Origin of the sequence: Phytopseudomonas daroniae, assembly GCF_004327285.1 — a bacterium.
Taxonomy (GTDB): domain Bacteria; phylum Pseudomonadota; class Gammaproteobacteria; order Pseudomonadales; family Pseudomonadaceae; genus Aquipseudomonas; species Aquipseudomonas daroniae.
The window spans coordinates 113,432-171,102 of the sequence record NZ_QJUI01000001.1 but is presented as its reverse complement, the minus strand read 5'-3'; the positions used below and the strand labels follow the sequence as shown (position 1 = coordinate 171,102).

At 62.8% G+C, this 57,671-nt stretch carries 46 protein-coding genes and 1 pseudogene (2 of these 47 running past the window's edge); 30 read left to right on the top strand and 17 right to left on the bottom strand.

The genetic code is table 11. The annotated features are described in order from the left end of the window. The 5 genes from parE to DNK06_RS00730 form a co-directional block, all read left to right on the top strand. Positions 1-254, top strand: partial view of a DNA topoisomerase IV subunit B gene (gene parE, locus DNK06_RS00750; RefSeq protein ID WP_131178138.1) — the 3' end only. Its footprint begins 1,645 nt before the window's first position; only the last 254 of its 1,899 coding nucleotides appear in the window; the start codon falls outside the window, past its left edge; the stop codon is at positions 252-254. After that, positions 254-1,240, top strand: coding sequence for an esterase-like activity of phytase family protein (locus DNK06_RS00745; protein ID WP_131178137.1), 987 nt, complete (start codon positions 254-256; stop codon positions 1,238-1,240). The genes parE and DNK06_RS00745 overlap by 1 nt, the downstream gene beginning before the upstream one ends. Then, complete coding sequence (locus tag DNK06_RS00740; protein WP_131178136.1) at positions 1,237-1,761, top strand: retropepsin-like aspartic protease family protein; 525 nt, start codon at positions 1,237-1,239, stop codon at positions 1,759-1,761. The genes DNK06_RS00745 and DNK06_RS00740 overlap by 4 nt, the downstream gene beginning before the upstream one ends. 7 nt (positions 1,762-1,768) lie before the next feature. Then, positions 1,769-4,018 (top strand): DNA topoisomerase IV subunit A, encoded by a 2,250-nt coding sequence (gene parC / locus DNK06_RS00735; RefSeq protein WP_131178135.1) that lies wholly within the window; start codon positions 1,769-1,771, stop codon positions 4,016-4,018. Positions 4,019-4,278: 260 nt separating this feature from the next. Further along, a complete protein-coding gene (locus DNK06_RS00730; protein ID WP_207389977.1) occupies positions 4,279-4,983 on the top strand; it encodes a PqiC family protein in 705 nt (234 codons plus the stop codon). Positions 4,984-5,265: 282 nt separating this feature from the next. On the opposite strand, the gene DNK06_RS00720 is transcribed toward DNK06_RS00730, so the two are convergent. Continuing rightward, the gene (locus tag DNK06_RS00720) at positions 5,266-6,216 is read right to left on the bottom strand and encodes a LysR family transcriptional regulator (RefSeq protein WP_131178132.1); all 951 of its coding nucleotides are present in this window, start codon (positions 6,214-6,216) and stop codon (positions 5,266-5,268) included. A gap of 142 nt (positions 6,217-6,358) precedes the next feature. Between DNK06_RS00720 and DNK06_RS00715 the strand changes: the two genes are divergently transcribed. Both DNK06_RS00715 and sstT read left to right on the top strand, forming a co-directional pair. Then, positions 6,359-7,747, top strand: coding sequence for an L-serine ammonia-lyase (locus DNK06_RS00715; RefSeq protein WP_131178131.1), 1,389 nt, complete (start codon positions 6,359-6,361; stop codon positions 7,745-7,747). A 250-nt stretch (positions 7,748-7,997) separates the two neighbouring features. Beyond that, positions 7,998-9,260 (top strand): serine/threonine transporter SstT, encoded by a 1,263-nt coding sequence (sstT, locus tag DNK06_RS00710; RefSeq protein ID WP_131178130.1) that lies wholly within the window; start codon positions 7,998-8,000, stop codon positions 9,258-9,260. A 211-nt stretch (positions 9,261-9,471) separates the two neighbouring features. Here sstT and DNK06_RS00705 read toward each other — a convergent pair whose 3' ends face one another. Beyond that, positions 9,472-10,656 (bottom strand): BaiN/RdsA family NAD(P)/FAD-dependent oxidoreductase, encoded by a 1,185-nt coding sequence (locus DNK06_RS00705; RefSeq protein WP_131178129.1) that lies wholly within the window; start codon positions 10,654-10,656, stop codon positions 9,472-9,474. A 383-nt stretch (positions 10,657-11,039) separates the two neighbouring features. Here DNK06_RS00705 and DNK06_RS00700 point away from each other — a divergent pair, with 383 nt between their 5' ends. Beyond that, positions 11,040-11,771 (top strand): substrate-binding periplasmic protein, encoded by a 732-nt coding sequence (locus DNK06_RS00700; protein WP_131178128.1) that lies wholly within the window; start codon positions 11,040-11,042, stop codon positions 11,769-11,771. Between the two features lie 11 nt (positions 11,772-11,782). On the opposite strand, the gene DNK06_RS00695 is transcribed toward DNK06_RS00700, so the two are convergent. The 7 genes from DNK06_RS00695 to DNK06_RS00665 form a co-directional block, all read right to left on the bottom strand. Further along, positions 11,783-13,018: a diguanylate cyclase domain-containing protein gene (locus DNK06_RS00695; RefSeq protein ID WP_131178127.1), complete on the bottom strand. Its 1,236-nt coding sequence runs from the start codon at positions 13,016-13,018 to the stop codon at positions 11,783-11,785. Positions 13,019-13,054: 36 nt separating this feature from the next. Further along, positions 13,055-14,434 (bottom strand): ATP-dependent RNA helicase DbpA, encoded by a 1,380-nt coding sequence (gene dbpA / locus DNK06_RS00690; RefSeq protein ID WP_131178126.1) that lies wholly within the window; start codon positions 14,432-14,434, stop codon positions 13,055-13,057. 127 nt (positions 14,435-14,561) lie between these two features. After that, on the bottom strand, positions 14,562-15,974 hold the full coding sequence (mdtD, locus tag DNK06_RS00685) for a multidrug transporter subunit MdtD (protein ID WP_131178125.1): 1,413 nt from the start codon (positions 15,972-15,974) through the stop codon (positions 14,562-14,564). A 112-nt stretch (positions 15,975-16,086) separates the two neighbouring features. Then, entirely contained in the window at positions 16,087-17,790 is a 1,704-nt protein-coding gene (gene betA, locus DNK06_RS00680) for a choline dehydrogenase (protein WP_131178124.1), read from the bottom strand. 102 nt (positions 17,791-17,892) lie between these two features. Continuing rightward, positions 17,893-19,365, bottom strand: a complete 1,473-nt coding sequence (gene betB / locus DNK06_RS00675; protein ID WP_131178123.1) for a betaine-aldehyde dehydrogenase — start codon at positions 19,363-19,365, stop codon at positions 17,893-17,895. A gap of 467 nt (positions 19,366-19,832) precedes the next feature. After that, a complete protein-coding gene (gene betI, locus DNK06_RS00670) occupies positions 19,833-20,423 on the bottom strand; it encodes a transcriptional regulator BetI (RefSeq protein ID WP_131178122.1) in 591 nt (196 codons plus the stop codon). A 163-nt stretch (positions 20,424-20,586) separates the two neighbouring features. Continuing rightward, positions 20,587-21,222 (bottom strand): class I SAM-dependent methyltransferase, encoded by a 636-nt coding sequence (locus DNK06_RS00665; RefSeq protein WP_131178121.1) that lies wholly within the window; start codon positions 21,220-21,222, stop codon positions 20,587-20,589. Between the two features lie 398 nt (positions 21,223-21,620). On the opposite strand from DNK06_RS00665, the gene DNK06_RS00660 reads away from it, so the two are divergent. The 10 genes from DNK06_RS00660 (at position 21,621) to DNK06_RS00615 (ending at position 32,592) form a co-directional block, all read left to right on the top strand. Continuing rightward, positions 21,621-23,978, top strand: coding sequence for a DNA polymerase II (locus tag DNK06_RS00660; protein ID WP_131178120.1), 2,358 nt, complete (start codon positions 21,621-21,623; stop codon positions 23,976-23,978). 718 nt (positions 23,979-24,696) lie between these two features. Beyond that, entirely contained in the window at positions 24,697-26,046 is a 1,350-nt protein-coding gene (locus DNK06_RS00655; RefSeq protein WP_131178119.1) for an OprD family porin, read from the top strand. Positions 26,047-26,367: 321 nt separating this feature from the next. Beyond that, on the top strand, positions 26,368-26,919 hold the full coding sequence (locus DNK06_RS00650) for a sugar O-acetyltransferase (protein WP_131178118.1): 552 nt from the start codon (positions 26,368-26,370) through the stop codon (positions 26,917-26,919). Positions 26,920-27,080: 161 nt separating this feature from the next. Beyond that, positions 27,081-27,719 (top strand): peroxiredoxin, encoded by a 639-nt coding sequence (locus tag DNK06_RS00645; protein ID WP_131178117.1) that lies wholly within the window; start codon positions 27,081-27,083, stop codon positions 27,717-27,719. A gap of 9 nt (positions 27,720-27,728) precedes the next feature. Continuing rightward, complete coding sequence (ssuE, locus tag DNK06_RS00640) at positions 27,729-28,316, top strand: NADPH-dependent FMN reductase (RefSeq protein WP_131178116.1); 588 nt, start codon at positions 27,729-27,731, stop codon at positions 28,314-28,316. A gap of 109 nt (positions 28,317-28,425) precedes the next feature. Next, entirely contained in the window at positions 28,426-29,403 is a 978-nt protein-coding gene (locus tag DNK06_RS00635) for a sulfonate ABC transporter substrate-binding protein (RefSeq protein WP_131178115.1), read from the top strand. Positions 29,404-29,461: 58 nt separating this feature from the next. Beyond that, positions 29,462-30,610, top strand: coding sequence for an FMNH2-dependent alkanesulfonate monooxygenase (gene ssuD, locus DNK06_RS00630; protein WP_131178114.1), 1,149 nt, complete (start codon positions 29,462-29,464; stop codon positions 30,608-30,610). 51 nt (positions 30,611-30,661) lie between these two features. Next, entirely contained in the window at positions 30,662-31,456 is a 795-nt protein-coding gene (gene ssuC / locus DNK06_RS00625) for an aliphatic sulfonate ABC transporter permease SsuC (protein WP_131178113.1), read from the top strand. Next, positions 31,453-32,253 (top strand): aliphatic sulfonates ABC transporter ATP-binding protein, encoded by an 801-nt coding sequence (gene ssuB, locus DNK06_RS00620; protein ID WP_131178112.1) that lies wholly within the window; start codon positions 31,453-31,455, stop codon positions 32,251-32,253. Before ssuC ends, ssuB begins: the two co-directional genes overlap by 4 nt. A gap of 123 nt (positions 32,254-32,376) precedes the next feature. Next, positions 32,377-32,592 (top strand): TOBE domain-containing protein, encoded by a 216-nt coding sequence (locus tag DNK06_RS00615; protein WP_013793202.1) that lies wholly within the window; start codon positions 32,377-32,379, stop codon positions 32,590-32,592. A 544-nt stretch (positions 32,593-33,136) separates the two neighbouring features. Here the strand turns inward: DNK06_RS00615 and DNK06_RS00610 are convergent. Further along, positions 33,137-34,657, bottom strand: coding sequence for an AhpA/YtjB family protein (locus DNK06_RS00610; RefSeq protein ID WP_131178111.1), 1,521 nt, complete (start codon positions 34,655-34,657; stop codon positions 33,137-33,139). A 179-nt stretch (positions 34,658-34,836) separates the two neighbouring features. Here DNK06_RS00610 and serB point away from each other — a divergent pair, with 179 nt between their 5' ends. After that, entirely contained in the window at positions 34,837-36,051 is a 1,215-nt protein-coding gene (gene serB / locus DNK06_RS00605) for a phosphoserine phosphatase SerB (protein ID WP_131178110.1), read from the top strand. Between the two features lie 75 nt (positions 36,052-36,126). On the opposite strand, the gene DNK06_RS00600 is transcribed toward serB, so the two are convergent. The 5 genes from DNK06_RS00600 to DNK06_RS00580 form a co-directional block, all read right to left on the bottom strand. Beyond that, entirely contained in the window at positions 36,127-38,190 is a 2,064-nt protein-coding gene (locus tag DNK06_RS00600; protein WP_131178109.1) for an EAL domain-containing response regulator, read from the bottom strand. Between the two features lie 63 nt (positions 38,191-38,253). Next, positions 38,254-40,056: a molecular chaperone gene (locus DNK06_RS00595; RefSeq protein ID WP_131178108.1), complete on the bottom strand. Its 1,803-nt coding sequence runs from the start codon at positions 40,054-40,056 to the stop codon at positions 38,254-38,256. Between the two features lie 357 nt (positions 40,057-40,413). After that, entirely contained in the window at positions 40,414-41,265 is an 852-nt protein-coding gene (gene asd / locus DNK06_RS00590; RefSeq protein WP_131178107.1) for an archaetidylserine decarboxylase, read from the bottom strand. Between the two features lie 64 nt (positions 41,266-41,329). Then, positions 41,330-42,145, bottom strand: a complete 816-nt coding sequence (locus DNK06_RS00585) for a rhodanese-like domain-containing protein (protein WP_131178106.1) — start codon at positions 42,143-42,145, stop codon at positions 41,330-41,332. 68 nt (positions 42,146-42,213) lie between these two features. Continuing rightward, a complete protein-coding gene (locus tag DNK06_RS00580) occupies positions 42,214-43,719 on the bottom strand; it encodes an HDOD domain-containing protein (RefSeq protein ID WP_131178105.1) in 1,506 nt (501 codons plus the stop codon). A 122-nt stretch (positions 43,720-43,841) separates the two neighbouring features. Here DNK06_RS00580 and motA point away from each other — a divergent pair, with 122 nt between their 5' ends. Both motA and motB read left to right on the top strand, forming a co-directional pair. Continuing rightward, positions 43,842-44,693, top strand: coding sequence for a flagellar motor stator protein MotA (gene motA / locus DNK06_RS00575; RefSeq protein WP_131178104.1), 852 nt, complete (start codon positions 43,842-43,844; stop codon positions 44,691-44,693). 5 nt (positions 44,694-44,698) lie between these two features. Further along, complete coding sequence (gene motB, locus DNK06_RS00570; protein ID WP_131178103.1) at positions 44,699-45,721, top strand: flagellar motor protein MotB; 1,023 nt, start codon at positions 44,699-44,701, stop codon at positions 45,719-45,721. A gap of 46 nt (positions 45,722-45,767) precedes the next feature. Here the strand turns inward: motB and rsgA are convergent, their stop codons facing one another. Then, positions 45,768-46,799, bottom strand: coding sequence for a small ribosomal subunit biogenesis GTPase RsgA (gene rsgA, locus DNK06_RS00565; RefSeq protein WP_131178102.1), 1,032 nt, complete (start codon positions 46,797-46,799; stop codon positions 45,768-45,770). 119 nt (positions 46,800-46,918) lie between these two features. Here rsgA and DNK06_RS00560 point away from each other — a divergent pair, with 119 nt between their 5' ends. Beyond that, complete coding sequence (locus tag DNK06_RS00560) at positions 46,919-47,752, top strand: class I SAM-dependent methyltransferase (RefSeq protein ID WP_131178101.1); 834 nt, start codon at positions 46,919-46,921, stop codon at positions 47,750-47,752. 129 nt (positions 47,753-47,881) lie between these two features. After that, on the top strand, positions 47,882-48,424 hold the full coding sequence (gene orn / locus DNK06_RS00555; RefSeq protein WP_131178100.1) for an oligoribonuclease: 543 nt from the start codon (positions 47,882-47,884) through the stop codon (positions 48,422-48,424). 154 nt (positions 48,425-48,578) lie between these two features. Here the strand turns inward: orn and queG are convergent, their stop codons facing one another. Then, positions 48,579-49,646 carry a tRNA epoxyqueuosine(34) reductase QueG gene (queG, locus tag DNK06_RS00550; RefSeq protein ID WP_131178099.1) on the bottom strand — a complete coding sequence of 356 codons (1,068 nt, stop codon included), beginning with the start codon at positions 49,644-49,646 and terminating at the stop codon, positions 48,579-48,581. A gap of 58 nt (positions 49,647-49,704) precedes the next feature. Here queG and DNK06_RS00545 point away from each other — a divergent pair, with 58 nt between their 5' ends. The 7 genes and pseudogenes from DNK06_RS00545 to hflX form a co-directional block, all read left to right on the top strand. Continuing rightward, entirely contained in the window at positions 49,705-51,204 is a 1,500-nt protein-coding gene (locus DNK06_RS00545) for an NAD(P)H-hydrate dehydratase (protein WP_131178098.1), read from the top strand. Beyond that, positions 51,192-51,659 (top strand): tRNA (adenosine(37)-N6)-threonylcarbamoyltransferase complex ATPase subunit type 1 TsaE, encoded by a 468-nt coding sequence (tsaE, locus tag DNK06_RS00540; RefSeq protein ID WP_131178097.1) that lies wholly within the window; start codon positions 51,192-51,194, stop codon positions 51,657-51,659. The genes DNK06_RS00545 and tsaE overlap by 13 nt, the downstream gene beginning before the upstream one ends. A gap of 20 nt (positions 51,660-51,679) precedes the next feature. Next, a complete protein-coding gene (locus DNK06_RS00535) occupies positions 51,680-53,098 on the top strand; it encodes an N-acetylmuramoyl-L-alanine amidase (RefSeq protein WP_131178333.1) in 1,419 nt (472 codons plus the stop codon). Beyond that, a complete protein-coding gene (mutL, locus tag DNK06_RS00530) occupies positions 53,095-54,969 on the top strand; it encodes a DNA mismatch repair endonuclease MutL (protein WP_165493606.1) in 1,875 nt (624 codons plus the stop codon). The genes DNK06_RS00535 and mutL overlap by 4 nt, the downstream gene beginning before the upstream one ends. Before the next feature lie 70 nt (positions 54,970-55,039). Continuing rightward, a complete protein-coding gene (miaA, locus tag DNK06_RS00525) occupies positions 55,040-55,996 on the top strand; it encodes a tRNA (adenosine(37)-N6)-dimethylallyltransferase MiaA (protein WP_131178096.1) in 957 nt (318 codons plus the stop codon). Between the two features lie 112 nt (positions 55,997-56,108). After that, entirely contained in the window at positions 56,109-56,369 is a 261-nt protein-coding gene (hfq, locus tag DNK06_RS00520) for an RNA chaperone Hfq (RefSeq protein WP_042554464.1), read from the top strand. A 14-nt stretch (positions 56,370-56,383) separates the two neighbouring features. Next, positions 56,384-57,671 (top strand): annotated as a pseudogene (gene hflX / locus DNK06_RS00515) (ribosome rescue GTPase HflX); it runs 15 nt beyond the window's last position.

Below are 57,671 nucleotides of genomic sequence, written 5' to 3'. Positions count from 1 at the left end.
TTCTCGATCGTCTGGTGGCCGAGAAGAAACGCGGCAAGCCGCAGGTCACCCGCTTCAAGGGCCTGGGCGAAATGAACCCGCCGCAGTTACGCGAAACCACCATGGATCCCAATACTCGGCGGCTGGTGCAACTGACCCTCGAGGACTTCGAGGGTACTCGCGAAATGATGGACATGCTGCTGGCGAAGAAGCGTGCCGGCGACCGCAAGTCCTGGCTGGAGTCCAAGGGTAACCTGGCCGAGGTACTGCTCTGATGCGGCACCTGCTCGGCGCCCTGTTGCTGGCGTCAGTGACGCCGCTGCTCGCCGATACGCCAGCGCTCGAGGAGCTCAAGCTGCTCAGCGAACACCCGGTCGCCGGGATGGACGCCGGCAATCTGTCCGGCCTGGCCTGGTGCGGCGACGCGCTGTGGGCGGTATCCGACCGCGAAGACGATCGCCTCTATCGCCTCGATTCTTCCGATCGTATCTGGCAGGCCGAGGTCGAGCATTTCGTGGCGCCGCCAGCGCCGGTGATGCCGCTGCCTTGGGGCCTGCGCATGCGCGCCTGGGTGTCCGGCCTGGTGCGCGGTGGCCATCTGGATTTCGAAGGCATCTCCTGCGACGCCAAGGGCAATCGCTATCTGGTCAGTGAAAGCCGCGCCGCGGTGCTGCAGGTGCCGCCAGCCGCCGATGCGCAGTGGCTGACCCTGCCCGAAGGCATGGTGCGCCAGGCGCGCGCCAGCGGCATGCTGCTGCATTTCAACTCGCTGTTCGAAGGCATCGCCGTCGATCCGGCAGGCGAGCGCCTGTGGCTGGCGGCGGAAAAACAGCGGCGCGGCCTGGTGGTGCTGCATCATCGTCGCGCTACCTGGCTCTGCGAAGGCGGTTGCGTGCTGCTCAGCGAGGGTGGCCAGGAAGCCTCACCCGAGGCGCTGGGCGGGGCACCAGCGCCGGTGGACTTCTCCGGCCTGGCTTTTCACAACGAAAAACTCTTTACCCTGGAGCGTCAGGCCCATCGCATCTGCCGCCGTACGCCAGCGACCGGCGACGCCGAGCGCTGCTGGTCATTCGCCGCTGAGGCGCTGACCGACGAACGTCGCTATCCCATGAGCTACGGTGTGGCCGAGGCGCTGTCGATCGACGAGGAGGGCGCCTGGGTCGGTGTCGACAATGGCGGCCATGCGCGTGGCGATGGCGAGAAGCGCCCGGTGGTCTGGCGCTTCGCCGCACCTGCCGGTGGCTGGGGCGTGACGCGGTGAGCGAACAGACCGCCGGCCGTCGTGCCGGCCGGGTGATGCTGGTGCTGGCCTGGGGGGCGGGGCTGCTGCTGGCCACGCATTTCTTCGGCAAATGGGAAGATGACAAGAACCATCCCAACCGCCAGCCGCAGTCGGTGCATGGCAGCGATTACGTCGAAGTGCGTCTGGCCAGCAGCCGCGGCGGGCATTATCTGGTCGATGGGCAGATCAACGGCGATCCGGTGACTTTCCTGCTCGATACCGGCGCTACCCAGGTCGCCATACCCAGCCAGGTCGCCCGCAGTCTCGGCCTGCAGTCTGGCGCGCCCGTGCAGATCAGTACCGCCAATGGCCGCGCCACGGCGCACCGCACGCGCCTGGAGCGCCTGCAGCTTGGCGATATCGTCCTGCATGACGTATCCGCGCTCATCGCGCCGGGCATGGACGGCGATGAAGTCCTGCTGGGCATGAGCGCCTTGAAACAACTTGAATTCAGTCAGCGCGACGGCACCTTGATGTTGCGCCAATCAACCTTGCAATGAGGCACGCATGAGCGAAACCCTCGATCTGAGCCTGGACGGTGTCGAACGCCGCTCCCTTGCCGACTTCACCGAGCAGGCTTATCTCAACTATTCGATGTACGTGATCATGGATCGCGCGCTGCCGCATATCGGCGACGGTCTCAAACCGGTGCAGCGTCGTATCGTCTATGCCATGAGCGAGTTGGGGCTGGACGCCGATTCCAAGCACAAGAAATCGGCGCGTACCGTCGGCGATGTGCTCGGCAAGTTCCACCCGCACGGCGACTCGGCCTGCTACGAAGCCATGGTGCTGATGGCGCAACCGTTCAGTTACCGCTACACCCTGGTCGATGGCCAGGGCAACTGGGGGGCGCCGGACGATCCCAAGTCCTTCGCCGCCATGCGTTACACCGAGGCGCGTCTGTCGCGCTATTCCGAAGTGCTGCTGACCGAGCTCGGTCAGGGCACGGTGGATTGGGTGCCGAACTTCGATGGCACCCTGAACGAGCCGGCGACCCTGCCGGCGCGTCTGCCCAACCTGCTGCTCAATGGCACAACCGGCATCGCCGTGGGCATGGCCACCGACGTGCCGCCGCATAACCTGCGCGAAGTCGCGGCCGCCTGCGTACGCCTGCTCGACGAGCCCAATGCCACGGTGGAGCAGCTCTGCGAGCACGTGCTCGGCCCGGACTATCCGACCGAGGCGGAGGTCATCACCCCGCGTGCCGATCTGCTGAAAATCTACGAAACCGGTCGCGGCTCGGTACGCATGCGCGCCGTGTATAGCGTCGAGGACGGCGACATCGTGGTCACCGCGCTGCCGCACCAGGTGTCCGGTGCCAAGGTGCTGGAGCAGATCGCCGGCCAGATGCAGGCCAAGAAGCTACCGATGGTCGCCGACCTGCGCGACGAGTCGGATCACGAACATCCCTGCCGCATCGTCATCATCCCGCGTTCCAACCGGGTGGATGCCGATGAGCTGATGCAGCACCTGTTCGCCACCACCGAGCTGGAGTCGAGCTACCGGGTCAACAGCAACGTCATCGGCCTGGATGGCAAGCCCCAGGTGAAGAACCTGCGGCAATTGTTGCGCGAATGGCTGGAGTACCGCGTCAATACGGTACGCCGCCGTCTGCAATTCCGTCTGGACAAGGTCGAGAAGCGCCTGCATCTGTTGGAGGGCTTGCTGGTTGCCTTCCTCAACCTGGATGAAGTGATCCAGATCATCCGCACCGAGGATCATCCCAAGGCACGCCTGATCGAGCGTTTCGCGCTGAGCGAGGTGCAAGCCGACTACATCCTCGACACGCGCCTGCGCCAACTGGCCCGCCTGGAAGAAATGAAGATCCGTGGCGAGCAGGATGAGCTGGCCAAGGAACGCGACAAGCTGCTGACCCTGCTGGGCAGCGAAGCCAAGCTGAAGAAGCTGGTGCGCAAGGAAATCATCGAAGACGCCGAGAAGTATGGCGATGACCGCCGTTCGCCGATCGTTGCCCGTGCTGAAGCCAAGGCGCTTTCGGAAACCGAGCTGATGCCGACCGAGCCGGTCACCGTGGTGATCTCGGAAAAAGGCTGGGTACGCTGCGGCAAGGGCCACGACATCGACGCCACCGGGCTCTCCTACAAGGCCGGTGACGGCTTCAAGGCAGCGGCGCCGGGGCGCTCCAATCAATACGCGGTATTCATCGATTCCACTGGGCGTAGCTATTCGCTGGCGGCGCATTCGCTGCCGTCGGCACGGGGCCAGGGCGAGCCGCTGACCGGTCGCCTGACGCCACCGCCAGGCGCCACCTTCGAGTGCGTGCTGCTGCCCGATGATGAGGCGCTGTACGTGATCGCCTCGGACGCCGGCTACGGTTTCGTGGTCAAGGGCGAAGACCTGCAGGCCAAGAACAAGGCCGGCAAGGCCCTGCTCAGCCTGCCCAATGGCGCGCGGGTAGTGGCACCGCGGCCGCTGGCCAATCGCGAGGAAGACTGGTTGGCGGCAGTCACTACCGAAGGTCGTCTGCTGCTGTTCAAGGTCGCCGACCTGCCGCAACTGGGCAAGGGCAAAGGCAACAAGATCATCGGTATCCCCGGTGAGCGCGTCGCCAGTCGTGAGGAGTACCTCACCGACCTGGCCGTGCTGCCCCAGGGCGCGACGCTTGTATTGCAGGCCGGCAAGCGTACCCTGTCCCTGAAGGCCGATGACCTTGAGCACTACAAGGGCGAACGTGGCCGACGCGGCAACAAATTGCCGCGTGGCTTCCAGCGCGTCGACGCTTTGCTGGTCGAGTAAACGCCTACTGGCAAGTGGCCTGCTACTGGAGTTGCAGGCCGGTTTGACGGATGATATCGCTCTTGCGTGCCCGCCTGGTGGTGGGACGTATACCGTCTTTTTCGGATCAAGGCGCTCGATGGCAAGCACATTGCTTATGGACAGGGATTATTTGACACCTCGCCGGGGGTTTGTCGACGCGGTGATTTACCTATTTTTTGTTTTTTGACCCTTTACCTGTAGCCATGGTCGCTGGCGATATTGCCAGCTGGAAGACATTGATGATTGTTAAGCGGCTTCCTCTCACGCTTCTCCTGGCTGGTCTGCTGACGCTGACCGGCTGTTCGCATTTCATGCCCGTCTCGCTCTATCAGCTCGATGGTGGCACCAGCGCCACCAAAACCGCTGACAAGGACGGGATGAGCGTACTGCTGGGCCCCATCACTGTCGCGGATTATCTACAGCGTGAAGCGCTGCTGCAGCGCCAGGACGACGGCAGCCTGAGCACCGCCGGCAATGCCCGCTGGGCAGGCAGCCTGGCTACCGATCTGGATCGCCAGGTGTTGCGCCAGTTGTCGGGCCGGATCAACAGCCAGCGTCTGGTGCTCGCTTCGGACAACCCAGGCTTCAAGGCCCAGGTACAAGTACTGTTATCCGTGACTCGCCTGGATTCCGGCCCACGCCAGCCTGCAGTGCTTGAAGCGCAATGGCGCCTGGTTGGTCAGGAAGGGCAGTTGCTCGATAGCCGGCTGGTACGCCTGGAAGAGAAGCACCAGGGTGCTGTAGCTGATCAGGTGCGCGCCCAGAGCGTTGTGGTGCAGCAACTGATCGAGCAACTGGCTACTGCTGTGAAGAGTCACGCTAACACGCCGATCGCTACCGAGGAGCCGCGCAAGAAAGCGCCGGTTCCGGCCGCGCGCCAGGAACCGCCGAAAATGCCGGTAGCCGAACCGATCCGGATCGACGCGGAAGTATTCCGCTTCTGATCCCGGGAGCAGGTTCCGAGGCGAATCAGGCTTTGCCTGGCTCGTCTTGGACTTCGATCCTTTGGTACCCCTCTAGGGTCTGTTGACGTTTCAGCACGACCGCGCCGGAGCCCGTTTTGCCGCGAGGCAAGGCACGAGCCGCGAAGTTTAGCTGGCTAAATGAGCCGGCGAGAAACGCAGCATCGCGGCAAAACGGGCCCGGCCCTACGGGTTGCGCGGGAAATCTCGCCATGCGTCGTTGGAGGACTTGGCAAGGGAACGACCATTACCGGCGTCCTCCGCCTAGCCTGGCGAGATTTCTCGCGGCAACGCGGCTTGCGCTGAAAGGTCAACAGACCCTAGCACTCCTGCCGTCCGTATCGCCTCGTCGAGGAATACGGTTACGGCCGGGTGCTTGCGCTCGCCCTTTCGGTAGGCGAGGAATATCTTGCGCTGAATGGCCGGAGCCAAACGCACGGCCGTGACGTTTTCCAGCGGTCGCACCAGACGCAAGCCCGAGACCACCGAAATCGAATTGCCGGACGCCACCATCGCCGCGACCATTTCGAAACCGGCACAGTGCGCGTTGATGCGTGGCACGAAGCCGGAGCGTCGGCACAGGTTGCCGATGAACTCGCCGAACGAGCTGTTGGTGGAGTCCAGCGCCCAGGCTTCGTCCTGCAGGTCGGCGATGGTCAGGGTGCTGCGCGATGCCAGCGGGTGGCTCGTCGGTAGCAGCACGTGCAGGCGGTCTTCGGTCAGCGGGATCAGCTCGTAGTGCTCCTGACGCGATTTGGCCGCACCGGCCAGGTCATCGACTACCGCCACATCGATCTGCCAGGCACTCAGGGCACTCAGGCTCTCCTGCGGCTCCAGATCGGCCACCACCACGTCCAGGCGCGGATAGGCCTCACGCAGATTGCGCACGATGGGGGCGACCAGCGCCGCTGCGATCGAAGGAAACGCGGCCACTCGCAGTTCACCGGCGATTTCGCTGCGCATCTGCGCCAGTTCCGAACGAGCTTCGTCGAGAATCACCAGGATACGTTCGACGTGTGCCACCAGCCGACCACCTGCTGGCGTCAGCACCACGCCACGACCCCGCCGCTCGATCAGTGCCACATCGGCCTCGCGCTCCAGCTGCGTGATCTGCTGGGAAACCGCAGAGGGCGTGAGGTGCAGGAACTCGGCGGTAGCCGCCATGGTGCCGCAGCGGGCCAGCTCGCGAAGGGTGCGTAAACGGATCAGATCCATGGGTAGGCTCTATAGGTAAGTTTTTCTAATCAATATAGTAAGAATAAATCAGTATACATAATGAAAGTAGGGTCTTAGATTTTTCCCATCGACGGTGCGTAACCGGGCACCTGTCTTCACCTCATAAAAGAAAAACACCACCATGGCCATTAGCGTATTCGACCTGTTCAAAGTGGGCATCGGCCCATCGAGCTCGCACACCGTCGGGCCGATGCGCGCCGCCGCCCTGTTCACCCATGCTCTGGAAAACCAGGGCCACATGCCCCACGTCGTGCGGGTGGTGGCCGAGCTGTACGGCTCGCTGGGCGCAACCGGCAAGGGCCATGGCAGTGATAAGGCGGTGCTGCTTGGCCTTAGCGGCCATGAGCCGGATACCGTCGATGTCGATCAGGTAGCCGACTATATCGAGACCATTCGCAGCCATAAGCGCATCACGCTACCTGGCGGGCATGCCATCGCTTTCAACGAAAAGACCGACCTGAAAATGATTCGCAAGGCGCTGCCGCTGCATGCCAACGGCCTGCGCTTCGCTGCCTTCGATGCGGCCGGCCTGCAGGTGCACGAGGCCACCTACTATTCGGTCGGTGGCGGTTTCGTGGTCAATGAGTCGGTGCTGGCCGACGGCTCGCGACACAAGGAAATCGCACCGGACGCCACCAGCCTGCCACTGCCGTTTCGCTCCGGTGTCGACCTGCTGAATCTGGCTCAGGAGCACGGCATCAGCATCGCCGAGGTGATGCGCCGCAACGAGCGGCATTGGCGCAGCGACGAAGAGATCGACAGCGGCTTGCTGGCGATCTGGCGTGTGATGCAGGCCTGTGTCGACCGCGGCTGTCGTACCGAGGGCATCCTGCCTGGCGGCTTCAAGGTCAAGCGCCGTGCTGCGCAGTTGGCCGAACGTCTTGGCGTGTTCCAGCGCAGTCCCCAGGAAGACCCGTTGCGCATGCTCGACTGGGTCAATCTCTGGGCGCTGGCCGTCAACGAAGAAAATGCCGCGGGTGGGCGCGTGGTCACGGCACCCACCAACGGCGCGGCGGGCATCATTCCCGCAGTGCTGCATTACTACGCCCAGGCCATCGCCGGATCGGACGACAAGGGCATCATCGATTTCCTGCTCACGGCCGGTGCCATCGGCATTCTCTACAAGGAGAATGCCTCCATCAGCGGTGCCGAGGTCGGCTGCCAGGGGGAAGTTGGCGTGGCTTGTTCGATGGCTGCCGGCGCGCTGTGCGCGGTGCTGGGCGGTACGCCCGAACAGGTCGAGAACGCTGCGGAGATCGGCATGGAGCACCACCTGGGGCTGACCTGCGATCCGGTCGGCGGGCTGGTGCAAATCCCCTGCATCGAACGCAACGCCATCGCCTCGGTCAAGGCCATCAATGCGGCGCGTATGGCTTTGTATGGCAATGGCTCGCACCACGTGAGCCTGGACAAGGTGATCAAGACCATGCGCGAAACCGGCGCCGACATGCTGACCAAATACAAGGAAACCGCACGCGGCGGCCTGGCCGTGAACATCATCGAGTGCTGAGCCGTTCGTCAGCCTGAATCCCATGGGATTCAGGCTGACGGGCCCGCATTCTGCGTTGAAAGTCCCACAACAATAACAAGCGAGACCTACCTGCATGACCACCCATACCATCTAAATGGCGCTGATCCCATCCCCCTCCCTTATAATCGCGTGATGTCGTGGGGTGACCTGCCCGGTTGGCGTGGCTCATGCCCCTGCTGACCTGTCCCCCAATGCCATCAAGCCTAGAATTCTGGACAGCGTCTACTACATGAATACTCTAAAACGCATTGCCTCCGCCTATTCCAATACCAGCCTGGTGCTCCGCATTTTCATCGGCCTGGTGCTGGGCATTCTGCTCGCCTATTTCTCGCCGGCCGCCGCGCTCAAGGTCGGCCTGCTTGGCGAACTGTTCATCCTCGCTCTGAAGGCGGTCGCGCCGGTACTCGTGCTGGTGCTGGTGATGTCCTCCCTGGCGGCCCACCAGAGTGGCCAGCCCACCCACATTCGCCCAGTGCTGATGATGTACCTGATCAGTACCTTCAGTGCCGCGGCCCTGGCGGTATGCGCCAGTTTCCTGTTTCCCACCACACTGTCGCTGGATATCAGCTCGGCTGAAGGCAATCCGCCGGGCAGCATCATCGACGTGCTGCACAACCTGTTGACCAGCATCTTCGTCGGCCCGGTGCAGGCGCTGAACACCTCCAACTACATCGCCATCCTGGCCTGGGCAATAGCACTTGGCTTATTCCTGCGGCATGCCGCGCCTACCACCCGAGTGTTTTTGGGCGACATGTCCGATGCCATCACACGGGTTGTGCGTTTTGTCATCGAGCAGGCGCCGATCGGTATCTTCGGCCTGGTTGCCAGTACCCTGGCGGCCTCCGGCTTCGAAGCGCTGTATGGTTACGCCCGCCTGTTGCTGGTGATGGTGGGCTGCATGCTGGTGGTCACGCTGGTGGTCAACCCGCTGCTCGCCTACATCAAGATGCGCCGCAATCCTTATCCGCTGCTGTTCACGGTGCTGCGCGAGAGCGCGGTGACCGCCTTCTTCACCCGCAGCTCGGCGGCCAACATTCCGGTCAACCTGCGTCTGTGCGAGAAGCTCAAGCTGGACAGGGACACCTACTCGATCACCATCCCACTGGGCGCGACCATCAACATGGCCGGCGCCGCGATCACCATTTCCGTGATGGCCCTGGCCACCACTCACACGCTGGGTATCAGCGTCGATCTGCCGACCGCGCTGCTGCTCTGCGTAGTGTCGTCTCTCGCTGCCGCGGGTGTGTCCGGCGTGGCCGGTGGTTCGTTGCTGCTGATCCCGATGGCGACGAGCCTGTTCGGGGTGGATACCGACATCGCCATGCAGGTCGTGGCCATCGGCTTCGTCATCGGTGTGGTGCAGGATTCCTTCGAGACCGCCCTGAACTCGCACACCGATGTGGTCTTCACCGCGGCGGTGTCCTACGCCGGTGAAGAGCGTGGTGCTGTCGAGCAGGCCACCCGCATCGATACTCAGGCGTCCCGTAGCTGAAAGCCTCTGCATGAGAAAAAACGCGCCTCAGCAGGCCGTGTGAAAACGTAGCGAGCGAAGGTCAGGCAAGGCAAAAACCGGCGAAAAAGCGCAGTTTACGAGTTGTAAATGAGCATTTTGAGCCGGTTTTTAACGCCGCATGACCGAGCGCAGTAGTTTTCACACAGCCTGTCAGGGCGCGTTTTTGTTGGGCGAAAGGCTGGCTTAACGACTACACATACTGCGCCGCCGCATACCCCGAAGCCCAGGCCCACTGGAAGTTGAAGCCGCCTAGATGGCCGGTGACATCGAGCGCCTCGCCGACGAAATACAGTCCCGGCGATTTCAGCGACTCCATGGTCTTGGACGACACCTCTTTGGTGTCGATGCCGCCGAGGGTGACTTCCGCGGTGCGATAGCCTTCGGTGCCGGCGGGCACCAGCTGCCAGTCTGCCAGACGCTCGGCTATGGCCTTGAGCTCGGCCGGGGTGTACTGCTTCATCGGTTTGGAGGCAAACCAGTGTTCGGCCAGCAGGCCGGCCATCTTCTTGGTGAACAGCTCGCCCAACAGGGTCTTCAGCTCGCTGTTGGGGCGCTCGCGTTGCTGTTCCTGCAACCATTGCGGCAGGTCGATATGTGGCAGCAAATCGATGCTGACGCTGTCGCCAGGTTGCCAGTAAGAGGAAATCTGCAGGATCGCCGGGCCGCTGAGGCCACGGTGGGTGAACAGGATGTTCTCGACGAAACTCTGGCCGTTGCAACTGACCCGGCAATCCTCTACCGAGGTGCCGGACAGCTCGCTGCACAACATTTTCAGCTGCGGATCGGTCAGCGTGAATGGCACCAGGCCCGCGCGGGTCGGCAACAGAGTGTGGCCGAACTGACGGGCGATCTGATAAGCGAAGCCAGTGGCGCCCAAGGTCGGAATCGACAGCCCACCGGTGGCGACCACCAGGGATTCACAGCTCACCGGGCCGAGGCTGGTGCTCAACCGGTAGCCATTTTCGCCGCGCTCGATGGTACTCACCGACGTGTCGAGGCGCAGGTCGACGCCGGCCTGCTCGCATTCGTCCAGCAACATGCCGAGGATGTCGCTGGACTTGTGGTCGCAGAACAACTGGCCGAGTTTCTTCTCGTGGTAGGGCACGCCGTGCTTGGTGACCAGGGCGATGAAATCCCACTGGGTGAAGCGCGCCAGGGCTGATTTGCAGAAGTGCGGGTTGTGCGAGAGGAAGTTACTCGGCTCGCAGTACATATTGGTGAAGTTGCAGCGCCCGCCGCCGGACATGAGGATCTTCTTGCCGGCTTTGTTGGCGTGGTCGAGCAGCAGCACGCTGCGGCCACGCGCAGCGGCGCTCATGGCGCACATCAGCCCGGCCGCGCCGGCACCGATGATGACAACCTGGGGTGAAAGCACGGCAATGTCCTCGCATACGCTAGGCGCCAGGCATCGCTGCGGGCTGACGCGAAACGGCGCAGTTTACCTGAAGGCGTGATTCAGCTGTCGGCAGCTGACGCTGCGATAGCGTCTGGGTAAGGATATCTGCCGACTCGGACTCGGGGCGCTGTTGTGGGCAATTACAGGCGGATGTCGAATGCCGACCGGGTTCAGTCGCCACCACGGTGCTTCGATGGCGGACTTTTTTACGAGCTGCACATTGCCTGAACGGGTCTAGCGATTATGCTCAATGAATGACGTGAAAATGGCCAGTTGCCACTATTTTGTCTGCCACCATCTCAGCCGCGCCGTCGGGTGTCGCACGTGGCGCGTTCACCCTTGGCTTTCGGGGCCCAAGACCATTGAAAAGCTGGCGAGCGTGGTTCCTGTCGCTATTCCTGCTGCCCTGGGCCGCGGCCGCTGAGCACCTGCATCTGGTCGCCGATACCTGGCCGCCGTTCACCGATCAGCGGTTACCTGGCAATGGCGTTGCGGTAGAACTGGTGACGACCGCCCTGGGCCGCGCCGGCTACACCAGCGATTACCGTGAGGTGCCCTGGGCGCGTGCCATCCTGGGGTTGCAGCGGGCTGACTACGATGTGCTGGTGAATGCCTGGTACAGCGACGAGCGTTCCGGGTTCGGCTACTTTTCCGAGCCATACCTGATCAATCGAATCCGTCTCGTGCAGCGCAAGGGCGATGCCATTGCCTTCACACAGCTCTCCGACCTGTATCCCTATCGGATCGCCGTGCTACGTGGTTACGCCTATTCCCAGGAATTCGGTGCCGACAACAATTTGCGCAAGGTCGCTGTCAGCAGTTTCGAGAGCGCCGCGCACATGGTGCAGCGTGGCCGGGTGAGCCTGGCGCTGGAAGATGAATACGTCGTGCGGTTTCAGTTCAACCACCAGCTCAAGGGCATGGCCGATCAACTGGAATTGCTGCCAACGCCCTTGAGCGAGAACGGCCTGCACATTCTCATCCGCCTCAGTCATGGCAAGCATGCCGAGATCGCCAAGCGCTTCGACGCCGCGATCGCAGCCATGCGCGCCGATGGCAGCTATGCCGCGATCATGGAGCGTCACGGCCTGTAGGAACGTGGCTGCTACTGCCAGAGCGTGCGTGCGCGACCCTGACGCTTGGCCTGATAGAGTCGCACGTCGGCCAGGTGCAGAAGGCTTTCCAGGTCATCCGGTGCGCCATGGTAGACACCTGCGCTGAATGACAGCGGCGGTGCGCCGATGGCGTACTTGAGCTGCCCGCACTGCTCACGCAGGCGATCGAGTGCCTGGCTCAACTGCTCGGCGTCCTGCTGGCTGACCATGGCGAACTCCTCGCCGCCCAGGCGGCCGAGCAGGGCATCGGGGAAGGCCGCACTCAGCGCCCGTGAGAACGCGATCAGGGCGGCGTCGCCACTGGCGTGGCCGTGCTCGTCGTTGATCTGCTTGAAGAAGTCCATGTCGAGCATCGCCACGCTCAGGTTGCGGCCACCGCGCTGGGCCTGCTGGAACTGTTGAATGCCCTGCTCGTAGAAGGCTCGGCGGTTATTCAATCCGGTCAGCGCGTCGAATTGCGCGGCCTGCTTCAGCGCGCGCATCAGGTCGCGGCGCTCCAGGGTCGAGATCACCCGGCAGTTCAGTTCTTCAGGGCAGAACGGCTTGCGCAGGAAGTCGTCGGCGCCGTGCTTGATGAACATGGCGCTGAGCGAGCCCTTGGCGTCGGCGGACAGGCCGAGGATGATCAGTTCGTTGCGTTTCATCTTCTGGCGCAGCAGCTTGACCAGTTCGAAGCCGCTGATGCCGGGCATGCTGTGGTCGACCACCAGCAGGTCGATATCCGGTTGTTCCTTGAGGATGCGCAGGGCTTCGTCGCCGTCGCAGGCATCGATGATCTGGTAGCGATGCGGCGCCAGCACATGACGAATGAAGTGGCGCGTGGCCTCGGAGTCCTCGGCAACCAGAATCTTCACCTGGCTGTTACTCTCCAGTCGGTGCAACAGGCGGAAGGCGTACTCGTAGGAGTGCTGGCTTTCCTTGAGTACATAATCGACCACGCCCTTGAGCAGCAGGTCGTCGCGGCGCTTTTCGTTGTACGAGCCGCTGAGCACGATGCACGGCAGGGCGTAGCGCATCACCAGGTCGACGCTTTCGCCATCCGGCGCGTCCGGCAGATGCAGATCGACGATGGCGGCGAAGAACAGCTCCGCCGAGGTTTCCAGCATCACCTCGGCTTCAGCCAGAGAGGCACAGAACACCGGTTGCAGATCCGTTTCCTGGCGGAACAGGTGTTCGAGGATTTTCAGTACCAGCGGGCTGTCTTCGATGACCAGAATATTGCGCACGGAACCCCCTGTGGCCGATCTGCGGTTGCCTTGAGTCTATAACGTGCGCACGCGTAACGAGCGGCCTTTGATCTTGCCTTCGCTAAGGTGCTTGAGCGCCTGTTTGGCGACGTTGCGCTCGACTGCGACATAGGCCTGGAAGTCGAAGATGGCGATCTTGCCGACCTGGCTGCCGGGGATACCCGCCTCGCCAGTGAGAGCGCCGAGGATGTCGCCAGGGCGCAGTTTGTCCTTGCGCCCTGCGCCGATGCACAGGGTGATCATCGGCGGTTGCAGCGGCTCACCGGCACGGGCTTTGAGACTGTTCAGCGGGTGCCAGGTCAGCGGGCTCTTCTGCAGGGCTTCGATGGCCTGGGCACGGTGCGCCTCGGGTGGCGCCACCAGGCTGACGGCGATGCCCTTCTCACCGGCGCGGCCGGTGCGGCCGACGCGGTGAATGTGGATCTCGGCATCACGCGCCAGCTCGACGTTGATCACCATGTCCAGGGCATCGATATCCAGACCGCGGGCTGCGACGTCGGTGGCCACCAGAACCGACAGGCTGCGGTTGGCGAACATCGCCAGCACCTGATCGCGGTCACGCTGCTCCAGGTCACCGTGCAGTGCCGAGGCCGAGATGCCCGCCGCGGTCAGATGATCGACCACTTCCTGGCACTGCTGCTTGGTGAAGCAGAAGGCTACGCTGGACTGCGGTCGGAAGCTGGCCAGTACATCGACCACGGCCTGCATGCGCTGCTCCGGCGAGATTTCGTAGAAGCGCTGCTCGATCTGGCTGTCGTCGTGCAATGCCTCGGCCTTGACCTGCTGCGGGTTGCGCATGAAGGTCGCGGACAACTGCTTGATACCGGCCGGGTAGGTGGCCGAGAACAGCAGCGTCTGGCGGCGCTCCGGAGTCTGCCCGATGATCTCGGCGATGCTGTCGTAGAAGCCCATGTCGAGCATGCGGTCGGCTTCGTCGAGCACCAGGGTATTCAGCCCGTCCAGCTTCAGCGTGCCCTTGGCCAGGTGCTGCTGTACCCGACCCGGCGTGCCGACGATGATCTGTGCGCCGTGCTCCAGGGAGCCGATCTGCGGGCCGAAGGGCACGCCACCGCAGAGAGTGAGAATCTTGATGTTGTCTTCGCCGCGCGCCAGGCGGCGCAGTTCCTTGGCGACCTGGTCGGCCAGCTCACGGGTCGGGCACAGCACCAGCGCCTGACAGCCGAAGTAACGCGGGTTGAGTGGCGCCAGCAGGCCGATGCCGAAGGCGGCGGTCTTGCCGCTGCCGGTCTTGGCCTGGGCAATCAGATCCATGCCCTTGAGCATGACCGGCAGGCTTTGCGCCTGGATCGGCGTCATCTGCGCGTAACCGAGGGACTCGAGGTTCGCCAGCATGGCGGGCGACAGGGCAAGCGAGGAAAAAGCGGTGGCGGTCACGGTACAGAGCCTAGGGGAACGTTTGAAGGCGGCTAGTGTAACAGGCGCCGTGCCAGGGCCTGTTGCCGTTTAAGCGCAAGCAGTGTCGCGCTCAAGCGGCGGCAGGCCCTCGTCCCTGTGCCTATCGCTACTCGTCGATGTCGACCTTGACCCGCCGGGCGCTGCGGCCGTCATCCGGGGACAACTGCAGGAAGATCCCCGCGGCCAGTATCGACAGTAGACCCACGCACAGGTAAGTGGCCTGGAAGGCACCCAGCACGCCATCTGCCGCGCCCCTGTCCAGGCTGAAGCCACCGAGCAGCGCGGCTGCAGCGGCGATGCCGAGGCTCATCGACAGTTGTACCACCACCGACAGCAGGCCGTTGCCGCTGCTGGCTTCGCTATCGCGCAGGTCGATCAGGGTCACGGTGTTCATGGCGGTGAACTGCAGTGAATTGACGGCGCCGATCAGGCCCAGTTGAATGACCAATTGCACGTGGGAGGTCTGACCGTCGACCAGGGCCATGCTGGCGATCAGCAGGCCGAGCAGCACGGTATTGCTGGTGAGGATACGTCGGTAACCGAGGCGGTCGATCAGCGGCTTGGCCAGGGGCTTCATCGCCATGGCGGCCAGGGCCAGGGGAATCATGCTCATGCCGGCCTGGGCTGGCGAGTAGCCCATACCCAGTTGCAGTAACAGTGGCGTGAGAAACGGCAGGGCACCGCTGCCCAGGCGGGCGAAGATGTTGCCGAGAATGCCCACGGCGAAGCTGCGGGTATGGAACAGGCTGGGCGGGAACAGGGCGTTGGCTGTACGCCCGGCGCGCAGCCAGTAGGCTGCGAGGCAGGCCAGGCCGCCGAGCAGCAGGAGCATCACCCGCACATGGGGCAGATGCAGTTCGCCGAGGCCTTCCAGCGACAGGGTGATCAGCAGCATGGCGGCGCCGAACAGCAGGAAACCGACCAGATCGAAACGGGTGCGCTCGGGGCCGCGCAAGTCCGGCATGAAGCGAAACGCGGCCCAGCAACCGAGGGCGCCGACCGGCAGGTTGAGCAGGAAGATCCAGTGCCAACTGGTGTACTCCACCAGCCAGCCGCCCAGCGTCGGGCCGATCAGTGGGCCGAGCAGACCGGGCAGGGTGATGAAGCTCATGATCCGCACCAGCTCGCTACGCGGATAGGCGCGCAACACCACCAGGCGGCCCACCGGCATCATCAGCGCACCGCCGAGGCCCTGGATGATGCGTGCGATCACCAGCATGTTCAGCGACTGCGAGACGGCGCACAGCAGCGAGCCGAGGCTGAACAGCAGGATGGCGCCAAAGAAGATATGCCGCGTGCCGAAGCGGTCGGCCAGCCAGCCGGAGGCGGGAATCAACAGTGCCACGGTGAGCATGTAGGCGATGACCACCGATTGCATGCGCAGCGGGTCTTCGGAAAGATCCGCGGCCATGCTCGGCAGGGCGGTGTTGAGAATGGTGCCATCCAGCGTCTGCATGAAGAATGCGATGGCGACAATCCAGGGCAGCAGGCGGGCAGTGCGGGCGTCGAGCAGGGTCATGGTGATCGGCGGTCGGCAAGTGGTAGCGCAGTTTGACCGATGATGGGCGGGAATGTCTCAGCGATTGCAGCGGCCGCTTCGAGTCCCCGGGGAGCTCGAAGCGGCGCTGGCCTCAGGATGCAGAGCGCATCGCTTCGGCCGTACGTTGCGACGTGCCGCGTACTGGCGCGCCAGCGGCCTTGTAGTACGGCGCGGTGCTGCGTGGCAGGGCCTCGTGGCCGCGAATGCGGTCGGCGATCTTCTCGGCGATCATGATGGTGGTGGCATTGAGGTTGCCGGTGATGATTTCCGGCATGATCGATGCGTCCACGACCCGCAGGCCCTGCAGGCCGTGCACACGGCCCTGGCCATCGACTACCGCCATGTCGTCTTCGCCCATCTTGCACGAGCAGGAGGGGTGGAAGGCGGTTTCCGCGTGTTCGCGGATGAAGGTGTCCAGCTCGTCGTCAGTCTGCACATGAGCACCGGGGCTCAGTTCGCGGCCGCGGTACGGATCCAGGGCCGGCTGGTTCATGATCTCGCGGGTCAGGCGGATACCGTCGCGAAATTCCTGCCAGTCCTGTTCATGGGACATGTAGTTGAACAGGATACTCGGGTGCTGGCGCGGATCCTTGGACTTCAGCTGCACGCGCCCGCGGCTCGGCGAACGCATGGAGCCGACGTGGGCCTGGAAGCCGTGTTCGTTCACCGCGTTGCTGCCGTTGTAGTTGATCGCCACCGGCAGGAAGTGGAACTGCAGGTTCGGCCACTCGAACCCCGCACGGGAGCGGATGAAACCGCCCGCCTCGAACTGGTTGCTGGCGCCGATGCCGTCGCCTTTGAGCAGCCATTTGGCGCCGATGCCTGGCTGGTTGAGCAGCTTCAGAGCCGGGTACAGCGACACGGGCTGGGTGCAGGCGTATTGCAGATACATTTCCAGGTGATCCTGCAGGTTGGCGCCGACACCGGGCAGATCGTGCAGTACTTCGATGTCCAGGTCGCGCAGCAGCTCGCCCGGGCCGACGCCGGAGCGCTGCAGGATCTGCGGCGAGGCGATGGCGCCAGCGCACAGCAGCACTTCACGGCGCGCGCTGGCGGTAGTGGCCTCGTTGGAGTTGCCGACCAGGTAGCTGACGCCGCTGGCGCGCTTGCCGTCGAACAGAATGCGGTCGGTGGTGGCGTGGGTGACGATGGTCAGGTTCGGGCGCTCGCGTGCCTGATCCAGATAACCACGCGCCGTGCTGGCGCGGCGACCTTCCGGGGTCACCGTGCGATCCATCGGGCCGAAGCCTTCCTGCTGATAGCCGTTGAGGTCGTCGGTACGTGGATAACCGGCCTGCACGCCTGCCTCGACCATGGCGTGGAACAACGGGTTGTTACCGGCCTTGGGTGTGGTCACGCTGACCGGGCCGTCTCCGCCGTGGTAGTCGTTGGGGCCGATATCGCGGGTTTCCGCCTTGCGGAAATACGGCAGGCAGTCCAGGTAGCCCCAGTCTTCGAGGCCGGGCTGCTTGGCCCAGTTGTCGAAATCCATGGCGTTGCCGCGGATGTAGCACATGCCGTTGATCAGCGACGAGCCGCCCAGGCCCTTGCCGCGCCCGCATTCCATGCGGCGGTTGTTCATGTACGGTTCGGGGTCGGTCTCGTAGGCCCAGTTGTAGCGCCGGCCCTGCAGTGGGAAAGCCAGGGCGGCGGGCATCTGGGTACGGAAGTCGAGGCGATAGTCGGGGCCGCCGGCTTCCAGCAGCAGTACGCTGACGTCGGCGTCCTCGGTCAGACGGGTTGCCAGCACGTTACCGGCCGAGCCGGCGCCAATGATGATGTAATCGTATTCCATAAAGCAGCACCCTCTGGGTGAAAGCGGCAAGCTTCAAGCGGCAAGAAAAAGCCGAAGGCGCTTTCTCTTCTACTTGCAGCTTGTGGCTTGTAGCTGTTTTCGTCAGAACACCGAGGCGTAATCGCCCAGCTCGACCTGCACGGACTTGATGCGGGTGTAGTGAGCCAGGGTGGTCAGGCCGTTCTCGCGGCCGACACCGGATTGTTTGTAGCCGCCCACTGGCATCTCGGCGGGGGATTCGCCCCAGGTGTTGATCCAGCAGATGCCCGCTTCCAGCTTGTGGATAACCCGGTGCGCACGGGTCAGGTCGCGGGTGACGATGCCGGCGGCCAGGCCGTAATCGGTGTCGTTGGCGCGGCGGATGACTTCTTCCTCGCTGTCGTAGACGAGGATGCTCATCACCGGGCCGAAGATCTCCTCGCGCACGATGGTCATGTCGTCACGACAGTCGGTGAACACGGTCGGTGCCACGTAGGCGCCGTTGGCGTAGTCGCCATCCGTCACGCGTTCGCCGCCGACCAGCAGGCGCGCGCCTTGCTGGCGACCCTTCTCGATGTAGCCGAGGACGCTTTCCATATGGGCGAAACTGACCAGCGGGCCGAAGTTGGTCTGCTCGTCCTGCGGGCTGCCCAGACGAATGCGTTTGACCCGCTCGAGCACCTTGCTTTCGAAGCGCGCCTGCAGGGCACGAGGCACGAAGACCCGGGTGCCGTTGGTGCACACCTGGCCGGAGCTGTAGAAGTTGGCCATCACCGCGATGTCGGCGGCGCGTTCCAGGTCGGCATCTTCGAAGATGATCAACGGCGACTTGCCGCCCAGTTCCATGGTCACTTCCTTGAGCGACGAACTGGAGGCGCTGGCCATGACCTTCTTGCCGGTGACGGTGCCGCCGGTAAAGGAAATCTTCTCGATCCGCGGATGCTCGGTGAGCCACTGACCGACTTCGCTGCCGCTGCCGGTGAGCACGTTGAACACGCCATCCGGCAGGCCGGCTTCGCTGTAGATTTCGGCCAGCTTGAGGGTGGTCAGCGAGGTGACTTCGCTGGGCTTGAAGATCATCGCGTTGCCGGCAGCCAGGGCCGGAGCGGATTTCCACAGGGCGATCTGAATCGGATAGTTCCAGGCGCCAATACCGGCGACCACGCCCAGTGGCTCGCGACGTGTATAGACGAAGCTGGTGTCGCGCAGCGGAATCTGCTCGCCCTCGATGGCTGGGATCAGGCCGGCGTAATACTCGAGCACGTCGGCACCGGTGACGATGTCGACGAAGCGGGTTTCGCTCAGCGGTTTGCCGGTGTCCAGGGTTTCCAGCTCGGCCAGCTCATCGTTGCGCTCACGCAAGATGTCCACGGCGCGACGCAGGATGCGCGAGCGCTGCATGGCGGTCATCGCGGCCCAGACTTTCTGGCCCTGCTCGGCGCTGACAACGGCACGCTCGACATCTTCCTGGCTGGCGCGCTGAACGTTGGCCAGCACCTCGCCATTGGCCGGATTGATGCTCTGGAAAGTCGCGCTGCTGCTGGAGTCGACATAGCTGCCACCTATATAGAGCTTCTGGTCTTCGAATCGGGCCATGGGGCGTGCTCCTGATCGGGCCAGGACGCTGCACGCGCCCTGGCGGATGGATCGGCGTGATCGAGATGAAAAGACATGTCAGCCGATTTGGTTAAAAAACAGCCTACTTTATTTTTATTGATCGATCAATCAATAAAGATTCCAGGCGCGACGAGCATCGAGCCGAATACGACATGTGGATCAGCTTTGAACTGAGTTTGGAGGGATGCTGCCGTGTAGGAGCCGCGGGGGTGCCTAGCCTTGCGGGCTGCAATCGCAATGGTGGATGAAAAGAGCGTCAGCTACGCGCCCCGATCCACCCTACGGGGTGAGCGTCCGCTTCCGCTGGCTTAGCGGACGGTCGTAGGATGGGTGCAACCCATCAGAAATCGACGGGTTGCACCTGCGCGGCCCGCCCCATCCTACTTAATAAGAGGGGGCTTGCAGGCGATCGATGCCGATCATTGCGCGAGGATGCAGCGAGTAAATCAGCCGGCCTTGGCCAGTTGCAGGTCGAGGTAGTCGTAGGCGATCTGCGCCGCCTGGCGGGTATCGAAATTCTCCCCGGACAGCGCGCCGCGCAGCCACAGGCCATCGATAAGGGCAGCCATGCCGCGGGCGGCGGCGCGGGCCTGGGGTTGCGGCAGCACGCGGCGGAACTGGCCGCATAGATTGGAATACAGGCGCTGGTCGTTGACCCGCTGCAGGCGCCGCAGAGAGGGCTGATGCATGCTGCTGGCCCAGAACGCCAGCCAGGTTTTCATCGCGGGGCCGCTGACCTGGGTCTCGTCGAAGTTGCCGTCGATGATCGCCCGCAAGCGAGCCTGCGGGGTGTCTTCGCGCAGCAAGCGGTAGCGCGCATGCACGGCTTCGCTCAGCGCCTGCATGAGGTGGCGCATGGTCGCTTCGAGCAGGCCGTTCTTGTCCTGGAAGTAATGGCTGATGATGCCGTTCGACACGCCGGCGAGGCGCGCGATGTAGGCGATGCTGGCATCGCTCATGCCAACCTGGTCGACGGCTTCGAGGGTCGCCGCAATCAGTTGCGAGCGGCGGATCGGCTGCATTCCGACCTTGGGCATCGTGTTCTCCGGTGGGGACTGTCGCCGCAGTCTAACAGAGGCATTCTCGCTGCCGGAGTGTGTTAACGGAGGCTGTCGCTGGTGATCGCCGGCTATCCGCTGGGCTTCTGCCCCAATCAATCGCGCCACCGGCCGCTTTCATCGATACGACCGTGGGCCTGCATCATGGAGTATCTCGACGGCGCCACACGCTGGCCAGCCAGGGCTGTTGCTCGCGTGGCAGGCCAGCCGGACGGTAGTAATGTTCCAGCTCGTCGAAACCGGCGGCAACCAGCAGGAGGCGCCAGCTTTCCAGGTCATGCCAGGCACCGTAGCGTTCGCCGCTCCAGCCTTCTCTGTTGTCGCCCCTCGGGTTGGAGCTGAACAGCACGCCACCAGGTTTCAGGCTGGCAAGCAGCTCCTTCAGCACTCGCGGCAGCTCCTGGCTCGGAATATGGAAGAGTACGGCGTTGGCGAAGATGCCGTCGAAGTGTTCTGGCGGTAGGTTCAGGGCGAGAAAGTCCTGCTGCCAGACCTCGCAGCCGCTGTCGGCGCGGGCCATGGCGACGAATTGCGGGCAGCCGTCCAGCCCGACTGGGCGATGGCCGAGCGCCGCGAACGTGCGCAGGTCGCGGCCTGGGCCACAGCCGAAATCGAGAATGCTCAGGGGTGCCGTGCCGCGGGTGTGACGCAGCAGCGCTTCGATGTTCTGGCTGACGTCATGGTCGCGGGTGCCCTCGCGAAAGCCTTCGGCACTGGCCTGGTAATGAGCCAGGGTGCGGGTGGTGATCTGTTGCAGCTGATCGTGGTCGAGGGACATGACGGGCCTTAGGGTCTGTTGACGTTTCAACGCGAGCCGCGTTGCCGCGAGAAATATCGCCAGGTTAGGCGGAGGACGCAGGGAATGGTAGTTCCCTTGCCAAGTCCTCCAACGACGCATGGCGAGATTTCCCGCGCAACCTAGGCGGCCCCACCCGAAGGGCCGGGCCCGTTTTGCCGCGATGCTGCGTTTCTCGCCGGCTCATTTAGCCCACTAAACTTCGCGGCTCGTGCCTTGCCTCGCGGCAAAACGGGCTCCGGCGCGGCCGTGTGTGAAGCGTCAACAGACCCTAACGCAGAACGTGGGTGACCATTTAACCGCATTGCGCCGGCTTTGCGCGGACGGGGCGTGACGATGCGCGATAACATCGCACCCTGAACAGGATTTGAGGTGACAGGGTGGATCTACAGCGGGGCTTCGTCCTGACCCGGCATTGGCGCGACACGCCGGCCGGTACCCAGGTGGAATTCTGGCTGTCGACCGACGACGGCCCGCGCCTGATCCGCCTGCCGCCGCAAAGGTCGGTGGCCTTCATTCCCGTCGAGCACCGCGCACGTGCCGAGGCCTTGCTGGGCAAGACGCCGGATGTCGAACTGCGCCCGCTGCAGCTGCGTGATTTCCGTCAGCGGCCGGTGCTCGGTCTGTATTGCCGCCAACAACGCCCCTTGATCCAGCTCGAGCAGACCTTGCGCCAGGGCGGTGTGGATGTCTACGAGGCCGATATCCGCCCGCCCGAGCGTTACCTGATGGAGCGTTTCATCACCGCCCCTGTGCTGTTCGGCGGTACGCCGACGGACGAGGGTGTGCTGATCGATGCGCAGTTGAAGCCGGCGCCGGACTATCGCCCGCAGCTCAAGCTGGTCTCCCTGGATATCGAAACCACAGCGCGCGGCGAGCTGTATTCCATCGCTCTGGAAGGTTGTGGCCAGCGTCAGGTGTACATGCTCGGGCCGCCGAACCGCGACACCGAGGTCGACTTCGACCTCGCTTATCTGGATAGCCGTGCCGCGTTGCTGGAAGCCTTGAATGGCTGGCTGGAACGCTTTGATCCGGACGCCATCATCGGCTGGAACCTGGTGCAGTTCGACCTGCGCGTACTGCAGGAGCACGCCCAGCGCCTGCAGGTGCCGCTGCGCCTCGGCCGTGGCGGCGAAGCCCTGGGCTGGCGCGAGCACGGCTCCAAGCAGCATTTCTTCGCCAGTGCGCCGGGCCGTCTGATCATCGATGGCATCGAGGCGCTACGCTCGGCTACCTGGAGTTTTCAGTCCTTCAGCCTGGAAAGCGTCGCTCAGCAACTGCTTGGCGAGGGCAAGGCGATCGACAATCCCTACCAGCGCATGGACGAGATCAATCGCATGTTCGCCGAGGACAAGCCGGCCCTGGCCCGCTACAACCTCAAGGACTGCGAGCTGGTAACGCGCATCTTCGCCAAGACCGAACTGCTCACCTTCCTCCTCGAACGGGCCACGGTCACCGGCCTGCCGGTGGATCGCAGCGGTGGTTCGGTGGCCGCTTTCAGCCACCTGTATATGCCACTGATGCATCGCCAGGGTTTCGTTGCGCCCAACCAGGGCGAGCGCCCGCCCGAAGCCAGCCCAGGCGGTTTCGTCATGGATTCGCGGCCGGGTCTGTACGAGTCGGTGCTGGTACTGGATTACAAAAGCCTCTACCCGTCGCTGATCCGCACCTTTCTGATCGACCCGGTGGGACTGGTCGAAGGTCTGCGCCAACCCGAGGATACCCATTCGGTACCGGGCTTTCGCGGCGCGCGCTTTTCGCGCACCCGGCATTGCCTGCCGGCCATCGTCGAACGTGTGTGGGAGGGCCGGGAAGCCGCGAAACGGGAAGGCAACGCACCCCTGTCCCAGGCACTGAAGATCATCATGAACGCCTTCTATGGTGTGCTGGGTTCCAGTGGTTGCCGCTTCTTCGATACGCGCCTGGCGTCCTCCATCACCCTGCGCGGCCATGAAGTGATGCGCCGTACGCGCGAGCTGATCGAGGCCGAGGGGCATGCGGTGATCTACGGTGACACCGACTCCACCTTCGTGTGGCTGCGTAGCGCCCATTCCGAGGATGACGCCAAGCAGATCGGCCGGGGGCTGGTGCAGCGGGTCAACGCCTGGTGGCGCGAGCACCTGCAGGCCGAGTTCGGCTTGCAGAGTGCCCTTGAACTGCAGTTCGAAACCCACTTCAGCCGCTTTCTGATGCCGACCATCCGCGGTATGGAAGAGGGCAGCAAGAAGCGCTACGCCGGGCTGATCCAGCATGCCGATGGCCGCGAAGAGATGGTTTTCAAGGGATTGGAAACGGTGCGTAGTGACTGGTCGCCGCTGGCCCGGCAGTTCCAGCAGGAGCTGTATCTGCGCATCTTCAAGCGTCAGCCCTATCAGGATTACGTGCGCGACTATGTGCAGAGCACTCTGAATGGCGAGTTCGACGAGCGCCTGGTGTACCGCAAGCGTCTGCGCCGACGCCTCGGTGATTACCAGCGCAACGTACCACCCCACGTCCGGGCTGCACGTCTGGCCGATGCTCATAACGATGAGCAGGGGCGGCCGCGGCAATACCAGAGTGGAGGCTGGATCAGTTACGTGATGAGCGTGGCCGGGCCTGAGCCGCTGGAGCTGCGCCGCGCGCCGATCGATTACGGCCACTACCTGACCAAGCAATTGCAGCCGGTGGCCGATGCCATCCTGCCGTTCGTGGATGACGATTTCACCGCGCTGATCGGTGGGCAGCTAGAGCTGTTCTGAGAACCGGCTCACGATTTCGCGAGTCAGAATCAAGGGGTGCCTGACAGGACGCTACAAGGCGTAAGCGGACGTAGGGTGGATGACGCTCTTTTCATCCACCAGCCCGTAGGATGGGTGAAACCCATCAATTTCCGATGGGTTTCACCCATCCTACGACCTGAGAGCCGGCTCACGATTTCGCGAGTCAGAATCAAGGGGCGCCTGACAGGACGCTACAAGGCGCAAGCGGACGTAGGGTGGATGACGCTCTTTTCATCCACCAGCCCGTAGGATGGGTGAAACCCATCAATTTCCGATGGGTTTCACCCATCCTACGACCTGAGAGCCGGCTCACGATCTCGCGAGTCAGAATCAAGGGGCGCCTGACAGGATGCTACAAGGCGCAAGCAGCCGGTCGGTGACCCGCGTTGAACCATGGATCACGGCCTTCGGCCCCGGATTACGCCTGCGGCTAATCCAGGCTACATTCGTGCCATGATCCCGTAGGCTGGATCGGGGCGCGTAGCCTGGCGAAGCGTAATCCGACATTTGGCCGGCACATCCAATACAGTTTCTGGGCGGCCGCTTACGGCTTGCATATTCAAAAAAGTAATTTGTTAGTAATTATTGATTCTTTTTTGTTTTATCTGCCTTGGCTTAGCCTTGCACCTGCCAATAACTAGCGCCTATCGAGTCTGGCCCGAGCCAGCTCACGATTCATGCCCCTGGAGCATCACACATGAAAAAATCCACCCTGGCCCTGGCCGTCACTATCGCCACTCTGGCTCAACAGGCCGGCGCCGCAGGCTTTATCGAAGACAGCACGGCCAAACTCGACCTGCGCAATTTCTATTACGACCTGAACAGCAAAAACACTGCAGACAACACTGGTGAGGCGAACGAGTGGGGTCAGGGCTTCATCTTCAACTACCAGTCCGGTTTCACCGAGGGCACCGTGGGGGTGGGCGTCGATGTGATCGGCCTGTATGGCCTGCGCCTGGATTCCGGCGGCAGGGTGGGCAAGGCGGATCGTGATCGCAATCCGGGTGCGCTGTTCCCGCTGGAAAGCGATGGCAGCGCCGTGAACGACTACAGCAAGGCTGGCGCCACCGCCAAGTTCCGCCTCTCCAAGACCGAGCTGCGCCTGGGCACCCTGCAGCCGAAGCTGCCAGTCGTGACCTTCAACGACGGTCGTCTGCTGCCGCAACTGTTCGACGGTGGTCAGGTCATCTCCAACGAGATCGACGGCCTGACCCTGACTGCTGGTCAGCTGGAACACACCAAGACCCGTTCTTCTACCGATGACGTCGGCCTGCGGATTGGCGGCGCGGCTCGCCCGACGGGCACCCCCGTTGGCACCCCTATTGCCGATACCAACAAATTCTACTTCGCCGGTGGTGACTACAAGATCACCAAGGATCTGACCGCGCAGTACTACTACGGCAACCTGGAAGACTTCTACAAGCAGCACTTCCTCGGTCTGGTGCACAACCTGGCGCTGCCGGCCGGTAGCCTGAAAACCGATCTGCGTTATTTCGACAGCAGTTCCGATGGCAAGAACGGCAGCGCTGCCGGTCGTGCCGAAGGCTACCTGAGCAGTGGCTACTACGGTAATGGCGTCACTGCGGGTGAAGTCGACAACCAGACCTGGAGCGCCCTGTTCACCTACAGCCTCGGCGGCCATGCGCTGAGTGCCGGTTATCAGCAGGTTTCTGGCGACAGCGCCTTCCCGTTCCTCAACCAGGGTGACGGTTCCACCTCCTACCTGATCACCGACCGTCAGATCGGCAAGTTCCTCAGTGCCGGTGAGCGCACCTGGCTGGCCGAGTACGGCTATGACTTCGGTACCGTTGGCGTGCCGGGGCTGAAGGCGATCGTCACTTACCTCAAGGGCGACAATATCGATTCGACCCAAGGCGACCGCAAGGAATGGGAGCGTGATTTCCGCCTGGACTACACCGTGCAGCAGGGCTCGCTAAAAGGCCTGGGCTTCTCCTGGCGTAACGCCAGCCTGCGCAGCAGCGTGGCGACCACTACGGATGTCGACGAGAACCGTCTGATCGTCAGCTACAGCCTGCCACTGCTGTAAGGTTTTTCGGGCGGGGCGAAGCGTTGCTTCCCTCGCCCTTTTTATTCGAGTCTGCCTGCGCCACGTTTGGGTAGGTGCTCAGCGCGACGGCGGCTAGCCGCTTCGATCGCGCGACCCCATTCCTCGTGGTGGAATCTTGCCGGGCATTTGCCCGGTTTTTTTTGCCTGCGTTTTGGCACCCCCAGCGGCCGTCGCACACCAGAGATCTGCTACTTGGTGCCGTACCTGCGAATTGATTTGCAAAGACCATGTGGTCCGATCGCCGGAACCCATGGGTGCCCGAACGTTCTTTACTGAACATTCGCGAAGGGGCAACGAGCCATGGCACTCAGTGAAAAACACAAAATGCTGATCGGTGAACTCTATCTGGCCAGCGATCCCGAACTGCAGGCCGAGAGCGCCGCAACCATTGCCTGGCTGGCGCGCTACAACGGCAACCTCGGCCTGTCACCTGCCGAGCGCACCCAGGTGTTGGCCGAACGCCTGGCTACGATTGGCCGAGGCGTGGTGGTGCGTTCGCCGTTTCACTGCGACTACGGCTTCAATATCAGCCTGGGTGACGAGGTGTTCATCAACTTCAACTGCGTGATTCTCGACGTGGTGGCCGTGAGTATTGGCGACAAGACCCAGATCGGCCCGGGTGTGCAGATCCTCACCGCCGATCACCCGCGCGACCCCGCCGAACGCGAATCCGGTCTGGAATTCGGCCGACCGGTAAAAATCGGCCGCAACGTGTGGATTGGGGCGGGTGCGCTGATCCTGCCGGGCGTGACTGTCGGTGACAACGCATTGATCGGCGCTGGCAGTGTGGTTACCCGCGACATTCCTGCAGGAGCGACGGTGGTGGGTAATCCGGCGCGCGTGCTCGGCTGACAGCCATCAGGTTGGGCAGGCCCGCTGTTGACTATGCGCAATGGGCCTGTCGGTGTGATTGTTGTTTTGGTTATAAATAAATCATTATTTATTCTTTTTAATATTTTGTGTTCCTGAGCATAGTGAGCGCCACGCAACGACTCACTGAAGGAGCACACAGCATGAGCATCCGCCTTGGCGACATCGCCCCTGACTTCGAACAGGATTCCAGCGAAGGCCGTATCCGCTTCCACGAGTGGCTGGGCAGCCAGTGGGGCATTCTGTTTTCTCATCCGGCAGACTTCACTCCGGTGTGCACTACCGAGCTGGGCTTCACCGCCAAGCTGAAAGACGAATTCGCCAAGCGCAATCTCAAGGCCATCGCTTTGTCCGTCGACCCGGTGGATTCCCACGTGAAGTGGATCGACGACATCAACGAGACCCAGAACACGGCGGTCAACTTCCCGATCCTGGCCGATGCCGATCGCAAGGTTTCCGAGCTCTACGACCTCATCCACCCTAACGCCAACGATACCCTGACCGTGCGTTCGCTATTCGTCATCGACCCGAACAAGAAGGTTCGCCTGACCATCACCTACCCGGCGAGCACGGGCCGAAACTTCAACGAAATTTTGCGTGTGGTCGACTCGCTGCAACTCACCGACAGCCACAAGGTGGCCACTCCAGCCAACTGGCAGGACGGCGACGACGTGGTGATCGTGCCCTCGCTGAAAGACGAAGACGAGATCAAGCAGCGTTTCCCCAAAGGTTACCGGGCGGTGAAGCCGTACCTGCGCCTCACCCCGCAACCGAACAAGTAAGGACGTCCCATGTTGGTGGTTTTACTGGGCGGCAGTCCGAGCCGGAAGTCGCGCTCGAACGTGCTGCTCGATAGGGCGCGGCAGTGGCTGCAATCCCATGGCGTCGAGGTGGTGACCTATCAGGTGCGCGACTTCGAGGCTGAGGATCTGCTCTTCGCCCGTTTCGACAGCCCGCGGATTCAGGGGCTGCAGGCCCATGTGGCCGCCGCTGATGGGCTGATCGTGGCGACACCGGTGTACAAGGCCTCGTTTTCCGGGGCATTGAAAACCCTGCTCGATGTGCTGCCCGAGCGCGCCCTGCACCACAAGGTGGTGCTGCCAATCGCCACTGGCGGCAGCAGCGCACACATGCTGGCCGTGGATTACGCCCTGAAACCGGTGCTGTCCGCGCTCAAGGCTCAGGAAGTGCTGCACGGCGTTTTCGCCGATGACAGCCAGATCGCCTACACCGACACCGGGGCCGATCTGCTACCGGTACTGGAACAGCGTCTGGATGACGCCTTGCAACACCTGATTCAGGCGCTCAACCGCCGGCCACAACCGATCGAGCCGGGCTTGTTGAACGAACGCCTGATCAGCGGGCGCTGGAGCGCCTGAGGCAACGATTCACACACATTCCTATGGGTGGTTTTCCATCCATTACCCACCTTACTAGCCCGACAACGAGGCGGCAGGTGGCCAAATACTCAATGCAGAGGAGAGCGCCATGCGCACTATCACTTTGCGTCGGAGTCTGGTCGCCTTGTTTGCCGCGGCCATTTCCTTCGGCGCCATTACTCACGCTCAAGCCGAGACACTGCGTATCGGCTATCAGAAATACGGCACCCTGGTGCTTCTCAAGGCCAAGGGCACGCTGGAGAAGCGTCTTGCCGAAAAGGGCGTGGACGTCAAATGGACGGAGTTTCCGGGTGGTCCGCAACTGCTCGAAGGTCTGAACGTCGGCTCGGTGGATTTCGGCGTAACCGGTGAAACGCCGCCGGTATTCGCCCAGGCGGCCGGTGCCGATCTGCTCTACGTGGCCTACGAACCACCAGCACCACACAGCGAAGCGATTCTGGTTCCCAAGGATTCGCCGCTCAAGTCGGTGGCCGAGCTCAAAGGCAAGAAGGTCGCCCTGAATAAAGGCTCCAACGTGCACTACCTGCTGGTACGTGCCCTGGAAGATGCCGGCCTGAAATACAGCGACATTCAGCCCGTTTACCTGCCGCCCGCCGATGCCCGCGCGGCGTTCGAGCGTGGCAGCGTCGACGCCTGGGTCATCTGGGATCCCTTCCAGGCGGCCGCCGAGCAGCAGTTGCAGGCGCGCACCCTGCGCGATGGCGAAGGCCTGGTCGACAACCATCAGTTTTACCTGGCGACCAAGCCCTACGCCGAGAAGAACCCAGCGGTACTCAACGTGCTGATCGAGGAAGTGCGTGCCGTGGGTGAAGACTCCAAGGCCGACCCGGATGCGGTCACCGATCTGGTGGCACCACTGCTTGGTCTGCCCAAGGACATCACCTCGATCGCAGTGAAGCGCCAGGGCTACGGCGCTGCGACGCTTACTCCGGAAGTGGTGGCGGCGCAGCAGAAGATCGCCGACACCTTCACCGAGCTGAAACTGATTCCCAAGAAGTTGAGCATCAAGGACGTGATCTGGACTCGGCCAGCATCGCTCGCGGCTGCTCAGAAAACCCAGCAGTAAGACATCCAGCTGCGTGGCCGGCGGCCACGCAGCGACCCAATCCCAAGGAGACCACTCCATGAGTCTGAACATTTTCTGGTTTCTGCCGACCCACGGCGACGGCCATTATCTCGGTACCTCGCAAGGGGCCCGCGCCGTTGACCACGGTTACCTGCAGCAAATCGCCCAGGCTGCCGACCGCCTCGGTTTCGGCGGCGTACTGATTCCCACCGGTCGTTCCTGCGAGGATTCCTGGCTGGTCGCCGCCTCGCTGATCCCGGTGACCCAGCGTCTGAAGTTCCTCGTTGCCCTGCGTCCGGGCATCATTTCTCCGACCGTGGCCGCGCGCCAGGCCGCGACCCTGGATCGTCTGTCTGGCGGCCGTGCGCTGTTCAATCTGGTTACCGGCGGTGACCCGGACGAACTGGCGGGTGACGGTCTGAACCTGTCCCACGCCGAGCGTTACGAAGCGTCCGTCGAGTTCACCCGCATCTGGCGCCGTGTGCTGGAAGGCGAGGTGGTCGATTACGACGGCAAACACATCCAGGTGAAGGGCGCCAAGCTGCTTTACCCGCCGATCCAGCAACCGCGTCCGCCACTGTATTTCGGCGGTTCCTCGGAAGCGGCGCAGGATCTCGCCGCCGAGCAGGTCGAGCTGTACCTGACCTGGGGCGAGCCACCGGCTGCGGTGGCCGAGAAGATCGCCGCAGTGCGCGAGAAAGCCGCGGCCCAGGGCCGTGAAGTGCGCTTCGGCATTCGTCTGCACGTGATCGTCCGGGAAACCAACGAGGAAGCCTGGCAAGCCGCCGACAAGCTGATCGCCCATGTCGACGACGACACCATCGCCCGTGCCCAGGCGTCCCTGGCGCGCTTCGACTCGGTCGGCCAGCAGCGCATGGCTGCCCTGCACGGCGGCAGCAAGGACAATCTGGAAGTGTCACCCAACCTGTGGGCAGGCGTCGGCCTGGTGCGCGGTGGTGCCGGTACCGCGCTGGTCGGCGATGGCCCTACGGTCGCCGAGCGGGTCAAGGAATACGCCGCGCTGGGCATCGATACTTTCATCTTCTCCGGTTATCCGCACCTCGAAGAATCTTATCGGGTCGCCGAGCTGCTGTTCCCGCACCTGGATGTGAACCGCCCGGCGCTGCCGGAAGGTGCGAACTATGTCAGCCCGTTCGGTGAAATGGTCGCCAACGACATCCTGCCCAAGGCGGCTTCGGCCAGTTGAAACGCTGCCGGGCCTGGACGCCCGGCCATCCCGTGATGATTGAGGTATGCAATGAGCAACACGTCTTTCCATAACCTGGCCCTGCGCCTGGCGCCATGGGCGCTGCCCGTGGCGCTGCTGGTCGCCTGGCAGGGTTCGGTAGCCCTGGGGCTGCTGTCCACGCGTATTCTGCCGGCACCCAGCGCGGTATTCGAGGCCGGCTGGCAACTGCTGTCCAGTGGCGAGATCTGGACGCACCTGGCGATCAGCGGTTGGCGCGCTGGCGTTGGCTTCGCCATTGGCGGCGGCATCGGCCTGGCGCTGGGGTTCATCACGGGCTTGTCGAAATGGGGTGAGCGCCTGATCGACAGCTCGGTGCAGATGATCCGCAACGTGCCGCACCTGGCACTGATTCCGCTGGTGATCCTGTGGTTCGGTATCGATGAGAGCGCGAAGATTTTCCTGGTCGCCCTCGGCACGCTGTTCCCCATCTACCTGAATACTTACCACGGCATCCGCAACGTCGACCCGGCGCTGGTGGAGATGTCGCGCAGCTATGGTCTGTCCGGCTTCGCGCTGTTCCGGCAGGTGATCCTCCCGGGTGCGCTGCCATCGATTCTGGTCGGTGTGCGTTTCGCCCTCGGCCTGATGTGGCTGACCCTGATCGTCGCCGAAACCATTTCCGCCAGCAGCGGCATCGGTTACCTGGCGATGAACGCCCGTGAATTCCTGCAGACCGACGTGGTGGTGCTGGCGATTCTGCTATACGCGGTGCTCGGCAAGCTGGCCGACGTTGCCGCCCGTGGACTTGAACGTGCCTGGTTGCGTTGGCATCCGGCCTATCAGGCCAAGGCAGGTGCGAAATGACCGCTTTGCATAGCCTCAAACGGGGCACGCCGCTGACTATCCGCGGCATTCAGAAATCCTTTGGCGAACGCCAGGTACTCAAGGACATCGACCTGCGCATTCCTTCCGGTCAGTTCGTTGCCGTGGTCGGGCGCAGTGGTTGCGGCAAGAGCACCCTGCTGCGTCTGCTCGCCGGCCTCGATCAGCCCACTGGCGGCGAGCTGCTGGCCGGCAACGGCACCCTGGCCGCGACCCGCGACGACACCCGTCTGATGTTTCAGGAAGCGCGTCTGCTGCCGTGGAAACGCGTGATCGACAACGTCGGCCTCGGCCTCACCGGTGACTGGCGCCCCAAGGCTCAGCAGGTGCTGGAAGCTGTCGGCCTGGGCGAGCGCGCCAACGAATGGCCGGCGGCGCTGTCCGGTGGCCAGAAACAACGCGTGGCCCTGGCTCGTGCGCTGATTCATGAACCACGCCTGCTGCTGCTCGACGAGCCGCTGGGTGCACTGGATGCCCTGACCCGTATCGAAATGCAGCAGTTGATCGAAAGCCTGTGGCAGAAGCACGGTTTTACCGTGCTGCTGGTCACCCACGACGTCAGCGAAGCCGTCGCGACCGCTGACCGGGTCATTCTGATCGAAGACGGCCAGGTCGGCCTGGATCTCGAAGTGAACCTGCCGCGCCCACGCAACAAGGGCTCGGCACGCCTCGCCTCGCTGGAGGCCGAGGTGCTCAACCGCGTTCTGCAACTGCCCGAGCTACCACCGCAGCCCGATCCCGTTTCACCGCTCCCGACGCAACTGCGCTGGGCGCTTTAAAAGCAGCGACAAGCTTCAAGGCGGATAGCCGCCCCCCACAAGCTGCAAGTAAAAGCCTGAGCGCTCTCTTGTCGCTTGCAGCTTGAAGCTTGCCGCTAAATTCGACCCCAGGAGAAATTTGACATGACCATTAAAGCCATCAACGTTCGTAACCAGTTCAAAGGCACCATCAAGGAAATCGTCGAAGGCGACGTACTATCGGAAATCGACGTGCAGACCGCTGCAGGCATCGTTACTTCGGTGATCACTACCCGTTCCGTGCGCGAGCTGGAGCTGGGCGTGGGCAGCGAAGTGATCGCCTTCGTGAAGTCGACGGAAGTGTCCATCGCCAAGCTCTGATCGCTTGACGTGGGAAAACGGCCGGCCTTGCGCCTAATGCCGATCAGATAAGGTTTTGTATGGAGCCGGGAGGGCACCTACAGATGAGCGGCAAACCGCCGCCCGTGTAGGAGCGTCGTCCTCGGAGCGATGCGATGGTGGCCATCCTGCAAAATCCGCGGCGTGCTCACTATTCGCCGCGGGGGCGCGGCTCCTACAGGGCCAGGACAAACCGCCGTTTTGCGGGCCAAACGCTTAACTGACTGGCATTAGGCCTTGCGCCGGCCTTTTCGTGGGCGTTGCGTAATGCCTGACAGGACGCTACAAGACGATAGCGGCCGGATCGATGATCCGCGTTGAACGAAGGATCAGGCCTTCGGCCCCGGATTACGCCTGCGGCTAATCCAGGCTACATTCGTGCCATGGCCTCGTAGGTTGGATTAGCGAAGCGTAATCCGACATTTGGCCGGCACATCCGATACAAATTTCGAACGGCCGCTATCGCCTTCTTGCGGTCGAACATGATACGTCTGCAGGTGACACGCAGCAGATCGTGAGCAGGTTCTTAGCGCTCTTCGCGCAGCCGGGCCATTTGCCGTTCGAGCAACGCCGGATAGGGATCGAGCAGGCGCTCGACGCAGCTGGCGCCCTCGGGGCTGGCGATGGCGCGGATGCGGGCGCGCTGGCGTAGCGTGGCATCTTCGCCCACGCGGCGTTCGACCAGCAGCAGATTACGGCTGTGCTGGGAAAGCGCCAGGGCATCCTGCGCGGTTTCGCTCAGCAGCAGGTCACCTTGACCGAGATCCTGCAGGTCTTCGCCCAGGGTCAGGCCGAGCTGCAGATGCAGGGTGATACCGCTGTCGGCAACCTCGATCTGCAGGGCGTGGCCCAGGGCACGCAGCAGTTCGCCGCAGCAGATGGCGTGGGTCAGGTAATCGTCCTGGCTGTCCTGATGGTGGAACAGCATCAGGCTGCTGCCATCGTTCAGGGTGTGCAACTCGGCCTTGTACAGGGTCGCGGCTTTATCCAGGCAGTCGCGGTAGCTTTGCAGCAGCTCCATCAGGCGCGTGCGCGGCAGGCGACGCAGCTGTTCCTGGGCGCCCAGCTGGACGGCCAGCACGGCACTTTTCTGTGGCGCTGCAGGTGGCGTCGGGGCGATGTGAGCAGGCGTTTCGTCGCTGTCATACAAATCGGCGAACGCATCGTCGTCAGCGTCCTCGGCACGTCCGCGGCTCGGTGGATCGTAATCGTCGGCGTCGAAGCGAGTGTCGCGCAGGTCGCGAACCTCGAAGTGCGGCTCGTCGTCGCGATCGTCTTCGTCTTCATCCGCGTCATCCAGGAACTGCTCGTCCAGATCGTCGAGGTCGTCGAACTCAGGCTCCGGTTCCGGCTTTTCCGGCACCAGGCGGGCTTGCAGCTGGCGCGCCAGCTCGCCGATTTCGTCCTGGCGACCGGCACCTGGGGCAGGATCATCCGGGTCGCGCAACCAGACGCGCAGCTGCAGCAGTGGCGTGGAGATCTGTCGGCCCAGGCGCAGGCTCAGGGAGAGCGTCAGTGCCAGCAGGATCAGGCTGAGAATGCCCATGCTCTGCAGGCTGATGGTCATCGGCTGCTGGAATTGCTGCATGTCGAGGCTGATGCGCAATTGTCCGGCCATCACTTCCTGGAAGGTGATGGGGGTGGAGTACAAACCTTCGGTTTCGCCGAGCATGCTCTTGCTCGGGCGCGTGCCGGCTTCGGCGAGGATGCGGTTATCCACGCTGTAGATGGCTGCGTGGGCCACCAGCGGGTTCTTCACCAGGTTGTTGAGCAGCACGTTGAGGCTGAGGATGTCGTTGGACACCAGCAGCTCGGTAGCCGAGGCCGCCGTCTGCGTGATCAGGCTGCTGCCCAGGGCTTCGGCCTGCTGCTGCATGGCCTGCTTGAACTGCATGCCAATCACCCAGGCATAGATCACCAGCGCCATGGCCACCAGCAGCAAACTGTGACTGACGATGCGCAATGCCAGCGGCACGCGACGTTGGCGCAGTGCACGGAAAAGCAGAAGGAAGAAATTATCGGGCTTTACGGGGGCGGGCCGGTTCACAGAGCTCGGCTCATGTCGACTGTAGGTGCCGCGCAGTATAGCGAGCGACCCGCGCAGGGCAAAGCGCCGCGCGTGTTCGGGATGTGTTGAAAGTGGTTAGAATGTGCGCTTTTCACCGGCCCTGCTGCACATCGCCGTTCGGCAGACCGTTCATTGTCCTGCGAGCTCCGGAGTACGCCTTGCGCGAAATCGTCCTGATCAACATTACCGGTGAAGATCGGCCTGGCCTCACGGCTGCCATTACCGGCGTATTGGCCCAAGGTGGCGTGAACATCCTCGACATCGGCCAGGCAGTCATCCACGACACCCTGTCGTTCGGCATCCTGGTGGAAATCCCCGATAACGAGCGCGCATCCTCGGTGCTCAAGGACATCCTCTTCACCGCCTACAAGCTCGACCAGCAGGTGCGTTTCACGCCGGTATCGGAAGACGATTACCAGAGTTGGGTCGCCGGCCAGGGCAAGGCGCGGCATAGCGTGACGCTGTTGACCCGCAAGGTCACCGCCGAGCAGTTGCAGCGCGTCAGCGCGATCACGGCCAAGTACGGCTTGAACATCGATCATATCGACAGGTTGTCCGGGCGCATGCCGCTGGACATGCCGGCGGAGCAGGGCAAGGGCTGCATCGAATTTTCCGTGCGTGGCGAGCCCAGCGATTCGGCTGCCCTGCGTGCCGAATTCCTCAGCGTGGCCCAGGAGCTGAATGTCGATATCGCCTTCCAGGCCGATTCGTTGTTCCGCCGTAACCGCCGCCTGGCGGTGTTCGACATGGATTCCACGCTGATCGAGGCGGAAGTGATCGACGAGCTGGCCAAGGCTGCCGGCGTTGGTGAGCAGGTGTCGGAAATTACCGAGCGGGCGATGCGCGGCGAGCTGGACTTCCGTGCCAGCTTCAAGGAGCGCCTGGCGCTGCTCAAGGGCCTGGATGTCGGCGTGCTGGACGAGATCGGCGCGTCGCTGCGCCTGACCGAAGGTGCCGAGAACCTGTTCGCCGAGCTCAAGCGCCTGGGCTACAAGACGGCCATCCTGTCCGGCGGCTTCACCTACTTCGCCAAGCAGCTGCAGGCCAGGCTGGGCATCGATTACGTATTCGCCAACGAGCTGGAAGTGATCGATGGCAAGGTCACCGGCGTAGCCGTCGAGCCCATCGTCGATGCGCAGCGCAAGGCGGATCTGCTGCGCGAGCTGGCGCATAAAGAGGGGCTGCGTCTGGAGCAGACCATCGCTGTCGGCGATGGCGCCAATGACCTGCCGATGCTGGCCATCGCCGGTTTGGGTGTGGCGTTCCGCGCCAAGCCACTGGTCAAACAGTCGGCCAAGCAGGCGATTTCCACCCTGGGGCTGGATGGCATCCTTTATCTGCTGGGTTTTCGCGACCGCGACGGACAGGAATAAGACGGGTGACGCGGGTCTGTTAATGATTCAGCATGACCGCGCCGGAGCGCTAACAGACCCTTTCGCTCCGTTCGCTTATTCGTCGGCCGAGAAGTTGTAGTTCATCGACTGACTCGGGCCCTGCAGGTAGTAGCCCTGGATGTAGTTCGTGCCGGCCTGCCACAGCGTGGCGAGCACGCTGGCGGATTCCACGAACGGCACGATGGTCAGCTTGGCCTGGCTGTGCAGGCTGGCCAGCATGGTTTTCAGGGCTTCCTGGTTGGCCGGGTCGGTCAGATCCTTGGAGAAGGAGCCGTCGATTTTGACGAAATCGACGGGCAGGTGCCTGAGCGTGTTGAATGGGTTCAGTGCGCAGCCGAACTGGCTCAGGGCGATATGACAGTGCAGATCCTTGAGGCCCTGGGCCAGCGCTTTTGCCTGTTTCAGATAGGCGATGGCGTCCGGCTCGCTGAACTGGAATACCAGCGCATCGGATGGCAGGCGCGCGGCTTTCAGGGCAACGCTGAGCCACGGCAGCAGCGTCTGATCCTGCAGGCTGGCATTGGAAAGATGCACGAACAGGCGAGTCGCGTGCCCCTTGGAGCGGTGATCGGCGAGCAGTTTGATCGAGCTGAGGATCACCCAGCGGTCGATCCTTTCGCCCATTCCCGCTTCCCTGGCCACGGCGAGGAATTGTCCGGGCGGGACTTCCTGCCCCGAAGGGCTTAGCAGGCGCAGCAGCACTTCATAGTGTTCGTGTTCATCGCCACGCAGACTGATGACCGGCTGGAACAGCAGGCGGAAGCTGTTCTGCTCAAGGGCTTGCTGCACCATGGCCACCACGCTGCCGCGGCTTGCAGCCGCAGCCAATTCTTCAGCCGGGTCGAACAGCTTGAGGGTGCCGGGCTCGTCGATCTGGTCGGCGCAGCGCTGGGCGCGGTCGATGACTTCTCCGGCCTTGGGCGTGGTTTCGTTGAGACCCGCAACGCCGATCGACAGGGTGGTCTGTGCGGTGCGCCCGTTGATGTCGAACAGATGTCCTTCGGTTTTTTTCAGCAGGGCTTCGAGCTGCGGGCGCTGTTGCTGTGGCGACATGCCCGTCTGCAAAACGGCGAACACATCGTCCCCGAAGCGCGCCAGGTGTGCATCCTGCGGGAAATGCGCGCGGAGCAGGGTGGCCAGGTCGGTAAGCAGCAGATCGATGGCCCCGAGGCCCATTTCAGCGAGCAGGGCGGCATAACGGTCGACACGAATGTAGGCCAGGCTCGCTGATTGCTCGTCGTTGACGGCGCGGTGGGCAGCCGTGTCCATCAGCTCGATGAAGTGGGCGCGGTTATACAGGCCGGTCACCAGATCCTGACTGCTGATTTCCCGTAGCTTCTCTTCCAGCTCGGCGTTGCCACTTTCGGCACGAATCACCACCTGAATGCAGGGTTCGCCGTCGTACGCCGCTGGAGACAGCGTGACGCGCGCCGAGAAGGTGCTGTCGTCGGTGCGCACGCCCGCGCAGGCCAGCTCGGTGTTGTCCAGATGCTGGTGGTTTTTCAGGAAGTCCTTGAAGGCACTCTGGTCGGCGCTGCCGATCAGATCGATCATCGGCAGGCCTTCCAGCTCTTCGGCGTCGTCGAAGCCGAACAATTCGAGATAGGCGCGGTTGGCATAGATATGCATGCCGTCGTGCACATAGGCGATGGCATCGACCGAACTGTCCAGCAGCAGTTGGCAGCGCTTCTCCGCCTCGCGCAGGGCTACCTCGGCGGCGCGGCGTGCGCGACGTTCCTCGAGGTTGACCAGTTCGCGACGAGCGACCAGCACCAGGCGCTCATCTTCACCCTGGGGCAGGGCATCCTGAGCACCCAGCATGAGCGCTTCGGTCACGCTATCGGGCTCATTGTCAGCCAGCAACAGGATGACCGGAATGTCTTTGCCCTGACGGCGAATGGAGGCGAGGGCCTCATGAGGTTCCAGGCATTCGCTGAGCGGTGCGCAGATCAGCAGATCCCAGTTGTTCTCGAGGGCTTCGAGCAGATCCTCGCTGGAGGTCAGGCGGTGTACGCGAGTCGCATTACCGGCGTTGCGGAACAGGCTGACGAGACGCTCGGCCTCGTTCTGCGAGTCTTCGAGAATCAGCAGGCGGATGGTTTTCTTTTCGATGGCCATTAGCGAAGTCGAATCTGCGATAAAACAGCAGAAGAAAGCAGGAAATAAAGGATTTCCCGCAATCTACAGTGACTTCCAGAGTGAGTCAAAGTCTTCCTCCCCGGCCGGCCGCTGGCTTCCGGAGGCTGTGACAGAGGTCGCGTGATCCGCGGTTTTCTGCTCGAGATCGTGGTATTCGAACTGGCTGAAACTGCTGGTGCTGGTCTGCTTTTTACTCAGCACGGCGCGGTGTTCTTTGCCGTTGGTGTTGATCAGCACCTTGCTACCTTCCTGGAAGGGCAGGCGCGGTGTTATCAGTGTGGCCGGCCGGGAAATGGCGGCGATTTCGGGCAGCAGCAGCGCACGCAGGTACTGGCTGTTCTGCTCGGCCTTGCGCACCAGTTGCAGGCCACAGGACTGTGCGTATGGGGCGATCAGTTCGATGCCCATCTGCGTGCCGCCACCGCGTACCTGGCGAATCCAGCGCACCACCGCGACACTCCAGCCCTGTTGAGGGTTGTCGCGGATGCCCAGCAATTCACCGGCCTGCAACTGGTTGGGGACTTCCTTGGGCCAGGACAGGCAATAGCCGCCTGGGCTGTGGTTGACGATCGACAACGCGTAGCTCGGGTAGCTTTCGCTGGCGTCAGACGTCGACAGCTCCTGCTTCTCGGCGGGCTTGTGGTATTCGATTTCTTCGAACGGGAATCCGTTTTCCCAATCGTTGATGCGTTGGGCGTCGTGGGCGCTGGACCAGATGTCCGGTTCACTGCTGACCGGCTTGAACGAGGCGGTGGTCTTTAGCGGTTGCTTGAGAATCTCGCTGAATGCCCGGCCGTTGGCCAGGTAGTAGTTCAATGCGCTCATGCCGATGCACAGCGTCATGCTGCCTGTGCCCTGGGTACGCTGAAAGGTACGTTCGGAAATGTCGCCCCAGGCGGCGGCTGCGTGTTGCAGCATGTCGACAGTGAAACCGTCCGGCACCTGCAGGCGGGATCGGGATCGCTCCTCGGGCAGCAACTGCAGATAATCCTTGATGGTGTCGACCAGCAGTGTCGGGTCGATACCCAGCGCGCCCTGCAGTTCGCTCGGCTGGAACAGCGAGGTATAGCGTAGCGGGCCATCCAGTTGCGGCGCCACGGCGAAGATGCTTGATGGATGACCGTCCGCCTGCAGGTTGACCAGCGCGCTCCAGGGCTCCAGTGCCTCGGCCAGGCGGGAGATGGCGCTCTGACGCATCTGGTTGCAGCGCGAGCAGCCGATCAGCAGGGCCACGATGTAGCTTTGTTCGACACTCAGCCCCTGAGTATGGCGAGCCAGAGGGTCGCGGATTACTACCTTGTGCAGATTCTGCTGACGAGCGATCAGATAGAGTTGGTGCAGCTCCAGCCACAAGCCTTCGGGAACCGGGCAATACAGCTGGCTGGTACGAACCAGTGGGCCATTGAGGCTGTGAACGGCACGTTGCAGTGCGATGCCGAGCAGTTGGTTGCGTTCGCGGTTCGGCTGCGAAGCGAGGCGCGAAACGATCAGCTTGTAACCGATGGCCAGGTGGTTCTGCAGGGCCTGGCACAGGTTGGCCACTTTACGCGGGCGTTCGTCGAGGACGATGGCCTGGTTGAGAAAGTGGCGCTCCAGATGCTGGCAGACGAAATACACCTCGGGGCGCAGCAGCTCGAGCAGTTGCAGGCGGTTATCCGAGGGCGTCAGCAGCTGATTGAGCTCGATCAGCGCCTGATACAGCTGGCGTGCGGTTTCGCCAATATTGGCCTTGGGCAGGCCGGCAATCCAGCGTTTCAGGTCGCGAGGCGTGGCGTCGCAGAAAGTCAGGCCCTGCTTGGTCGGCGTCGGAACGCGGAGCAAAAGGTGGGGGCTCTGTTTATCCATCTAACTTCGTTACTCCAGCGCCAGCTTGCGAGTGAATCGTTCGGTTATCGGAGGCAACTCTAGCATCGTAATGCCATCATCGCAGCCCTTGCGGCGCTGATGGCAAAGGCTGCATGTCGCGTTCTTGGAGTCCGTCCACGATTTCTCGACGAGACTCCACGTGCAATGGCGGCAACGTGGTGGGAGCGGACGTAGGGTGGACAACGCTCTTTTTGTCCACCATTGCGATCGTGAATCGGTGGACGGATCGGGCCGCATAGGTGAAGCGTCGTCCACCCTACTGCCTGATTGCCGTCGATCCATAGGAGTACGGTTCCTATTTGCCAAGTACACAAGGATCGTGAACAGGCTCTTGGCTCATTTACCCAGCAACTGGCCCATGCGCACCGGACTGTTGGCACCCAGCTCCTCGGCCCATTGCACCTGCTCGGGGCCGAACAGCACGATGGCAGTGGAGCCGAGCTTGAAGCGGCCCAGCTCCGCACCTTTGTCGAGACTGATCGGTGCCCGCGCGGCCTCGTCGTAGCGTACGGTTTTCAGCTCCCGCTTGGGTGGCGTGATCAGGCCGGCCCAGACAGTTTCGATGGAGGCGACGATCATCGCGCCAACCAACACCACGGCCATTGGGCCACGCTCGGTATCGAACAGGCAGACCACGCGTTCGTTGCGGGCGAACAGCTCGGGAACGTTTTCGGCCGTGGTCTGGTTCACCGAGAACAGGCGACCAGGTACGTAGATCATTTCCTTCAATGTACCCGCCAGCGGCATATGGACGCGGTGGTAATCCTTGGGCGACAGATAGACGGTAGCGAAGTCGCCGCCCATGAAAGGTGCAGCGCGCTCGCTGTCACCACCCAGTAGCTCGGTCACGCTGTAGCTGTGGCCCTTGGCCTGGAACACGCGACCATGTTCGATCCGGCCGAGCTGGCTGACGGCGCCGTCGGCAGGGCAGAGCACCGCGCCGGGCAGGTTGTCCAGAGGGCGGGCGCCTTCTTTCAGGGCGCGGGTGAAGAACGCGTTGAAGTGTTCGAAGGCGGTCGGGTCTTCGACCTGCGCCTCGCTCATGTCGACCTGATACTGCTTGGCGAACCAGGTGATCAGGCGGTTCTTGAACCAGGGCGCCCGGCATTCTGCAGCGCAGCCGATCAGGCGCGACAGCAGGTGATGCGGGGTCAGGTACTGGCTGAGGATAAACAGGCGTTCTTTCATCTTTATTCCTTGGCAGCCCGACGTCTCTTGCCGGGCGAATGACAAGTGGACAGTCAAGTCACACTTATTGTTCGACAGGTGTATCGGGATGATTGCCCCATTCGCTCCAGGAACCGGCGTAGGCCTTGACCCGCGGATAGCCCAGGGCCTTGGCGACCAGGTAGGTGAAGCCGGAGCGGCGATGGGTCTGGCAGTGGGTGATGATTTCCTTGTCGGCGCTCAGGCCCAGCTGGTTCAGTTGCTGGCCGATATCCTCACGGATGCGCAGGGCGCGTGCGGGATCCATGCCGGCCGTCCACTCGAAATGGATGGCGCCGGGAATATGCCCGCCCCTGGCTGCCTGCACCTTCTCGCCGCGGTATTCCTCCAGCGAGCGGGCATCCCAGATGGCCAGGTCGTCGGCGCCCAGGCGCGACTTCAGGTAATCCAGGCTGGCGGTCGGCTCATCACTCAGGGACAGGGACACCGAGGTGTTTTTCTCTTCCGGGACATCCTGGCTAAGCGGGCGCTGCTCCGCCTCCCAGGCGCTGAGGCCGCCGTTGAGGAAGTGGTAACGCTGCTGTCCGATCACATCCAGCAGCCAGATGAAGCGTCCGGCCCAGCCGCCGCCCTCGTCGTCATAGACCACGTAGGTGGCATCCGGGTGATGGCCAAGCTCGCTGAACAACTGCTCCAGCGCGGCTTGGCCGGGCTGCAGGCCGGGTGCTGGCGGCTTGCCCAACTGGGTACGTTTGGCGTCGACGAAGCGGGCGCCGGGAATGTGGCCGGCCTGATAACGGGCGCTGCTGCTGAGGTCGACCAGAATCAGGCTCGGCTCTTCCAGTCGCGTAGCGAGATCCGCTGGCTCGATGACCAGCGGCAGTTCGTCGAAGGCAGTCATGCAGGCCTCGTTGGCAGAAATAAGAACGGGATTGTAGCGCAGGCAAGGCCGGGGAAAAGAGCCGTCGCTCAGCGGTTGTGTTTGCTGAACGTGTCCAGGGCGCGCTCTATGCATTGCGCGGTCTTGGCGAAGGCTTGCAGGACAGTATCGCTGATCGGTTTTCCGTGCAGGTCGGCGAACAGGATCATCACTACACGATCATTACTGGCCAGGGAGCGAATCAGCAGATGTTCACTGGGCAGCAGGGCTTTCAGGTTGCCTGGGAGCAGGGCGGAAAACTGGGCGATATTGGCCGGTGTCAGGTGCAACTGTGCCGGTGCCTGCAGCAGGCGGCGCAATACCTGGCTTTGCGCCGGGTCGAGAGTCAGGCCGTTGGTGCCAGCATCGACCCCGGCATGCTGCTGTACTTGAAGGCGGCTGTGGTTGCGGTCGGCCAGCAGCATGACCAGGCGCGACAGGCCGGTCGCCTGCAGCGCCTGGCGGGCGCAACGGGTGAGCTGTTGCACGTTGGTAAACGTCGTTGGTTGGGCAAGCAGCTGGGTGCACAGTTGGCGCCAGTCGGTGGCTTGCGGTGCCGGTTCGGGCGTCTGCAAGTGCCGCGTATCCCAGGGCCACAGCAGCGCCTCGGCGGGGTGCCAGAGGCCGGTGGTGTCCAGTTGCCGCGCACTTTGCGCGGCATTCTGGTGAATGTGCTGGTGCAGCTCCGGCAATGGCATCTGCAGGTACAGGCTGTTGAGTCGTTGCCAACGTCGGGTGTGGCTACCGCTCCAGGCGTTGTGCGCCGAGACCGCGAGTACATTGGCCAGCAGAATGCTGTTGGCCGGCTGGGTAAGCCAGCGCTGCAGCGTCGGGTCGGCGTCCAGTTCCTGCTGCTGGCGCAGCGGATCATCGTGTCGGCGTGCCAGGCGCAGTGCCTTGGCCAACAGGCGCCGGTCGTTGAGCAGCAACTGATAGCCCTTGATGATCCAGGCAGGCAGGCGCCAATGCTTGGCCAGCGCCAGGCACAATTCGAACAGGGAAATACCCAGCAGGTCGTGCTCGACCCGTGCAGGCGACTCGCCCTTGATCAGTACCCGTTGCTCCCATGCCTCGAACAGTTGCGGATGAGCCGCCAGCAATGCCCATACCGGGGAGAGGAACAGCAGGCTGCCCCAGTGGATTTCCTGCCATAGACGAGCGAGGCGTGCAGCGAACAGACCATTGGCCTGCTGTGCGGCGTGCTGGCTGATCAGCTGGATCTGCCGCAGTGGCTGGGGAATATCGGCAACAGCCCTGGCCGGTATGCGTACCAGCAGTTCTTCGGCCCGTTTGAGGCCCAGGCGATTGAGTGCGGTTTCCAGGCTTTCCGCCGCTTCACCGAGGCTGCTGTCTTTACGATTGGCTTCGCGCAGTACGCTTAGCACCAGCGCCGGGCTGTCCTGCATCAGCTCGGCGATCTCGCGCAACGAACGACGGCTATCGCCCAGCGCCTGGCGTACCTGCTGGTGATATTGGGTCGGGATGGGCAGCACCTGACCATCCAGCTGCTTGAGCCAGGCATCGAGTGTGCGCGGTAACGGTGTGCTTGCGACCATGGGGATATGCGAAAATGGCTTTTTTTAGACTTAACTGACTATAGTCTCGCGCATCTCTTCCGATAAGTAGAAGGGGTGTTTCGCACGTCTTCCCTTTCTTTTCACTTTCGTAAGTTTTTTCTATGGCCAAAATCATCGGCATCCTCGTTGTCATCGCCAGTGTGTTCGGCGGTTTCGTTCTATCTGGCGGTCAGCTAATGGCGCTGGCGCATCCTTTCGAGGTGCTGATCATCGGCGGTGCCGCGCTGGGCGCGTTCCTGCAGGCCAACCCTGGCAGCATGTTCATGACCGTCCTCAAGAAATCTCTGAAGATGTTCAAGTCGCGCTACACCCATGACTATTATCTGGAGGTGCTGCGTCTGCTCTACGAGATTCTCAACAAGGCGCGACGCGAGGGGATGATGGCCATCGAGGCCGACCTCGAGGAGCCCGCCGCCAGTCCGATCTTCAGCAAGTACCCGGCGGTACTGGGCGATGAGCGCATGGTCGCCTTCATCTGCGATTACCTGCGCATCATGTCCTCGGGCAACATGGCACCGCACGAACTGGAAGGCCTGTTCGACATGGAGCTGACCAGCCTCAAGGACGAGCTAGAACACCCGTCCCATGCCATCTCGAAGGTTGCCGACGCTCTGCCGGCCATGGGTATCGTCGCAGCGGTATTGGGTATCGTGCTCACCATGTCGATCCTCGCCGAGGCGGACAACGCGCAGATCGGCGAGAAAGTGGGTACCGCGCTGGTCGGTACATTCCTCGGCATTCTTGGCGCCTACGGTTTCTTCGGCCCGCTGGCCGCGGCGCTGGAGCACGATGCCAAGGAAGAACTGAACGTCTACGAGGCCATCAAGGCCGGCCTGGTGGCTTCGGCCTCCGGTATGCCGCCGTCGCTGGCGGTGGAGTTCTCGCGCAAGACTCTTTACCCGGCGCACCGCCCGAGCTTTAGCGAGCTTGAACAGGCCATGCGCGGGAACTAGGCACCATGGAAAACAACCAGCCAATCATCGTCAAGCGAGTCAAGAAGGTCGTTGGCGGCCACCACGGTGGTGCCTGGAAGATTGCCTTCGCCGACTTCGCCACGGCGATGATGGCCTTCTTCATGGTGATGTGGCTGATGTCGTCGGCTACGCCTGAGCAGAAGAAGCTGATCTCCGGTTACTTCAAGGATCCCGTCGGATTTTCCGAGAGCGCCAGCCCCTACGTGATTGACCTCGGTGGCTCGCCCACGCCTTCGCCGGATCGCACCCTAAACGATCAGCCGCAGGAGTCGCCTGGTGATCAGGCTGACGCCGATCCCAAGGATCCGGCCGAGCTGGATGCCGAGAAAGCTGAGGCCATGGCCGAAGAGTTGGAGCGCGAGCGCCTCGAACTGTTGCTGCAGGAACTGCAGAACAAGGTCGAGCAGGATCCGCAATTGCAGCGTTTCAAGGATCAGATTCTTTTCGAAATCACCCAGGATGGTCTGCGCATCCAGATCGTCGACGCTGAGAACCGGCCGATGTTTGCCTTGGGTAGCGCCCGGTTGCAGCCGTATTTCGAGGACATCCTGTTTGCGCTGACCGACACCATCAAGGCGGTGCCGAACAAGATCAGCATCAGCGGCCACACCGATGCCAAGCCCTTTGCCGGTGCCGGTGGTTTTGGCAACTGGGAGTTGTCGGCCAACCGCGCCAACGCCGCGCGCCGTGTGTTGATCGCCGCCGGCTATGACGATGCGCAGGTCGCGCGGGTGGTCGGCTACGCGTCCTCGGCACTCTTCGACCGTGACGACCCCTTCAATCCGGTAAACCGGCGCATCGATATCGTGGTGCTGACCAAGAAGGCCCAGCGCACCATTGAAGGCGAGCAGGGCGGTGGCGAGGTAGCGCCCGATCAGGCGCCGGACGCTCCAGCTGGCGGCACCGGCGGCGCGTCGGTTGTCGAGCCGTTATCCAGTGAGCAGGTGCGTGAGCGGTTGAATATCTTCGATGGCGGCGCGCTGCACATGGATCAGCCCGAGGAGTGATCAGGCGCGTAGCTGGCGCCCTTTCATGTTCCTACCAGTTGGTTGTTCAGTACTCCGACTCCGGCAGGCTGGCCAGAATATGCCGGTAGCTGTTCATCCGCTGCGGTTGAATGCGCCCATCCTCCAGCGCCTTGAGCAGCGCGCAGCCTGGCTCGCGGTCATGCTTGCAGTCACGGAAACGGCAATGCCCGAGCAACTCGGCGAATTCTATGAAGCCCGCCTCCACGTCGTCACGGCTGACATGCACCAGGCCGAATTCACGGATACCCGGTGAGTCGATCAGCTGGCCGCCGCCGGGGAAATGGAACAGCCGCGCCGTGGTGGTGGTGTGCGTGCCCTTGCCGGTCAGTTCGGACAACGGGCCAACCCGGGTGTCGACGCCCGGTAGCAGGCTGTTGACCAGCGAGGATTTGCCCACGCCGGACTGGCCGACGAATACGCTGATATTGCCGTCGAGTTGCTGCTTGAGCTGTTCCATGCCATCGCCCTCCAGGGCGGACACTTCCAGCAGCGGGTAGCCCAGCTGGCGATACACGCCGAGCAGGGCATTCAGCGCTGTTTCGTTCTGCACATCGATCAGGTCGGCCTTGTTGAGCAGCAGCAGCGGACGGATACCGGCATGTTCGGCAGCGACCAGGTAGCGGTCGATCAGGTTGGCGTGAGGTTCGGGCAGTGGCGCAAAGACGATGACGATCAGATCGACGTTGGCGGCCACCGGCTTCAGTTGGCCACGGGTGTCCGGTCGGCACAGTTCGGTATCGCGTGGCAGTTGCGCGACGATCACGCCAATGCCCTGATTGCCAGGGCGCCACACTACGCGGTCACCGGTGACCAGTGTCGGCAGGTTGGCGCGCAGATGGCAGCGAAATACCTGTCCCGACAGCTCGCCGTCCGTGGCCTCGACTTCCACCTGTACGCCGAAGTGAGCGATCACCAGGCCGGTCTGCTCCGGGCCCAGGTCGCCGCCTTCCAAGGTCTCCACCACGCGCGATTCGCGTTTGGCCGCGCGTGCGGCGCGTTCACCCTGGATCTTTTCGATGCGCCAGTTTTGCCGGCGGTTGAGTTGGCGTTTGGCCATGGGGCTTCCGAGTTTGTGATGCGCTGAAAATGGCTGCGAGTCTAGCATGCCCGCAGCAGCGGCAATTTCCTGTTCCCCGCGCTAGACTGGCCGTCCGTCTCCCTATGAGCCTCCTGGGCATGGCTGTTTTTCATCGCGCGCTGTGCCGTCTGGGTGAGCGCTACCCGGCGTTGCTGGCCTTGCTGATCCAGCTGGTTGTCACTTTGTGCATGGGGCTGGCGATCATTGCTGCGGCCCATCTGTCCAGTTGGCGGCCCAGCCCGCTGGTGGCCGGCCTGCTGCACGGTTTGTTGGCAGCAAGCCTGGCGCGCTGGTTGGGGTTGTCGCGCTGGTGGTGGTGGCTGAACCTCGCGTTCGTGCCGTGCCTGCTGTTGGCCAGTGGCGCACCGCTGCCGTCCTGGTTGTTCCTGGTTGGTTTCGTACTGCTACTACTGCTCAACTGGAACAGTTTTGCTGAACGGGTACCGCTGTACCTTACCGGCGCCGGCAGCCGACGCGAGCTGGCGCGGTTGCTCGAGGAGCGTGGCGAGCATTTCGCTTTCGTCGACCTCGGCTGTGGCCCGGCGGGCACTCTACTGTGGCTGGCGCGGCGTTTTCCCCAGGCACAGTTCACCGGGGTAGAGACCGCGCCGTTGTCTTATGCCATCGCGCGCCTGCGCAGTATCGGTCAGCGCAATTGCCGGATCCGTTACGAGAACCTCTGGCGCAGCGATCTCGCAGTGGTTGATGTCGCCTACTGCTTTTTGTCGCCTGCGCCCATGTCCGCGCTGTGGGGCAAGGCCCGTGCCGAGCTGCCAGCAGGCGCCTGGCTTATCAGTAATACCTTCGAGATTCCTGGCGTGGCGGCGCAGCGGGTGGTCGAGCTGAAAGACTGGCGCGATTCGCGCCTGCTGCTTTGGGAGATCGGCTCACAGGCCATTGAAAAACTACCTGCGTTGCCATCGCGGCGTTAAAAACAGGCTCAAAATGCTCATTTACAACGCGTAAACTCCGCTTTTTCGCCTGTTTTTGCCTTGCGCTGGCTGCCTCGTCTACGTTTTTCAATGGCCTGCTAGAATGGCGGTTCTACAGAGGAGCGCAGCATGCAGAATCCACAGAACCTGATCTGGATCGACCTGGAGATGACCGGGCTTGACCCCGAGACGGACGTCATCATCGAAATGGCCACCATCGTTACCGACACCGAGCTCAACGTGCTGGCCGAAGGTCCGGTGATCGCCGTGCACCAGAGCGACGAGCGTCTGGCGGCCATGGACGAGTGGAACACGCGCACCCACGGCGAAAGTGGTCTGACCCAGCGCGTGCGCGCGAGCCGTATCAGCCAGGCTGAAGCTGAAGCGCAGACCATCGCGTTTCTGGAAAAATGGGTGCCGAAGGGCAAGTCGCCGATCTGCGGCAACAGCATCGGCCAGGATCGACGCTTCCTCTACAAGTACATGCCGGCGCTGGAAGCCTACTTCCACTATCGCTATCTGGATGTTTCGACCCTGAAGATCCTCGCCGAGCGCTGGGCACCCGAGATCAAGGATGGCTTCCTGAAGAAGGGCAGCCACCTGGCGCTGGACGACATCCGCGAGTCGATTGCCGAGCTCAAGTACTATCGCCAGCACCTGCTCAAGGTCTGAGGGCCGCAGCGTCAAGCTGCAAGCCACAAGCTTCAAGCATCAGTTGCAGTGGCTAGCCCGTAGCCTGGGTTAGCCGAAGGCGTAACCCGGGGATTCCGGGGCTGGTAACGTCCTGGGTATCGCTGCGCTCAACCCAGGCTAAGGGAGAGTGGTGCTAGGCGCGCCTCGCATGTTGTTCCAGCGCCCATTGCACGTGCTCGCGCACCAGCTCCGATGGGTGCTCACGACGGGCTTCCAGCGCCTCCAGCACCGGAATGCTCGAGGGTGCGTTGCCCAGGCCGACGGCCAGGTTGCGCAACCAGCGCTCGTAACCGGCGCGGCGCAGCGGTGACCCCTCGGTACGGCTGAGAAATTCTTCCTCGCTCCAGCGAAACAGCTCGGCCAGCTCGGCGTTGTCCAGGCTGTGCCGTGGCTGGAAGTCACTCTGCTCGGTGGCTTTGGCGAAGCGATTCCACGGGCAGACCATCTGGCAGTCGTCACAGCCGAACACGCGATTGCCGATGGGCGCGCGCAGTTCCTCGGGAATCGGGCCTTTCAGCTCGATGGTCAGGTAGGAAATGCAGCGCCGCGCATCGAGCACGTAAGGGCCGACGAAAGCGGCCGTCGGGCAGACATCCAGACAGGCGCTGCAGCGGCCGCAATGTTCGCTGGCGTGGGGCGCGTCCTCGGGCAGCGGTATATCGACGAACAGCTCACCGAGGAAGAAGTAACTGCCGGCCTTGCGGTTGAGCACCAGTGTGTTCTTGCCGATCCAGCCCAGGCCCGATTGTTCGGCGATGGCCTTTTCCAGCACCGGCGCGCTGTCGACGAAGGCTCGGTAGCCGAATGGCCCGATGGCCTGCTGAATGCGCTCGGCCAATTGTTGCAGGCGTTTGCGGATCAGCTTGTGGTAGTCGCGGCCCAGGGCGTAACGCGACACATAGGCCTTTTCCGGCTCCTGCAGGCGCTGCGCCATCTGTGTGTCGCCAGGCAGGTAATCCATGCGCAGCGAGACCACTCGCAGGGTGCCGGGCACCAGTTCGTCCGGATGTGAACGTTTGCGGCCATGCGCGGCCATATAGTCCATCTCGCCCTGATAGCCGGCATCCAGCCAGCGCTGCAGGTGCGCCTCGTGTTCGCCCAGCTCCAGGCCGCTGATGCCAACCTGCTGGAAGCCCAGTTCGCGCCCCCAGTCCTTTATGGACTGGGCGAGGCTGGTGAGGTCGAGGGTGGCGTCAGTCATGCGAGGCGGGAATCTGGGATAGTCGACGTATAATTCTGCCAGACATCGGAGCACAGGCATGCGGCATTCATCAGATGATCTTCCCATCGCGCTTTACAGCGCCGCCCAGGTGCGTGGGCTGGACGCCCGGCTGATCGCCGCTGGCACGCCAGGTTTCGTGCTGATGCAGCGCGCCGCACACGCCATCTGGCGCGCCTTGCGCCGCAACTGGCCTGACGCAGGCGCGATCACCGTGCTGGCCGGGCACGGTAATAATGCCGGCGATGGTTACCTGGTGGCTGCACTGGCACTCCGTGCCGGGTGGCAGGTTAGGCTATTGGCGGTAGCCGAGCCGCAGCGCCTGCAGGGCGACGCCGCCCTGGCGCGCGATGAGGCCCTGGCCGCCGGAGTCGAAGTTCTGGTCTGGGAGAAAGGGCTCGAGCCGCAAGGCGTGCTGGTCGATGCGTTGCTCGGTACTGGTCTGGCGGGCGCCGTGCGTGAGCCCTATGCCGACGCGATTCGCTGGATCAATGGCAGTGACTACCCCGTGCTGGCGGTGGATATTCCCTCGGGCATCTGCGCCGATACCGGGCAGGTGCTGGGCGTGGCGGTAAAGGCCCGGCTCACCGTGACCCTGATTGGCTTGAAGATCGGCCTGTTCGTCGGCCAGGCGCTCGATCATGTCGGCCGTCTGACGTTCGACGACTTGCAGGCCGACGCGGCGACCGTCGCCGATCAGCAATCCGTTGCGCAGCGTCTGGCAGGCCATGTTCTGCCGCGGGTGCCCGCTCGACAACCGACCACCCACAAGGGCCGGCTTGGTCATGTGCTGGTGGTGGGTGGCGATCATGGCACTGGCGGTGCCGCGCTGCTGTCAGCGCAGAGCGCGCTGCGTGGCGGTGCCGGCATGGTGTCGTTGGCGACTCGCGCCGAGCATATCGGCGCTGCACAGACCCGACTGCCGGAGGTGATGAGCCTGGCGGTCGCCTCGGCCAATCAATTGCATGATATTGGTAGCAAAATCACGGTGTGGGTGGTTGGGCCGGGCCTCGGCCAGAATGCCTGGGCTCGCAGCCTGTTGTCGGCCGCATCGGCGTCGTCCGCCGCCCAGGTATGGGACGCCGATGCCCTCAATCTGCTCGCCGCGGGTGTCGTGAGCATCGAGCCGGGTAACGTGATCACTCCGCATCCCGGCGAGGCGGCGCGCCTGCTGGGCATCTCGACCCAGGCGTTGCAGGCCGATCGCCCGGCCGCGGCCAGGGCGCTGGCCCAACGCTACCGAGTGATTTGTGTGCTGAAAGGTGCTGGTACGCTGATCGCCGACCCGGCTGGCCACCTGCTGGTCTGTGATCGTGGTGACCCGGTGATGGCCGGCGCCGGCCTGGGGGATGTGCTGGCCGGGCTGATCGGTGCGCTGATCGCCCAGGGCTGTACCCCATGGGAGGCCGCCAGCCTGGGTGTCTGGCTGCATGCCGGAGCAGGTGAGTACCTGGCAGGTAAAGGAAATGGTCTGGCGGCGAGCGATCTGTGCGACGCTATCCGCCATTTGTTGCAGGAGCGAGCCGCTTGTCCGAAATAGAACTGTTCGCCGCCGATGAGGACGCCATGCTGGCGCTCGGTGCGCGTATCGCCAACGTCACTAAAGGGCGCGGGGTGATTTACCTCGAAGGCGACCTGGGTGCGGGCAAAACCACGCTTTCACGCGGCATGCTGCAAGGATTGGGGCACAAGGGCGCGGTCAAGAGCCCGACGTTCACCCTGGTGGAACCCTACGAAATCGGCTCGATTCGCGCCTTTCATTTCGACCTCTATCGGCTGGTCGATCCGGAGGAGCTGGAGTTTCTGGGGATTCGCGATTACTTCGAGGGCGATGCCTTGTGCCTGATCGAGTGGCCGCAGCGCGGTACCGGCGTTTTGCCAAAGGCCGACCTGGACATTACCATTACCCCGCGAGCGGGTGGCCGTTCGCTGCTACTTCGCAGTCATGGTGCGAAGGGTGATAGCTGGTGTGCCGTGTTGGCTGCCGGGGCATGAACAAGAAAGTGGGGGCGGGTATGCGCATAGGCGCGCGATTGATCGCGGTCGGACTGATGTTGGCGGTCATGGCAGCCGACGTGTGGGCCGCATCGGATGTGCGCAGCGTTCGCCTCTGGCGCGCGCCGGACAACACGCGCCTGGTCTTCGACCTCTCCGGGCCGGTGCAGCACAGTGTGTTCACCCTGTCTGCCCCGGATCGCATCGTCATCGATATCAGCGGCGCCAAACTGGTGACCCCGCTGGATCAACTCGCGTTGAGCAATACGCCGATCACCGCGTTGCGTTCGGCGCAGCGCAGCGCCGACGACTTGCGCGTGGTCATCGATCTGTCGTCTCAGGTCACGCCGAAGAGTTTCACCCTGGCACCGAATCAGCAGTACGGTCATCGCCTGGTAGTCGATCTGTTCGATCAGGCTGCGGACGCCGCGCCAAGCCTGCCTTCGACGACAACGGCCAGCGCACCACCGGTGCCGGTCACGCCGACCCAGGCGCCGCCCAGGCTGGCACCCGTGCCAGGCGGCAAGCGCGACATCGTGATTGCCATCGATGCCGGTCACGGCGGCGAGGATCCGGGCGCCCTCGGCCCAACCAAGGGGCAATTCGAGAAGCACGTGACCCTGGCCATCGCCAAGGAGCTGCAACGGCAGATCAACGCCGAGAAAGGCTTCCGTGGTGAGCTGGTGCGTACCGGCGACTATTTCATCCCGCTGCGCAAACGCACCGAGATCGCTCGCAAGAAGGGCGCCGACCTGTTCGTTTCCATCCATGCCGATGCCGCCCCCCGCGCTGCGGCGTTCGGTGCTTCGGTGTATGCCTTGTCGGATCGTGGTGCGACTTCGGAGACCGCACGTTGGCTGGCCGATACCGAGAACCAGTCCGACCTGATCGGTGGTGCTGGCAACGTCAGCCTCGAAGACAAGGATCGGATGCTTGCCGGCGTGCTGCTCGATCTGTCGATGACGGCATCGCTGTCATCCAGCCTGAACGTCGGCCAGAAAGTGCTGGGGCAGATGGGGCAGATCACTCCGCTGCACAAGCGCCGTGTCGAACAGGCCGGCTTTATGGTGCTGAAGTCCCCGGATATTCCGTCGATCCTGGTGGAAACCGGGTTCATTTCCAACCCGACCGAAGCGCGCAAGCTGTTTAGTGCGGCTCATCAGCGCACGCTGTCGCGCTCGATCGTCACAGGCGTCAAGCAATTCTTCGAGCAGAATCCGCCGCCAGGTACTTACATTGCCTGGCTGCGTGACAATGGCAAGATCGTTCAGGGGCCTCGCGAGCACGTGGTCAGCTCGGGTGAGAGCCTGGCGCTGATCGCCCAGCGTTACCAGATCAGCCTGGCGACGCTGCGTTCCGCCAATTCGCTGAAAACCGATGTGATCAAGGTCGGCCAGACGCTGCACATCCCCGCGACCTCGCTGGCAGGCCAGCCATGACCGAAGTGATGCGCATCCAGCTGCTGAGTCCGCGGCTGGCGAACCAGATTGCCGCGGGTGAGGTGGTCGAACGGCCGGCTTCGGTCATCAAGGAGCTGCTGGAAAACAGCCTGGATTCCGGCGCCAAACGTATCGAGGTGGATGTCGAGCAAGGCGGTGTGAAGCTGCTGCGCGTTCGCGACGATGGCCGCGGCATCGCGGCGGACGACCTGCCCCTGGCCCTGGCCCGTCACGCCACCAGCAAGATCCGCGAGCTGGAGGATCTCGAACAGGTCATGAGCATGGGCTTTCGTGGGGAGGCCCTGGCGTCGATCAGTTCGGTGGCTCGCCTGACCCTCACGTCGCGTACCGCCGATGCCGATCAGGCCTGGCAGGTGGAGACCGAAGGTCGTGACATGCAGCCGCGTGTTCAGCCGGCCGCGCATCCGGTCGGTACCTCGGTGGAAGTGCGCGACCTGTTCTTCAACACGCCGGCCCGCCGCAAGTTCCTGAAGGCCGAGAAGACCGAATTCGATCATCTGCAGGAAGTGATCAAACGCCTGGCGCTGGCCCGTTTCGACGTGGCCTTTCACCTGCGCCACAACGGCAAGAGCGTGCTCTCGCTGCATGAGGCCAACGATGACATCAGTCGTGCTCGACGGGTCGCGGCGGTCTGTAGCTCGGGTTTCCTGGAGCAGGCGCTGCCCATCGATATCGAGCGCAATGGCTTGCATCTGTGGGGCTGGGTCGGTTTGCCGACGTTTTCCCGTAGCCAGGCGGATCTGCAATATTTCTACGTCAACGGCCGCATGGTGCGCGACAAACTGGTCGCCCATGCGGTACGCCAGGCCTATCGCGACGTGCTGTTCAACGGCCGTCACCCGACCTTCGTGCTGTTTCTGGAAATCGACCCGACTGCGGTGGATGTGAACGTGCATCCGACCAAGCACGAAGTACGTTTCCGCGAAGGCCGTACGGTTCATGATTTCCTCTACGGCACCTTGCACCGGGCTTTGGGTGAAGTGCGGCCGGAAGATCAGCTGGCGACGCCGGCTGCTGTCGAAACCATGCTGCGACCCACTGGCCAGGCCGCGGGCGAGTTTGGCCCGCAGGGCGAAATGGGCTTGGCGGCCAGCGTGCTGGAGCGGCCTGTCGAGTCCGTTTGGCGCTCGCCGGGCTCCGGTTACCAGGGGCAGCGCAGCGAGTCGTCGTTGCCAGCGGCGGAAGCTCAGGGCATCTATCGGGAGTTCTTTGCGCCAATGCCTGCGGGCAGTGCCCCGGCCTCGTTGCCGGAAGCACAGGGCGATATTCCGCCTCTGGGCTACGCCATCGCTCAGCTCAAGGGCATCTACATCCTCGCCGAAAGCGCCCATGGCCTCGTCGTCGTGGACATGCATGCGGCCCATGAGCGCATCACTTACGAGCGTCTCAAGGTGGCCATGGCCAGTGAGGGGCTGCGCGGCCAGCCATTGCTGGTGCCCGAATCCATCGCCGTGAGCCAACGCGAAGCGGATTGTGCCGAGGAGCATGGGCTGTGGTTCCAGAAACTGGGCTTCGAACTGCAGAGGCTCGGCCCGGAAACCCTGGCGATCCGGCAGATTCCGGCGTTGCTCAAGCAGGCCGAGGCGACGCGCCTGGTCGGTGATGTGCTTTCCGATCTGCTCGAATATGGCACCAGCGATCGCATTCAGGCTCATCTCAATGAGCTGCTTGGCACCATGGCCTGCCATGGTGCGGTGCGCGCCAATCGCCGCCTCACGCTGCCGGAGATGAATGGCCTGCTGCGCGACATGGAGCAGACCGAACGCAGCGGCCAGTGCAACCACGGTCGACCGACCTGGACGCAAATGAGCATGGATCAATTGGACAAATTGTTCATGCGCGGCCAGTAACGAGTGGGCCGCGCTTGCGAGTGGCGGCCCATACCCTGAAAATGGGCGGCCGTTTATCCGAGCCTTGCCGATGTCCTCCCTTCCTCCCGCCATCTTTCTGATGGGGCCGACCGCAGCCGGCAAGACCGATCTGGCGCTGGCGCTGGCTCGTGTTCTGCCGTGCGAACTGGTCAGTGTGGACTCCGCGCTGGTCTATCGGGGCATGGATATCGGCACGGCCAAGCCGGACAAGGCCACTCTGGACGCGTTTCCCCATCATCTGGTGGATATCCGCGACCCCGCTGAAGCCTATTCGGCCGCCGAGTTTCGCCGCGATGCCCTGAACGTCATGGCCGATATCACCGCCCGTGGACGTATTCCGCTGCTGGTGGGCGGTACCATGCTCTACTTCAAGGCCTTGCTCGATGGCCTGGCCGATATGCCGGGAGCCGATGCCGAGGTGCGGGCCGAGCTCGAGGCGCGCGGACAGCGCGAGGGTTGGGGCGTGTTGCATGAGGAGCTGCATGCGGTGGATCCGCAGTCGGCGGCACGCATTCACCGCAATGATCCTCAGCGGCTGGTGCGGGCTCTGGAGGTATTCCGGGTCAGCGGCATGACCATGACCGAATTGCGCCTGCGGCAGAGTGAAGTCGGCTCGGAAGAGGGCCGTTTCCCCTATACTGTGGCGCAATTGGCGATAGCGCCTGCCCAGCGGCAAATTCTCCACGAACGAATCGCGCAACGATTTGATCTGATGCTGGAACAGGGCTTCGTTGCCGAGGTCGAACGCCTGCATCGAAGAGGTGACCTGCACGCGGAATTGCCGTCTATAAGGGCAGTGGGCTACCGGCAGGTATGGGAACATCTGGAGGGGCGTCTGAGTACGTCGTTGATGCGTGAGCGGGGTATCATCGCCACTCGTCAGCTGGCCAAACGACAGTTCACCTGGTTGCGTAGTTGGGAAAATGTGCACTGGCTGAACAGTCTCGATTGCGACAATCTGCCGCGTGCCTTGAAATACTTGGCGGCGGTCTCCATATTGACCTGAGATCTTGCCGCGGGCCGTCTATCCTTGGGGGAAGGCGTGCCAAAGCCGTTTGCTGGTTAACCAAAATCGTTCAAAAACTATTCTATTATCGATCCATTAAGGAGTGCGGCACATGTCAAAAGGGCATTCGCTACAAGACCCTTACCTCAACACTTTGCGTAAGGAACGCGTCCCGGTTTCCATCTATCTGGTCAACGGTATCAAACTGCAGGGCCAGATCGAGTCCTTCGATCAGTTCGTCATCCTGTTGAAGAACACCGTCAGCCAGATGGTTTACAAGCACGCTATTTCCACTGTGGTACCGAGCCGCCCGGTTCGTCTGCCAAGTGCTTCCGAGTCCGAACAGGCTGAGTCCGAGCCTGGCAACGCTTAACCCAGGGGGCTGCATTGTTCTTCGAGCGCCATGAAGGGGGTGAACGGGCCATCCTGGTTCATCTGGATAGCCAAAACACCGAGGCGAGCGAGGATCCCCAGGAGTTTCAAGAGCTGGCTCTTTCCGCTGGTGCCGATGCAGTGGCTTTTTTCAGTGTGCCGAACAGTCGGCCCACTGCGAAATTCCTCATCGGTAGCGGCAAGGTGGAAGAGTTGCGTGATCAGGTCAAGGCCCACGAAGCCGACCTGGTCATTTTCAATCACGTCCTTACGCCCAGTCAGGAACGTAACCTCGAGCGTGTGTTCGAGTGCCGTGTTCTGGATCGTACGGGGCTGATTCTCGATATCTTCGCCCAGCGCGCACGTACTCACGAAGGCAAGCTGCAGGTCGAGCTGGCTCAGCTCGACCACATGAGCACGCGTCTGGTGCGTGGTTGGACTCACCTTGAGCGGCAGAAAGGCGGTATCGGTCTGCGCGGCCCGGGTGAAACCCAGCTGGAAACCGACCGGCGCCTGCTACGCGTGCGCATTCGCCAGATCAAACAGAGACTGGAGAAGGTACGCAGCCAGCGCGAACAGGCACGCCGTGGGCGCAGACGTGCGGACATTCCCTCCGTATCCCTGGTCGGCTATACCAACGCTGGCAAGTCCACGCTGTTCAATGCGCTGACCGAGTCGGACGTGTACGCTGCCGACCAACTGTTCGCCACCCTGGATCCAACCCTGCGTCGTTTGCAGCTCGACGATCTTGGGCCGGTGGTGCTGGCTGATACCGTAGGTTTCATTCGTCATCTGCCGCACAAGCTGGTTGAAGCCTTCCGCGCCACGCTCGATAGAGTCGAGCAATTCCGATCTGCTGCTGCACGTGATCGATGCTCACGAGCCCGAGCGTACGGCGCAGATCGAACAGGTGCTGGCGGTTCTGGGGGAAATCGGCGCGCAGGATCTGCCGGTGCTCGAGGTTTACAACAAGCTCGATCTGCTGGAAGGTGTCGAGCCGCAGATTCAGCGTAATGCCGACGGTCGGCCAGAGCGGGTTTGGTTGTCTGCCCGTGATGGGCGTGGTTTGCCGTTGCTCAGGCAGGCCGTAGCCGAACTGCTGGGCGATGATCTGTTCGTTGCTACCTTGCAGTTGCCGCAGCAGCTGGCCCGGTTGCGGGCGCAGTTCTTCGAGTTGGGTGCGGTGCAGCAAGAGTCTTACGCCGATGACGGCAGCAGTCTTTTGCAGGTGCGCATTCCACGAGTCGAATTGAACCGATTGGTCAGCCGAGAAGGTCTGCAACCGCTAGAATTCATCGAGCAA

What these genes read in the sequence shown, in the direction of transcription:
- DNK06_RS00635 (WP_131178115.1), top strand. Translation starts at nt 28,426, where the DNA reads ATGCGCACTATCACTTTGCGTCGGAGTCTGGTCGCCTTGTTTGCCGCG.
- DNK06_RS00615 (WP_013793202.1), top strand. Translation starts at nt 32,377, where the DNA reads ATGACCATTAAAGCCATCAACGTTCGTAACCAGTTCAAAGGCACCATC.
- betB (WP_131178123.1), bottom strand. Translation starts at nt 19,365, where the DNA reads ATGGCCCGATTCGAAGACCAGAAGCTCTATATAGGTGGCAGCTATGTC.
- mutL (WP_165493606.1), top strand. Translation starts at nt 53,095, where the DNA reads ATGACCGAAGTGATGCGCATCCAGCTGCTGAGTCCGCGGCTGGCGAAC.
- asd (WP_131178107.1), bottom strand. Translation starts at nt 41,265, where the DNA reads ATGAAAGAACGCCTGTTTATCCTCAGCCAGTACCTGACCCCGCATCAC.
- orn (WP_131178100.1), top strand. Translation starts at nt 47,882, where the DNA reads ATGCAGAATCCACAGAACCTGATCTGGATCGACCTGGAGATGACCGGG.
- DNK06_RS00645 (WP_131178117.1), top strand. Translation starts at nt 27,081, where the DNA reads ATGAGCATCCGCCTTGGCGACATCGCCCCTGACTTCGAACAGGATTCC.
- motB (WP_131178103.1), top strand. Translation starts at nt 44,699, where the DNA reads ATGGAAAACAACCAGCCAATCATCGTCAAGCGAGTCAAGAAGGTCGTT.
- DNK06_RS00595 (WP_131178108.1), bottom strand. Translation starts at nt 40,056, where the DNA reads ATGGATAAACAGAGCCCCCACCTTTTGCTCCGCGTTCCGACGCCGACC.
- DNK06_RS00745 (WP_131178137.1), top strand. Translation starts at nt 254, where the DNA reads ATGCGGCACCTGCTCGGCGCCCTGTTGCTGGCGTCAGTGACGCCGCTG.
- DNK06_RS00585 (WP_131178106.1), bottom strand. Translation starts at nt 42,145, where the DNA reads ATGACTGCCTTCGACGAACTGCCGCTGGTCATCGAGCCAGCGGATCTC.
- DNK06_RS00730 (WP_207389977.1), top strand. Translation starts at nt 4,279, where the DNA reads ATGATTGTTAAGCGGCTTCCTCTCACGCTTCTCCTGGCTGGTCTGCTG.
- ssuB (WP_131178112.1), top strand. Translation starts at nt 31,453, where the DNA reads ATGACCGCTTTGCATAGCCTCAAACGGGGCACGCCGCTGACTATCCGC.
- hfq (WP_042554464.1), top strand. Translation starts at nt 56,109, where the DNA reads ATGTCAAAAGGGCATTCGCTACAAGACCCTTACCTCAACACTTTGCGT.
- ssuE (WP_131178116.1), top strand. Translation starts at nt 27,729, where the DNA reads ATGTTGGTGGTTTTACTGGGCGGCAGTCCGAGCCGGAAGTCGCGCTCG.
- parC (WP_131178135.1), top strand. Translation starts at nt 1,769, where the DNA reads ATGAGCGAAACCCTCGATCTGAGCCTGGACGGTGTCGAACGCCGCTCC.
- DNK06_RS00650 (WP_131178118.1), top strand. Translation starts at nt 26,368, where the DNA reads ATGGCACTCAGTGAAAAACACAAAATGCTGATCGGTGAACTCTATCTG.
- ssuC (WP_131178113.1), top strand. Translation starts at nt 30,662, where the DNA reads ATGAGCAACACGTCTTTCCATAACCTGGCCCTGCGCCTGGCGCCATGG.
- miaA (WP_131178096.1), top strand. Translation starts at nt 55,040, where the DNA reads ATGTCCTCCCTTCCTCCCGCCATCTTTCTGATGGGGCCGACCGCAGCC.
- DNK06_RS00720 (WP_131178132.1), bottom strand. Translation starts at nt 6,216, where the DNA reads ATGGATCTGATCCGTTTACGCACCCTTCGCGAGCTGGCCCGCTGCGGC.
- betA (WP_131178124.1), bottom strand. Translation starts at nt 17,790, where the DNA reads ATGGAATACGATTACATCATCATTGGCGCCGGCTCGGCCGGTAACGTG.
- DNK06_RS00545 (WP_131178098.1), top strand. Translation starts at nt 49,705, where the DNA reads ATGCGGCATTCATCAGATGATCTTCCCATCGCGCTTTACAGCGCCGCC.
- rsgA (WP_131178102.1), bottom strand. Translation starts at nt 46,799, where the DNA reads ATGGCCAAACGCCAACTCAACCGCCGGCAAAACTGGCGCATCGAAAAG.
- DNK06_RS00560 (WP_131178101.1), top strand. Translation starts at nt 46,919, where the DNA reads ATGGCTGTTTTTCATCGCGCGCTGTGCCGTCTGGGTGAGCGCTACCCG.
- DNK06_RS00535 (WP_131178333.1), top strand. Translation starts at nt 51,680, where the DNA reads ATGCGCATAGGCGCGCGATTGATCGCGGTCGGACTGATGTTGGCGGTC.
- DNK06_RS00580 (WP_131178105.1), bottom strand. Translation starts at nt 43,719, where the DNA reads ATGGTCGCAAGCACACCGTTACCGCGCACACTCGATGCCTGGCTCAAG.
- DNK06_RS00715 (WP_131178131.1), top strand. Translation starts at nt 6,359, where the DNA reads ATGGCCATTAGCGTATTCGACCTGTTCAAAGTGGGCATCGGCCCATCG.
- DNK06_RS00655 (WP_131178119.1), top strand. Translation starts at nt 24,697, where the DNA reads ATGAAAAAATCCACCCTGGCCCTGGCCGTCACTATCGCCACTCTGGCT.
- sstT (WP_131178130.1), top strand. Translation starts at nt 7,998, where the DNA reads ATGAATACTCTAAAACGCATTGCCTCCGCCTATTCCAATACCAGCCTG.
- DNK06_RS00665 (WP_131178121.1), bottom strand. Translation starts at nt 21,222, where the DNA reads ATGTCCCTCGACCACGATCAGCTGCAACAGATCACCACCCGCACCCTG.
- DNK06_RS00600 (WP_131178109.1), bottom strand. Translation starts at nt 38,190, where the DNA reads ATGGCCATCGAAAAGAAAACCATCCGCCTGCTGATTCTCGAAGACTCG.
- queG (WP_131178099.1), bottom strand. Translation starts at nt 49,646, where the DNA reads ATGACTGACGCCACCCTCGACCTCACCAGCCTCGCCCAGTCCATAAAG.
- ssuD (WP_131178114.1), top strand. Translation starts at nt 29,462, where the DNA reads ATGAGTCTGAACATTTTCTGGTTTCTGCCGACCCACGGCGACGGCCAT.
- mdtD (WP_131178125.1), bottom strand. Translation starts at nt 15,974, where the DNA reads ATGACCCTGCTCGACGCCCGCACTGCCCGCCTGCTGCCCTGGATTGTC.
- betI (WP_131178122.1), bottom strand. Translation starts at nt 20,423, where the DNA reads ATGCCCAAGGTCGGAATGCAGCCGATCCGCCGCTCGCAACTGATTGCG.
- motA (WP_131178104.1), top strand. Translation starts at nt 43,842, where the DNA reads ATGGCCAAAATCATCGGCATCCTCGTTGTCATCGCCAGTGTGTTCGGC.